The sequence below is a fragment of the Flavobacterium rakeshii genome, from assembly GCF_009741375.1.
Classification (GTDB): Bacteria; Bacteroidota; Bacteroidia; order Flavobacteriales; family Flavobacteriaceae; genus Flavobacterium; species Flavobacterium rakeshii.
In genome coordinates this window covers 115,343-173,013 of sequence record NZ_WOWP01000062.1, presented here as the reverse complement: position 1 = coordinate 173,013, position 57,671 = coordinate 115,343, and the positions used below count along the sequence as shown (strand labels likewise).

The window sequence follows — 57,671 nt, the reverse complement described above, 5'->3', positions numbered from 1 at the left end:
GAAAAAGGCTGCATCCCTATGACTTCCTATCCGTTTTGGAAAAACAATACTAAAAACATACTGAATATAGGCAGCGCCGGAGGATGGACCAAAGCCAGCACGGGCTATACCTTTAAGAATACCGATAAGAAAACAGAGGAACTAATTGCTTTTCTAGGAAAGGAAACCGATTTCAGGAAATTTTATAAAAAGAACCGTTTTTGGTTTTATGATTTACTGTTACTGGATATACTGTACCGAAGCAATGAAAAAGGGGGTAGTATATTTTCGGCTATGTTTAAAAAAGGAAAAGCCTCGCTTATATTTAAGTTTCTGGATGAGGAAACCTCCCTTAGTGAAGACCTAAAGGTAATTGCTACATGCCCGAAGAGCCTTTTTGTAAAGGCCCTCCTGAGAAATATATTTTAGAATTTAAAGCTGATACCCGAGTACAAACCAATGAAGTAAGGCTTGAAGTTACCCGAACTTCCGCTAAAGGTATTTACCTGATATTTAAATGTTGGCTCAAAACTGGCCTCAAACGAATTCCAGAAATTATACTTGAATCCTACACCTAAATTGGTACTAAAGTTTACATTGTTTACATTACTTGCCTCACCAACTTCAGTACTATACCCTTGGTTAGACACAACACTCACATTATTATCGTTAAGGAAAAGCGTACTGAATCCGCCAATAAGGTTAATTCCAAACTTGCTTTTTAATAGTTTGTATGACATTTCAAGCGGCACCTCTATGTAACCCATTTTCTGTACCATTTGCCCTTCAAAACTTTGATTAGAAAAAATGTTAGAAGCAAAAGTAACTGCCGTTCCGGCACCTGGTCCGTTTGTAATAACACCCTGCACATCTCCGTTATTAGGTCCTTGGGTTTGTACAACAATATTAGCAGCTCTACCGGCAGCTACAACATTATTTGTACCACCATCTATAGATGCGTAATAAGCAATATCATTAGTTGAATAGCTAAGGTTTACCGTATTTATTCCCGAACGCACCGAAAGCCTGTCGGTAATAGCATAATCAATACCCACACCATAACTCATATCGGCATCATAGTTTTTACTGTTTGATGCAAACTGCGCATCTATAGGCGAACCCTGAGACATAGAGTTATAGAACAACGGAGCAACCTGTGGCTTAATGTTCCATTTGTAGTTTTTAACCGCATCGGCTACAGCCTCGTCTTCGTCTTTCTCTTCCTGCATTTTACGGAACAGTTCCTCCAGCTCGTTTTCGGCTTCTGTATCAACTGCAGTTGTATCTGTTTCAGCAGTGGCATCAGCCAGTTCACTATTTTGAGCATCTATAGGGTTGCTCAGTAAATTCTCTCCCTCTTGGATATTTATAAGATTATTTTCTTCTCCAACAGTATTTCCGTTTGTATCGTTACCCGATACAGCGCCATTAGTATTTTGCTGATTTTGCTCCTGACTGTTTACCGCAACACCGGCATCATTACCATTGTTACTAATTCTGTTAGTATCAATCAGGTCATTATTATTTCTCTCCTGGTTTAAAGGAGAAACACCTCCGCTATCATTACCCAAACCTGAAGTCCTGCTATTGTTGTTTTGTTGTGCAACAGCACGGTTAGCATCCTGCTGAGTGGCAGGCATACCGTTCTCGGTTATAACCGCATTACGGTTAGTGATGCTCCCTGGTTTATCAGTGTTTGAAGTCTGATTTGTATTATTACCAGCCTTGTTTGCTGTGTTATTATCATAAGCAACGGCATTATTACTACTGTTATTCCTGTTGGTAATTACAGGACTATCGGTATTAATAAAGCTATTGTTGTTATTTGTTGTGTTTGAAACATTACCTCCCTGTTGTTCGGTAGCCGTATTGTTATGAGAACCAAAACCATTTTGCCCGTTTTGGTTTAGCGTAGTATCATCAGTGGCATCACTTGTGGTAACCACGGCATTTTCGGCATCAGTGGCAGGCACTATGCTATTATTGTTATTATCCTGTTTGTTTTGTTTAGCACCGTCTAATACTACTTTGTTGGTATTAGTATCAATACCATCACCATCTTTATCCCCTCCGGTAAATAACGGAAGCGTAAGCAGCATACCTATTATAAGGGCAGCAGCAACACCACCCATTCTGAACCAGATAGGTATAACTCTTCTTTTCTTTTTCTCAGGCTGAAGTTCGGCTTCAATTTTTCCCCATAGCTCGTCGGGCGGAGCTACCTCAAAGTCTTTAAACTTCTCCTGAAATAATCTGTCTATGTGTTTTTTTTCACTCATTTTGCCGACTGTACTTTAGTCCCGCTCTTGTGAGCTTCAATTTTTTCCTTCAATATTATTCTTGCCCTTGCAAGGTTTGATTTAGAGGTACCCACTGTTATACTGAGCATCTCTGCAATTTCTTTATGCGAAAATCCGTCTGTCACATATAGGTTAAAAACCATCCTGTACCTATCGGGCAACTGCTGTATCACAGAAAGCAGAAAATCCATCGATATAGAGTCATCTTCAATCTCCAGGCTGTCTTCCTCGTCAGGAATATTTTCGTTAACCAGTTCTACAACACCTTCTGTCCTGTATTTTTGAAGAACGTTGTTTACCATTACCCTTTTTGCCCATCCCTCAAATGAGCCCTGAAAGCGGTACTGTCCAATTTTTTTGAATATTAGCAGGAAACCGTCCTGCAAGTTGTCCTGAGCATCTTCATAATTGCGCGAGTATTTAAGGCATACTGCAAACAGCTTTGAGGCAAAAAGCCTGTAAAGCTGCTCCTGCGCCTTAATACTGTTGTTTTGGCAATCCTGTATTATCTGCTCAAGCCCCAATAGATTTATGTTTTAGCAATTATTACTACTGTGCTAGCGGTACCTCCATCTCCATGTAGGTGTTATGTCCGTCGGCATTTTTACCCGTATAAAACTTAAACAGGTATGAGGTTCCGGTATAATCAGGATTACATGAAAATGTAAACGAAGCCTCTTCGGGCTCTACATCTTCAAGGCTTTCACAATTAGCATCTTCAATAACCAGTGTTTGCACGGCTATTACAAGCGCATTACCGTCCTGACTATAATAGAACCCATCATAAAAATAACAGTCTGTAGGCCTTTTGTACTTTACATTTATCTCATAGGTTTCCCCGTGCACAAAGTATTCCGGCATAGTTACTTCCACGGCAGGTACAAACTGCACATGAAACTGCGGATTATCCTCGTCCATTGAGCATGAAGTGATTAAAAATAAAGTAACAAAAAACAAAACCAGCTTTCTCATAAAAACCTTTTCAATTCCATTATACAAATATGATGCTAAAATGCACAAAAGGTTGCGTTTAAACACAAAAAAACCCGAAAAAATTCGGGTTTTTAACTTTATCTAGGCAACACTTGCTTTAATTGCCTCTTTAATTTTCTCTTCCAGTTCATCGGCGAGTTCCGGGTTATCCTTAATCAGGGACTTCACAGCATCCCTTCCCTGCCCCAGTTTTGTATCACCATAGCTAAACCACGAACCTGATTTCTTAACGATGTCAAACTCAACCGCAAGATCCAGTATCTCACCCGTTTTGCTTACCCCTTCGCCATACATAATGTCGAACTCGGCAGTTTTAAACGGTGGTGCTACTTTGTTTTTAACAATTTTTACTTTAGTACGGTTACCTATTACATTGTCACCATCTTTAATTTGAGATGAACGACGAATATCAAGCCTTACCGAAGCATAAAACTTAAGTGCGTTACCACCCGTAGTGGTTTCAGGGTTACCAAACATAACACCAATTTTTTCACGAAGCTGGTTAATAAAAAATACTGTACAGTGTGTTTTACTAATGGTAGCGGTTAGCTTACGTAACGCCTGAGACATAAGACGTGCATGCAGACCCATTTTTGAATCTCCCATTTCACCTTCAATCTCACTTTTTGGCGTAAGTGCCGCAACCGAGTCAATCACCACAATATCAATAGCGCCCGAACGGATAAGGTTTTCGGCAATTTCCAGTGCCTGCTCCCCGTTGTCCGGTTGTGATATGATAAGATTCTCAATATCTACTCCTAATTTTTCGGCATAATGACGATCAAAAGCATGCTCGGCATCCACAAACGCAGCGATACCACCGGCTTTTTGCGCTTCGGCAATAGCGTGCAGGGTAAGGGTTGTTTTACCCGATGATTCCGGACCGTATATCTCTATTATCCTTCCGCGCGGGTACCCGTTTACCCCAAGGGCAAGGTCTACTCCCAGCGATCCCGAAGGGATAACCTCCACTTCCTCTACGGCCTGGTCGCCCAGTTTCATTACCGTACCTTTACCATATGCCTTGTCCAGTTTATCCAGCGTTAGCTGCAGTGCCTTTAATTTGGCTTCTTTATCTCCGCTCATGTTTTGCTTATTAATTTCCAGTAAAATTAGTGCTTTTTTTTGTCGTAGCAATATTAATAGAAAAAAATCTTATATGAAAATTTTCTTTTAAAAATGTTAAAATAAATTTTTAGATTTATCAAGATTTAAAAATACCTTACCAAGATGATAAAAGATAGTAAAGTTATACAAGCTGTCTCTAGCATTTCACAAAGAGCGGAAAGACAAAGGGATATAAGCAAAATAATTGATTCTTATGTAGAAGTAGGTATCCTCCCACAACTTATAAACAATAACAATCAAATTTTATACGGTAGAAGAGGAACTGGGAAGACTCATATTTTAAGAATTTTAGAAGACACTATAAATAAGTCTCCTAGTAAAACTACTTGTTATATCGACTGTAGATTCTTAGGTAGCTCACCTCAGTTTACAGATCGTACAATGTCAATTGAATATAGATGCTCGTCTTTATTTACTGATATTTTAAATGAAATATTTGATTCTATATTAAATTATATTGCTCACAATCCAAATAAAAATTCAGATTTAGCTTTAGAATCCCTAGCTTCTCTCTCAAAGGCTTCAATAGAGGAAATTCAAAAATCAAAAAAAATCACTAATAGAGAAAAAGGAGTTAAAGAAAAACTGTCTGAAAATAATATTAGTATCTCGCCTTCAAATATTGATGTTAATTTTAAAAATGGTAGCACAAAGAGTAATGAAAATGAAAGAACTACCGAATTTGAAACCGAAGAATTTGAAAAAATAGTTTTCCCAGACTTACATCATTATTTACAACGGGTATTAAAAGAAGCTGAAGCCGATCTATTCCTCATCATAGATGAGTGGTCTGCTATACCTTTCGACATCCAACCATATCTTGCAGAGTTTTTAAAAAAGTCTTTTATTCCTGTCCCAGAGGTCATTTTAAAAATCGGGGCTCTTGAGTATAGATCAAGTTTTACAATTCCAAGAGAAAAACATAATTATATAGGTTTTGAATTGGGAAGCGACATAAGCACAAATCTTGATATTGATGAATATTTTGTATATGATAGAAACCCTAGTGAGATAACTAATACTTTTTCTGAAATTTTATTTAAACATATAAAATCTGAACTTCCAGAAAATTATTTATATGAAAATTATGGAATAAAAACTAACAAACATCTCTTACAAACATTATTCACAGGAAGTCCCTCTTTTGATGAGTTAGTTAGAGCTTCAGAAGGAGTTGTAAGAGATTATATAAATATTTTTACTCTCGCTTTTTTTGATGCTCAAAGAAAAAACTCTTCTAATATAGACAAAAAGATTGTAGTAGAAGCTAGTCGACAATGGTTTGAAAATGATAAAGCTAAAAACCTTGATAATGTTTTACACGAAAAGATTCGCTTAATTATTGACGAAGTAATAGGCAAGAAAAAGGCTAGATCTTTCTTAGTGTCTAGAACGTTAGAGCAAAATTCTATTATCCAAAAATTATTTGACGCAAGAGTTATCCATATTGTTAAGAGAGGATATTCTGACAAAGACAATCCAGGAATTAGGTATAATATTTATTCTCTTGATTATGGGACTTATGTTGATTTAATAAACACAAGTAAACAACCACAAATTGAATTTGAATTCAATGAAGAAGAATCAGATGAATTCGTAGTTCCATTCGATGATAAAAGAAGTATAAGAAGAATTATACTTACAGAACAACATTTAGAATAGTACCAAAAAAATAACTCTATTTGCCAATTAACTGATTTTCCCTATCTTTGCCGCCCGGTTCTTCCATTTAGAGCCTGGAATATAGATACATAGATATCACATAACTTTCTGAAACTTAAATTTTTGTATAGCATGCAACTGTTCAACACTTTAAGCGCCGAAGAAAGAGCCGAGCTTATAGAGCAATCGGGCAAGCAGCGCCTTACGCTGTCTTTCTACGCTTACGCGCACATTCAAGATCCGCAACAATTTAGAGACGACCTGTTCAAGGCTTGGAACCAACTGGAGGTTTTAGGTAGGATATACGTGGCTAAAGAGGGTATTAACGCCCAGCTTTCGCTTCCTGCCGATAATTTTTACACCTTTAAAGACCACCTGGACACTTACCCGTTCATGAAAGACATCAGGCTAAATGTGGCGGTAGAGCAGGACGACCTTTCGTTCCTGAAACTTACCATCAAAGTGCGTAGCAAGATTGTTGCCGATGGCCTTAACGATGATACTTTTGACGTAACCAATAAAGGGGTACACCTTAAAGCAAACGAGTTTAACTCCATGCTTAGCGACCCTAACACTATAGTGGTGGATATGCGTAACCACTACGAGAGCGAAATAGGTCACTTTGTTGGTGCTATTAAACCCGATGTTGATACTTTTAGAGAATCCCTACCCATTATAGAAAACCAGTTAGCCGAGCATAAAGACGATAAAAATCTGTTAATGTACTGCACAGGGGGTATTCGTTGTGAAAAGGCAAGTGCTTTCTTTAAGCACAAAGGGTTTAAAAACGTATACCAGCTTGAGGGTGGTATTATTGAATACACCCGTCAGGTAAAAGCCGAAGGTATAGAAAGTAAATTTATAGGTAAAAACTTTGTATTCGACCACCGTTTGGGTGAGCGTATTACCGATGATATTGTATCGCAGTGCCACCAGTGCGGTAAGCCGTGTGACAACCACACCAACTGTGCTAACGAGGCGTGTCACCTATTGTTTATTCAGTGTGACGACTGTAAGGCTGCCAGCGAAAACTGCTGTAGTGAAGCCTGCCAGGATGTAATACACATGCCTGAAGAGGAGCAAAAAGCACTTCGCCGCGGTATTATGAACGGTAACATGATTTTCAAAAAAGGAAAATCAGACAGGCTTACTTACAAAAAAACCGGCGATGCCGTAACGAGCACTCCGCTTGCTAAGGCAAAAACGGTTAAAAAAGTGAGAAAAGTGCTTGTTGGCAAGGGAGACCACTACTTTACAAAAGCATCTATCGCACAGTTTACCATAGAGAACCACGAGCTTAATGCCGGAGATAAAATCATGATTGTTGGCCCTAGCACAGGGGAACAGGAACTGGTTTTAAACAAAATGTTTGTTAACGGTAAAGAGGGTACTACTGCGGTAAAAGGTGACAGGGTTACCTTTGAGGTTCCGTTCAGGATACGCCTTTCAGACAAGCTGTTTAAGGTTACCGAATAAAACATATACCACATACATACAAAAGCCCGCACATTGTGCGGGCTTTTTTTATTACAGGCACTGATAATCAGGCTTCACAACCGGCTTTGCGCTTTATGATTACATTCACGAAATATTAGGTTAAAAATACTATCTTTACACACAAAATCGTTTAAGAATCAGTAGCGGTTTCATCCGCGATCAATATATATTTTAGAAATTATGGCATGTACAAACTGTTCTACGGGCTCCAAAGACGGAACGCCCAAAGGATGTAAAAATAATGGGACTTGTGGGACGGACAGTTGTAACAAACTTACTGTTTTTGACTGGCTTTCTAACATGAGCCTCCCGGGTGGTGAAGAGACGTTTAATTGTGTGGAGGTTCGCTTTAAAAACGGAAGAAAAGACTTTTACAAAAATAACGATAAACTTACGCTAAGCATGGGCGACATTGTCGCTACCGAAGCTTCGCCGGGTCACGATATAGGTATTGTAACCCTAACCGGGGAACTGGTTAAGGTACAAATGAAAAAAAAGAACGCAGATCCAAACGGGGAGGTACTTAAAATATACCGTAAAGCAACCCAAAAGGATATTGATATATGGAGCGAAGCCCGCAACAGGGAAGAACCTATGAAGGTTATTGCCCGCGAGCTGGCTATTAAGCTTAACCTTGAAATGAAGATATCAGACATCGAGTTTCAGGGCGATGGCTCTAAGGCTACGTTCTACTATACGGCTAACGACCGTGTGGACTTCCGTCAGCTAATTAAAGATTATGCCAGGGAGTTTGGTATCAGGATCGAGATGAAGCAGGTTGGTTTCCGTCAGGAAGCAGCAAGGCTTGGAGGTATCGGTTCCTGCGGTAGGGAGCTTTGCTGTTCTACATGGTTAACTGACTTTAGGAGTGTAAACACCTCTGCAGCGCGTTACCAGCAACTTTCGCTAAATCCGCAAAAACTGGCAGGACAGTGTGGTAAGCTTAAATGCTGCCTTAACTACGAGCTGGATACTTATCTTGATGCGCTTAAAGAATTACCGGATCTTGACACTAAGCTATACACCGAAAAAGGTGATGCTATTTGCCAAAAAGTAGATATTTTTAAAGGACTTATGTGGTTTGCCTACACTAATAATATGGCACACTGGCATGTTATTAGTGCCGATCAGGTTAAGGAAATTGTAGACCTTAATAAGGAACACAAGCGTATTGCTGCATTAGAGGATTATGCTGTTGAGCCGGATACTACAAGCGAAGAAAGCATTGAGAAGAGCTTCCAGAATGTGGTGGGTCAGGATAGTCTTACGCGTTTCGATAAACCGAAAAACAAAAAGAAAAAACCTGTTTCTAAAAAGAAAAAGGTTACCGCTGATGCTCCGGCAACAGAGAGGCCTGCAAAAACAGCTAAGCCTAACCAAAACCGTAATAACGGCAACGGCGGCAATAATAAACCTGCTAACAAACAGCAGGGAGGCGGTGCTCCTAAAGAAGGAGGTAACAGGCCAAACAATAAACAGGGAGGTAATAACAACAGGAGGAAAAAACCTTCTAACAACAATAATAATAAACCATCATCTGATAATAAAAATGCTGATAAGAAATAGCCTTATAGCCTTAGGACTGCTTTTCCTTACCGCATCTTGCGACAAAAAGCGCGTATTTGACGACTACAAGGCCTTTAACGGCACATGGAATAAAGACAGTATCGTTTCGTTTCAGTTTGAACAAAACGATACCGTTACTCCTTACAATATGTTTGTTAACATAAGAAACAACAACAATTACCCGTTTAATAATATATTCCTTATTGTAAACCTGGAACAGCCAAACGGTATTACAGTTACCGATACACTGGAATACATGATGGCAAACCCCGATGGTTCGCTTATGGGTAAAGGTTTCTCTGATGTTAAGGAAAGTAAACTTTGGTACAAGGGCTTTGAGGGCGAATATAATTTCCCTAAAGCCGGTAACTACACCGTGAACATTGAACAGGCGGTTAGAAAATCGGGCAGTATACCCGGTGTAGAGGAGCTGGAAGGCGTTACCGAAGTAGGTTTCAGGATAGAATCTAAAGAAGAATAAAAACATAGTTATGGCAACAAAGAAAAAGGGTGCTGCAAATAACAATAAGCAACCGGAGAATTTCTCTAAGTACATTAAAACATTCTGGAAGATATACATCGTTGGGGTACTGATGGCTGTATTCTTTTTCCTTTTTGCTTCGTGGGGGCTGTTTGGTCACATGCCTACCTTCGAGGAGCTGGAAAATCCGGAATCTAATGTTGCTACCGAGATTATTTCTTCAGATGGTGAAACATTGGGTAAATTCTATACCCAAAACCGTACTCCGGTAAAGTTTGCCGATTTGCCACAAAATCTTGTTGATGCATTAACCTCAACAGAGGATGAGCGTTACTACGATCACTCGGGCATCGATGCCAGGGGTACTATGAGAGCCGTTGTGTTTTTAGGACGTGATGGTGGTGCCAGTACTATTACCCAACAGCTTGCCAAAAACCTTTTTCATGGTGAAGGTTCTAAAAACCTTATCATGAGGATAATCCAGAAAGCTAAAGAATGGGTTATAGCTACCCGACTGGAAAAACAATATACTAAAGACGAAATTCTTGCCATGTACCTTAACACGGTAGATTTTGTTAATCAGGCCGTAGGTATACGTTCGGCTGCAAAAATATACTTTGGTAAAGAGCCTAAAAACCTTACAGTAGAAGAGTCGGCTGTAATTGTAGGTATGCTTACCAACCCTTCCCGATTTAACCCTAAATCACATCCTGACCGATCTAAATACAGAAGAGACATTGTTTTTCATCAGTTAGCGAAAAACGATTTTATTACCGAAGAGGAGAAAAAAGCATTACAGGCTAAACCTATTGAACTACACTATAGCCCGGAAACGCATAACGAAGGTATTGCCACTTACTTCCGTGAATACCTAAGGGAATTTATGGGTAAATGGGTAAAGGATAACCCTAAAGAAGACGGAACCGAATATAACATTTACAAAGACGGTTTAAAGATATATGTAACCATTGACTCCCGCATGCAAAAGTATGCTGAGGAAGCAGTACAGGAACACCTTGCTAACCTGCAGGAACAGTTTTTTATTGATAACAAAAACAATAAAAACGCTCCTTTCAGAAATATCTCTCAGGAAGAGACAAAAAGGATAATGGAAAGGGCAGCAAAAAACTCTGATCGCTGGAGAATGATGAAGGCCGAAGAGAAAAGCGACGAAGAAATACGTAAGTCATTTGATGTAAAAACCAAAATGAGAATTTTTACATGGAAGGGTGAAAAAGATACCATTATGACTCCTATGGATTCCATAAGGTATTACAAAAACTTCCTGCAAACCGGTATGATGTCTATGAGGCCACAAACCGGTCATGTTATGGCATGGGTAGGCGGTATAGATTATAAATACTTCCAGTACGACCACGTAGCACAGGGAGCAAGACAGGTAGGTTCTACCTTCAAACCATTTGTATATGCTACAGCTATAGAGCAGTTGCACATATCTCCTTGTGACTCTATTAACGATTCGCCTTATACCATGCCAAAAGGTAAGTTTGGTATTGAGCAGCCATGGAGTCCAAGAAACTCTGACGGAAAATACAGAGGTATGATTCCGTATAGTGAAGCACTTGCAAACTCTGTAAACACGGCTTCGGCAAAACTTATGGAACGTGTAGGTCCAAAAACAGTAGTAGACCTTACCCATCGTTTAGGTATTACATCAAATATACCTGAACAGCCTGCTATCGCACTGGGTGCTGTAGATGTTACCGTAAGCGAAATGGTTGCTGCCTATAGTACTTTTGCTAATCAGGGACTATACATCAAACCAATAGTAATTACACGTATTGAAGATAAAAACGGAGTAGTACTTTACCAGCCGGTAGCAAAACCGGTAGAGGTATTTAATAAAGATATTGCTTATACAGTTATTAAACTTCTTGAAGGTGTTACCCAAAGCGGATCTGGTAGAAGGCTTCGATTTGGTAAAATAAACACTGAGGTTTATAAACGTATAACAGGACACCCGTACCAGTTCTCTAACCCTATTGCAGGTAAAACAGGTACAACACAAAACCAGTCGGACGGTTGGTTTATTGGTATGGTACCCGATTTAGCAACAGGGGTTTGGGTAGGTAACGACGACCGTGCAGCCCATTTTAGGTCTATTACATACGGACAGGGTGCTACCATGGCACTGCCAATATGGGCATTATACATGAAAAAATGTTACAATAATGCTGACCTTGTTGTTTCAGATAAAGACTTTGAACGTCCGAAAAATCTAACTATAGACGTGGACTGTAAAGAGAAGAAAGAAACAGAAGTGGATTCCACCGCAGTAAAACAAATAGATTTAAGCGAATTCTAAATCTCATAAAAAAACGCCCTTCAAGAGGGCGTTTTTTTATATATTTATCCCTCAAAACTAAAATACATTGTATGATTAATAAAAAAGTACAAAACGTTGAGGAAGCTTTACGCGATATAAAAGACGGGATGACTATAATGCTGGGTGGTTTTGGCCTTAGCGGTATTCCTGAAAACAGTATTGCCGAACTGGTAAAAAAAGGCACTACTAACCTAACCTGTATTTCAAACAATGCCGGAGTAGACGATTTTGGTCTGGGACTATTACTACAGAAAAAACAAATCAAAAAAATGATTTCTTCTTATGTGGGTGAGAATGCCGAGTTTGAAAGACAAATGTTAAGCGGTGAGCTTGATGTTGAACTTACTCCACAGGGAACACTGGCAGAAAAATGCCGTGCTGCACAGGCAGGTATCCCTGCATTCTATACTCCTGCCGGATATGGTACCGAAGTTGCAGAAGGTAAAGAAGCGAGAGAGTTTAACGGTAAAATGCATATTCTTGAAGAGGCTTATAAAGCCGATTTTGCTATAGTAAAAGCCTGGAAAGGTGACGAAGCAGGTAACCTTATTTTTAAAGGTACTGCCAGAAACTTTAACTCCTGTATGGCAGGGGCAGCAACAATAACTGTTGCCGAAGTAGAAGAACTGGTTCCTGCGGGTGAGCTTGACCCTAACCAAATACATATTCCGGGGATATTTGTGAAGCGTATTTTTAAAGGAGAAAAATACGAGAAAAGAATTGAGCAACGTACAACCAGAAAACGTAATTAATCATGGCATTAGGTAAAGAGCAAATCGCAAAAAGAATAGCAAAAGAAGTTAAAGACGGATACTTTGTTAACCTTGGTATTGGTATCCCAACCCTGGTTGCCAATTACGTAAGGGAAGATATATCGGTAGAATTCCAAAGTGAGAACGGTGTACTGGGCATGGGTCCTTTCCCGTTTGAGGGAGAAGAGGATGCCGATGTTATTAATGCAGGTAAACAAACCATAACCACATTACCGGGTGCTTCATTTTTTGATTCGGCAATGAGTTTTGGTATGATCCGCGGACAACACGTAGACCTTACTATTTTAGGAGCTATGGAAGTGGCTGAGAACGGAGATATTGCCAACTGGAAAATTCCGGGTAAAATGGTAAAAGGTATGGGTGGTGCTATGGACTTAGTAGCTTCTGCCGAAAACATCATCGTAGCCATGATGCATGTTAACAAAGCCGGAGAATCAAAACTATTAAAAAGATGTTCGCTACCGTTAACCGGTGTGGGCTGTGTAAAGAAAATAGTTACCGAACTGGCAGTTCTTGAAATAGTACCCGAAGGTTTTAAACTATTGGAACGTGCACCAGGCGTAACTGTTGAAGATATTAAAAATGCTACCGAAGGAACACTGATTGTTGAAGGTGATATTCCTGAAATGGTAATAGACTAATTGTTCATACAATTATAATACAGTATCAACCTGCAAGGTTTAAAAACCTTGTAGGTTTTTTTATTCATTCTTTTGTCTTGACACTAAAGAACCAAAAAGTCAAGGCAGAGGCTCCTTAGGCTAAAAATTATTGCAATCGGTTAAACGATCCGAACTCACCTTCGGCTCAAACAGCGGATACTTATTAACACCTCTTTGTCATTTCGACGAAAGGAGAAATCTCTGAAATTCATCAGTTGGGCTTACAGCCTCGTGTCTCGACTTCATTGCATTACGCTCGAAATGGAAAATTCAAGTAGCTTATTTACTTCTTCCTAAAGCTGCAAAAAGTAAAATTCTGTATTGTATCAAACGGGGTTTTATGATCTAGGTTAATACATTCTATAGTATCAAAATAAGATTCAAAGCGTGAAGCTAAACCTTCCTTAGAGTATTGCTTAATTTCGATACCGCTGCATTTTAAAGGTCCGTTTTCCGAGAAGGTTCCTATAACCGCAATACCATTATCGGCAATGGCTTTCACGGCATTGCTAATATAATTAGCAACATCATTATCATTGGTTAAAAAATGAAAAGCGGCACGGTCAAACCAAAAATCATATTTTTCGGCAGGAGTGAATTCGGTAATATCACTCACTATCCAGTTCACTTTACCGGCATTATCACCTAATCTTTCCTTTGCTCTTTCTAAAGAGGCTTCTGATATATCCAAAACCGTAATATTGGTATACCCCGACTCCAAAAGCGCATCGGCAAAAAAGCTGTCCCCTCCGCCTATATCAATAATCTTTGAGTTCTTAGGTAAATTAAATTTTTGTACACAACTCAAAGCCGTTTCGGGATTGGGCTGATACCAACTTACCTCGTTAAGCTGTTTTGTAGTATATATATTTTCCCAGTGTTTCTTTCTGTCAAATTCGGTAGTCATCATCAGTTTCCTTTTGGTATCGCTTCAATAAGCTTTTTAGTATATTCCTTTTCCGGATGTTCATACAGTGCATCGGCCTCATTCATTTCCTCAATCTGTCCCTTATTCATTACCAATACCTGATCGCTCATATATTTTACAACGGCAAGGTCGTGCGAAATAAAAATATAGGTAAAACCAAAGTTCTCCTTTAACTCATTAAGCAGGTTGAGTACCTGTGCCTGAACCGAAATATCCAATGCAGAAACCGATTCGTCACAAACTATAAGTTTGGGCTGTAATGCTATGGTACGGGCTATCCCCACACGCTGACGCTGCCCTCCCGAAAACTCGTGCGGATAACGGTTAAAATGTTCTTCTCCCAGTCCTACCCTGTTAAGTATTTCGATGGTTTTTTCCCTTCGTTCCGTATCGTTTTTATACAGCCTGTGCACCTTCATAGGTTCCATTATGGCTTTACCCACAGTTATCCTTGGGTTTAGGGACGAATAAGGATCCTGAAATATAATTTGTATTTCCTTACGGAGTTCCCTTATCGCAGATGTACTGAGTTTGGTAAGATCCTGTCCTTTGTATAAAATACTTCCGGCAGTGGCTTTCTCCAGTTGCAGTATGGCATTACCCAGTGTAGATTTACCACAACCCGACTCGCCCACCAATCCCAGTGCTTCACCTTCATAAATTTTAAAGCTTACATCATTCACAGCTTTAAATTTTACATCACGACCAAACAATCCGGCTGATGAAACATATTCTTTATCCACATTAATTACCTCCAGTAATGGTGGCTTGCTGTATAGCTTTTCGTGCTCTTCCTTACGCTGTTGCGGGGTCACCTCGGTTTTATCAACTGTCCCTTCAAGGTAATCCTGAATGGTAGGCAGTCTTTTAAGGCGTACATCCAGCGATGGCCTCGAGTTTATAAGCGCTTTGGTGTAGGTATGCTTCGGGTTCTCAAATATCTCTGTTGCTACTCCTTGCTCTACAATATTACCTTTGTACATTACCAGTACCCTATTGGCAATTTCAGATACAAGCGACAGGTCGTGCGAAATGAATATAATACTCATTTTAGTTTCCTGTTGCAGCTCTTTAAGTAATAGTATTATTTCTTTTTGTACGGTAACATCGAGTGCTGTTGTAGGCTCATCGGCAATAAGTATTTTGGGCTTACAGGCAATAGCCATGGCTATCATGACCCTTTGCTTTTGCCCTCCCGAAATTTCGTGCGGATAACGGTTGTATATCTTTTCGGGGTTTGGGAGTTTTACCTTTTCAAAAAGGGAAAGTACCGTTGCCTTAATTTCTTTTTTTGAGAGTGAAGTATGTTCCTTTAATATTTCCTCTACCTGATAACCGCATTTAAGCGACGGGTTAAGCGAACTCATAGGTTCCTGGAATATCATGGCAATATCATTACCTCTAACATTCCTCATCTCACGTGTGGTTAACTGCGAGATGTCTCTGCCTTCAAAAGCAATACTTCCCTGTGTTACCTGTAGTATACCTTTAGGCAGCAGTCCCATTACCGCCAGTGAAGTAACCGATTTACCACTACCCGATTCGCCCACTATACCCAGTATCTCATTTTGCTCCAGTGTAAAGGTGCTGTCGTGCACAATGGGTGTCCATTGTCCTTCTTTCCTGGCCGAGATTGTTATATGGTTTATATTTAGCAGGCTATCGCTCATGTGGTAAAATTAAAGGTTTCCTAAAAATAGGTTTGTAACAAAAGTAACCTTTTATACGTGTATTATTTCCTCTTCTATTAAAAGGTCCTCACGACGGAAACGTAGTAATATCTGTGCTACCGCTATAACGTCCTTTTCACAGTAGGTTACAATACGGTCTATATCTTTTTCTATGTAATACACCTCGCCTACCTGGCTACCGTCTATATCTCCTTTTGGCGAAGGTATACCCAGTACTTTGGTAAGCAGTTTTAATGAGGTAAAACTTTTATAATCACCAAACTTCCATAACTCCATAGTGTCCAAATGTGGTACTTCCCACGGTTTTTTACCAAAAAGGTTCAGCTTGTTAGGGATGGTAATTCCGTTTATTATCATCCTTCGGGCTATAAAGGGAAAATCAAATTCCTTGGCATTGTGCCCGCACATAATGTGTTGTGGCTGACTGAAATGATTATTAAGCAGGTTACTAAAATCCTTTAATATCTTATCTTCCTCCCCAAAAAAGGAGGTAACCCTAAAATGCCTTATGTCACCACGAAAAGTAAAGAACCCCGCCGAAAGACAAACTATCTTACCAAACTCAGCCCAAATACCGGCACGGTCATAAAACTCCTCGGGAGTATATTCATCCCTGCGCTGGTAAGCCGTTTTTTGTTCAAACAGCGATTGTGTTTCCTCGTCCAGTAAACCAAAGTGCCTTTCCTCCGGAACGGTTTCAATATCTAAAAAAAGTATATTTTCAAGGTTTATCCTCTCTATCATAAATTATTCCTCCTTTTGGGCTTCTTCCATAGTCATTTGCAGGCTGTTGCCTTTACCCTCATCCGGTTTAAGCATTCCCATCATTTTATAAGCCTCATCTACATATACATAAAAGTCGTTACTATGAGGGTCCTGCACTGTTTGTAATCCTTTAGTATGGCCTAGGCGTACAATAATCACATTATCCTGTGGCACTACAATTACAAACTGACCCAAATGCCCTCGCATGTAATACATTTTTTTGTTTAGGTACTGGTTTATCCACCAACCGTAACCGTATTGTGGTGACTGCGGGAAACGCGGTGTTACCATTTTGTTCACGTAAGCCGAATCGATAATCTGGTTACCGTTCCAGTTTCCTTCATGCAGAAACAGTTTACCAAAACGGGCAAAGTCGCGCGCATTACTGGCAAAACAGCAGTAGGCTTTTTCAATTCCGTTTGGTTCATCAAGCTGCCATAGTGCAGGGTTTTCGGCACCCATAGGTTTCCAGAATTTATCCGATACATATTCTGACAGTGTTTGCCCAGTAGCTTTGGTAAGCACCATAGCCAAAAGTTCGGTAGCACCACTTACATACACAAACTCTTTACCCGGCTCCTGGGTTACTTTAACATCAAGCACCGTTTGCGGGAGATTATCATCAAAGTAAGCACGGGTAGTTACCGAAAACGGACTACTGTACTGCTCACCCCAGTCTAAACCTGTAGCCATAGATGAAAGGTCGCCCACTGTAAGTTCTGCCGCATAACCTTCTTTATATTCAGGATAAAAATCAGATACTTTTTGGTCAACGCCTTTTATCTTCCCTTCCATAATAGCTTTAAAAAGTGCTGCCGAAACAATACTTTTTGCCATTGAGAACGAATTGGTTTTAGAATCCTTACCATAACCATCGTAATAGCTTTCATGCCAAATACTGTCGTTTTTAATAACAAGGTAAGCTACCGTTCCCAGTTTTTGGTGGGTATCTTCCAATCTTTCGGTTGCAGGAACTTTGTTATAATCAGCGTGGGTTGCCCAGGGTTGTCCTGTACCGTTTTCCACTACACGGTTATCAAAATATTCGTAGTCGTCCAAAAAGGCTGTAGTTTTACCGTTAAGGTATACTACTCTTACCGCTTTTATTAAATAGTCTACATTAAATATATATAGTAATGCTACTATGGCTGCAATGATTACAACAAGCCATATAATGAATTTTTTAAGAAATCTCATTGGGTTGGTTTTAATGACTATGGTTACGAATTTACATAATTTTTGCTACCATAGCATCAAACCGGTGTGCGGAATATGTTAAGAAAAAACCGATTTAGAAAAGGGACTGCTGCTTTACAGGGTTTTCATGCTCCAAGAGCCATTTTTTACGCCACAGTCCGCCCGCATACCCTGTAAGCGAACCATCGCTCCCTATAACACGGTGGCAGGGCACTACTATCCATAATGGGTTTTTACCATTAGCACTTGCCACGGCTCTTATAGCTTTTACATCTCCCAGTTTTATGGAAAGTTCCTGGTAGGAAGTGGTTTTCCCAAAAGGGATTTCCAGCAGGGCATTCCAAACTTTTTTCTGGAAATCAGTACCATGAGGATTAAGCTTAAAACTAAAATCATTTCGGTTACCGTTAAAATATTCCTGTAACTGTTGGACTGCATCTTGCAGTTCCTGTGGTATGGTTTCAGATTGTTTGATATCCTTATCATCCAGAACAGAAATTTTAGATACACCCTCTCCGTCCCCTTCTATAAGGGTAATACCAAGTGGCGACTGTATAAATGCCTTTTCCATGATAAGGATATTTTAAAGAGTTAAGAAAACCTACTTAATCTTCGGCTTCCAGTTCAAATATTTCGTTTACACTTATTTTAAACAACTGTGACAGCTTTAATGCCAATGCGGTTGAAGGTACATACTTACCCTTTTCCATGGCATTAATAGTTTGCCTGCTCACACCTATTTTATCGGCAAGATCCTGTTGTGTAAAATTATGTATGGCGCGTTGTACTTTTATATTATTCTTCATCTGTCCCTGCCTTGTTTAGTTTATAAATATTGTAGCGAAACAGGAGTATAAAGATAAGAAGCTGTGACAACATTGCCCCCATTAATACATCTAAAAATGGCATTCCGTAAATAAAAGTATAACAAATAAGTATGATACTGTAATTAATTATAGTAGACCACGCCAAACTGTGCAAGCGGACTGATGCCACCATTTCATCTTCATATCGTTCTTTTGAAAAAGCATAAATGATACCGGCAGGAATTACAAACAGCATTAATATTTCATCTGTAATAGAATCTTCAATTATACTGAAAAAAAATTTTTCAGATAATTCTTTTGCCCCTATAAAAGCAAACGTTTTTGATCTGAATTCAAATGTACCCCTGTCAAAAAAGAAAATAATTACTAAGAATATAAACGTCAGTAAAAAAATAATACCGCTAATTCTTTTAAGCTTGTGCGGAAACAAATAGTTCGTTTTCATATTGATTGATTTTAAGTTAGAGGCCAAATGTAAAAAACTTTTTTCATAATGTAAAATAAACTTTACACATTGAGATAAAAAAAACCATCAGTTGCCTGATGGTTTTCTTTCGAATTGCTATGAAAATCTAGTTATTGCTGAGCAACAACTTTACCTTTAATCGTAAGTACTTTTTTCACGTCAGTATCATTAGTGGTAACTGTAATAGTTTTAGTAAAGTTACCCGGATTAGCTGCATTGTACGTTGCAGTTACACTACCAGTTTCTCCCGGTTTAATAGGAGTTTTAGTATAGTTAGTAGCTGTACATCCGCAAGATGCTTTAACGTGAGTAATTAATATAGTTTGATCTGTAGTGTTTTTAAATGTAAACTCGTGAGATGCAGGATGACCTTTTTCTACCTCACCAAAGTTAAATACGTCTTCAGTCCAAGTGATTTTTGATGGCTCAGAAGTTTTGGTTTCTGTAAGGTTCGTCACTTTTTTAGCAGTCGCTGTTTGAGCATTTGCTGAGTTAGAAACAAAAAATAACGCTCCTACCACTGCAAATAATGAAAGTTTTAATGTTTTCATAATTTGAATTATTAAATTTGGTTAATACTGTTTTTCGCTTTGTAACATCACAAATATATTTACTAAAATCCACAAATTTGTTAATCAGCTTCAAACTCTTGTTAATAACATGTTAACGTGTTGTACGGTAGCGTTTTTTAAAGTAATATCGACCTGATAAAATGGGTGTTTTGAAATTCAGCAAACTAAATATAGTCGTATTTATAGGATTTATCGCCATAGGCGGAGTGCTAATCATGCAATTGCTTATGCTAAATCAGGCCTATACTTTTGAGAAAAAGGAAATTGGCGAAAAAATACACTTTGCCCTGCAGGATGTGGTAACCAAAATATACCGCGACAATAATAACGAACTGCCTGCGGCTTCCCCTATTAAAAAAGTATCGGAAGATTATTATGTAGTTAACGTGGATAATGCTTTTGAAGCACCCATACTGGAATACTACCTCAACCTGGAGTTTCAAAAGGTAAAACTTGATATGGATTACGAATATGCCATTTACAATTGTGCCTCAGACGAGATGGTATATGGAGAATATATTTCAAATAACGGAAGTTCGGTTAAAAACGAAAAGAAGTGCGAAAACTGTTTTACCAAAAAAGAAGAACTGGTATACTACTTTGCTGTACGTTTCCCCGAACTTAAAAACAGTTATATTTTGTCACTACAGCAATACTGGATATACACAGGGGTACTATTCCTGGTACTGGTTATTTATGTGTATTCGGTTTTCCTTATGCTGAAACAAAAAAAATACAGCGAGCTCCAAAAGGACTTTATCAATAATATGACCCATGAGTTTAAAACACCCTTGTCATCCATACTCATTGCGTCAAACTATGCTGTAAAACAACCGGAAATTGAAGCTAACCCGAAACTTAATAAGTATCTGGAAATTGTTATTGAGCAAAGTAACAAACTCAACCAGCATGTGGAAAAGGTACTTAACGTGGCGAAGTCTGACGGGATGCACCGCGGTATTCATAAAAAGGAATTCAACATTATGGATTCTCTTGAACTGGTTAGGGATAATGCCCTGCTTAAATACAATCATGCTACCATAAACCTTAACAGCGCTAAGGGCGATTACAATATATATGCCGATGAATTCCACTTTTATAATATTGCTTTTAATATAGTGGAGAATGCCGTAAAGTATGGTCCTAACGGAAGTACACAGGTAGATATTGACCTTGTGGAAACTGCTAAAAAACTGGAAATACGCTTTACCGATAACGGCCCGGGTATCCCTAAAACTCATTTGGATTATGTATTTGACCGATTTTACCGTGTACCGCGTGAAAACAAAGAGGAGGTTGAAGGTTTCGGTCTCGGATTATTTTATGTAAAAAAAATATGCGATCTTCATAAATGGAAAATCAGCATTATAAATAACCCCGATAAAGGTATTACCGTAACCATTGCCATACCTAAAAAGAGCATACTATGAGCAGGAAAAAAATACTCTACGTAGAAGACGATAACACTCTGGCTTTCCTCACATCAGATAATTTGGAACAGCATTATGAGGTAGTACACTTCGCTAACGGAAATGAGGCTTTTGAAGCTTTTAAAAAAAGTGCTTTCGACCTGTGTGTACTGGATATTATGTTACCGGGAATGGACGGGTTTGACCTCGCAGCAGCAATACGCGAACTGGATGTGGAAATCCCTATTATTTTCCTTTCGGCAAAAACCCTTAAAGAAGACCGCATTAAAGGGCTTAAACTGGGTGCCGACGACTATCTTGTTAAACCCTACAGTATTGAGGAACTTATTTTAAAAATTGAAGTGTTCCTGCAACGCAGCCAGAAGCATGTGGAAGTGAAAAACATAACACATACCATAGGTGCTTTTGTATTTGACCCCGAAAATTATGCCCTTACCAAAGGGAAAGAAACAATAATGCTAACCGAAAGAGAAGCAGCACTCTTAAAACTGTTTATAGAACATAAAAACACCATACTGAAACGCGAAGTGATACTGAAATCACTTTGGGGTACTGATGATTATTTTATGGGACGAAGTATGGATGTGTTTATTTCCCGATTAAGGAAAATTTTCCGTGAAGACGAAAGCATCCGTATAGAGAACATACCAAGAATAGGGTTTAAACTGGTAGCTCCCGGGTAGTATTTAGTGTTCGATAACCGGCACAGCAATTACCGAACACCAATACCTGTATTACTTTTCAATAATACTGTACATATAATCTTCCAGTGCTTTCAGCTCTTTGTCTGAGAAGTTTTTGGTAATTAAAAAGTTGGTTTTCATTACCTCATATTGTGACGGATCTACCAGTGGTTCTCCTTTTCCTTTTAGAAACTGAACCATATCTCCGTTTTTCTCTTTATATATCTGGGCTATTTGAGCTATGCTTGGCCCAATCACTTTTTTCTCTGGTTTATGACAGGAAAAACAATTCCCTTTGCCGTTAAAAATATCACGTCCTAAAGCAACAGAAGGATCTTGGGATATACCCGCAGCCTCTGCACCTTCATCAGATGATTTAGTAGTAACAATAGTTTCTTTTTTCTCTTCCTGTTTGCATGAAAACAGCGAAACAGTTAATAGCAGTAGTAGTAGTTTTTTCATGGTATAAAAATATGCCCCAACAGTTGGCGATGAGGCAATATAATATTATTTGTTTAAAAGTATAGCGGCTTCCTTGGCAAAATAAGTCGAAATAATATCGGCACCTGCACGCTTAATACAATGCAGTTGTTCCAGCATTATCCTGTCGTGATCCAGCCATCCTTTTTCGGCAGCAGCCTTAACCATAGCATACTCTCCCGAAACCTGATATACCGATACCGGAACATTAACCGAATTTTTAACCTCGCGTACAATATCAAGGTAAGCAATACCCGGTTTTACCATTACAATATCAGCACCTTCTTCCACATCATGCAATGCTTCCTTAATCGCTTCAATACGGTTAGCATAATCCATTTGGTAGGTTTTCTTATCCCCAAACCCGGGAGCAGAATCAAGCGCATCCCTAAACGGTCCGTAGAATGATGAGGCATACTTAGCACTGTAGCTCATGATACCCACATTGTGATGCCCATTTTCTTCCAGTGCCTTACGGATAGCCAAAACACGACCGTCCATCATATCACTTGGCGCAACAAAATCGGCTCCTGCATCGGCATGGCTTAAACTCATACGGGTAAGTGCATCAACAGTAGGATCGTTAAGTATTTCTCCGTTCTCTACAATACCGTCATGACCGTAAATAGAATATGGATCAAGAGCCACATCGGGCATAACTACCATACCCGGAACAGCATCTTTTATAGCTTTAATAGCCTGTTGCATCAGTCCGTCTGGATTCCAGGCTTCCTTACCGGTATTATCTTTAAGGTTATCGCTAACCTTTACATAAATATTTACTGCCTTTACCCCAAGACTCCAAAGTTCTTTTACTTCCTTAACCGTTAAATCTACAGAACGACGGAAAATACCCGGCATAGACGGTATAGGAATTTCCACATTTTGCCCTTCGGCAATGAACATAGGGAACATAAAATCGTTTGGTGTAAGAACCGTTTCCCTTACCAGCGCGCGCATGGCATCGGTTGTTCTTAATCTCCTGTTTCTGTGTATAGGGAACATGTATTTGTATATTTAAATTTTTATTTTCTCTTTTATCTCTTCTGTTTTTTCCTTCAGGAATCTTGGCGGATCAAACCTGTAACCAAAAAACACCGTGCCATAAGCAATGGTATCGTCCATATTTACAGCGGTGTCGGCATCATGGTTTGACACTAAGCCCTTGGCATAAACCCCGCCATAAAAGGTTTCAGAATTATATCCCAATGACAGTGTTAAACCTGCCTGTGTCAAAAAATCGGTATCACTAACGCTACCGTCTTTCGTATAAGTAACTCCTGCGCCTACAGACAGTCCTCCGGCAATAAGTACCTTTTTTGCCACTACCCAGTTGTAATTGTAAGCCGGAGCTAGTGCTACATCTACAAAATAGCTTTTACCTCCCAGTTGCGGTTCTTTCCTGCCGTTAAACTCGGTATAATAATAACTGAGCGACGGTGCAAAACTCCCCGTACTTTTAAGCTGCCTTTCGTTTTGAAAAGCCAGTGCCCTAAACGAATAATTATCATTAAACACATAACTGGTGCTACCACCTATTTTTATGGTTTTTAGCCCTGCCAGGTAAGCCTCCTCATAACCTTCCTCCTTCAGCGAAATGCCCTTTTGGTAATACAAATCAAAATGCTGCATCCATTTCCCTAAAAACAGGTTAAGCCCAAAGGAAGTCATCTTACTATCCCTGTTATCCTTATTTTCTGTAAAGAACTTAGGGGCAAACCCCAAACTAAATGATATAAAATCATACTGTACTGCTATGCCCAGTGTTCTTTTCTCGTTAGGCTCCACACTTATGGTCCTGCCGATGTCCTGATAATCAATAGTAAACTGATTTGAGGTTTTGAGCGTAAACAGCTGTACCGATAATTTATCGGGGAATTTTTGGATATAGGCACTGGTAATACTGTCGGCCTGTGCAAAGCAACCTGAGCCTGTTAGCAATACCATCCCTATGAATCCTTTTATACCCAATTAACCGGTTTCATTAATACTTTTATCAATTTCTCTTCCTCACTACCCTTTTCAGGATGATGGTCGTATACCCATTGTACATGTGGCGGCAAGCTCATAAGGATACTCTCCATCCTGCCATTGGTTTTAAGCCCGAAAAGCGTACCCTTGTCATGCACCAGGTTAAATTCTACATAACGGCCACGGCGTATTTCCTGCCATGTCCTGTTCTCATCTGTATATTCAGTATCTTTTCTTCTTTCAACAATAGGCACATACGCCTCAAGGAAACTGTCACCTACTTCGGTCACAAAGTCATACCAGTTTTCCATACTAAAGCTATCGGTAGCCTTACAGTGGTCAAAAAACAGTCCGCCTACACCACGTGCTTCATTGCGGTGTGCATTCCAGAAATAGTCGTCACACTGTTGCTTAAATTTAGCATAAAATTCCGGATTATGCTTATCGCAGGCTGTTTTACAGGTTTGGTGAAAGTGTTTTGCATCTTCCTCAAAAAGGTAATAAGGCGTTAAATCCTGACCACCGCCAAACCAACTGTTTACCAGGTTACCCTGTTTATCATACATTTCAAAATACCTCCAGTTGGCATGCACTGTAGGTACAAACGGATTTTTAGGGTGTATTACAAGACTAAGTCCGCAGGCAAAAAAATCAACATCGCCTACATTAAAATAAGTCTGCATTGCCTTAGGTAACGGACCGTGTACGGCAGAGATATTCACCCCTCCCTTTTCAAACACATTGCCGTTTTCTATAACACGGGTGCGACCACCACCACCTTCAGGGCGTTCCCAAAGGTCCTGCCTAAATTTTGCTTTGCCGTCTACCGCTTCCAACTTTGATGTTATGGTATCCTGTAAATCCTGTATGTATTGGTAAAATTTATCTTTCATTTGTATTGTAATGATCTGATTTTAATAGTCCGAAATAAATAATATCTTCAAACTCGCCATATCCGTTCCTAAACTCCTGTCTAAGTATACCTTCCTTTACAAAACCGTTCTTTTCGGCAATACGCTGGCTACCCTTATTTACCGGAGAGGTACATATAAAAACCTTATTCATCCCTATTTCTGTAAAACAAAAATCAACAGCATTGGCAACTGCTTTTGTTGTTATCCCTTTACCCTCATAATCCATATCTATAAAATAAGCCAGTTCACATTTACTGGTCCTTACAGAAATGTTTTTAACCACGACATAACCTATAAGCTTTGTGGTAAGCGGACTGCGCAGGTAAAAGTAATAACCTTCTTCTTTCTGTTCGGTTTCCAGTGCCTGTGTAAGGAACTGTTCGGTTTTCTCAAGGTCAGAATTGGCAAAAGCCGTAATTGGAAATGTTTTGCGTATGTGCTCTCTGTTCCTGTCCACAAGGTTAAAAAACTCCTGTGGAAGTATTTGTGCTATACGGTCTGTTCTCCAGCTTACAGTTTCCATGGCATGCTATTTTAAACGGGATATTTTGTTTGCTATATCAAAAGAAAAAACTTTGCTCCCTGATTGTATGTAACTATATAAAGATATAGCCTTTTGTTTTAGTTCGCCGTAGTTTTCCTTTTCAGAAAGCTTTGCCAGGAAGTCGGCAAAAAGCTCCATATTCTGCCAGTCTGTACCGGCCTCTGCCAAATGGTTATTAAGCGCTTCCGTAGTAATAGTTTTAAGTTTTATCAATGATAAACCTATCCCTTCAAGCTGGGCATCTGCATTATTGTCACTCCATCCGTCGGGTACAAAAACAAGGGATATCAGTTTTTTAAGCTGATTGTTTATCCTTTCGTTGTCTTCATCCCTTAAACCTAAACTAAGCGGCATAACATTGTGGTATTTCGTAATCAGTGTACAGTAGCCTGCCCTAAAGCCTGCTACTGTTCCTGAATACTACTATTAACGATATTCTTTTACTGCGTCGATAAATGCCTTGGCATGATCTACCGGAATATTTGGTAATATACCATGACCAAGGTTAACGATATAATTGTCCTTACCAAACTCATCAATCATTTGGTGTACCATTTTCTTAATGGTTGGTATAGGTGATAATAGTCGTGAAGGGTCGAAGTTACCCTGTAGTGTTATTTGTCCGCCCGATAGGTAACGTGCATTACGTGCCGAACAGGTCCAGTCTACACCAAGTGCCGAAGCTTTACTTTGTCCCATTTCATTAAGGGCAAACCAACATCCTTTACCAAACACGATAACGTGAGTTTCGGGAGCCAGGGCCTCAACAATCTGGTTAATGTATTTCCATGAGAATTCCTGATAATCTACCGGAGAAAGCATACCTCCCCAGCTGTCAAACACCTGTACGGCATTTACACCTGCTTTCACTTTTTCTTTAAGGTAAGCAATGGTAGTATCGGTTATTTTTTGAAGCAGTGCATGGGCAGCTTCCGGCTGGGAGAAACAAAATCCTTTTGCCGTATCAAAGCTTTTAGAGCCTTTACCCTCTACAGCATAACAGAAAATGGTCCACGGTGATCCCGCAAAACCTATTAACGGTACCTCATCATTAAGCATCTCTTTGGTAAGTTTAATGGCATCCATTACATAACCAAGTGACTCATGAATATCCGGTATACGCACCTGCTCCACATCCTGTGCTGTGCGTATAGGGTTTGGTAAAAACGGACCTATATTTTCTTTCATAAGCACCTCAATACCCATAGCCTGTGGTACCACAAGGATATCAGAAAATAAGATAGCTGCATCCGGCTTAACGATACGTATTGGCTGAACCGTGATTTCGGCTGCAAGTTCCGGTGTCTGGCAACGGGTAAAAAAGTCATATTTGTCCCTTAGTGCACGAAACTCAGGTAAATATCTTCCTGCCTGGCGCATCATCCATACCGGTGGCCTTTCTACTGTTTCGTTGCGTAGCGCTTTTAAAAATAAGTCGTTCTTGATCATTTTTTCTGTTTATTTTTCTCCTGCAAGGTTTTTAAAAACCTTGTAGGTTTACTTCCTATTCTAATAAATATTGTTGTTCAATAAATTCACTCCTCTCATTATGGACAAAAATAAAGTTATCTCTATCTCCAAATAATTCTAAAACGTAATCACGTTCAAGCTTAGTCTCTTTTTCAGATATAAATGCTTTATATGATGAAAACATAAAATCTTCAAAATCTAAATCAAAATGATGCTTGGGATTAAGATGAATATAAACTATGAGCCTCTTAATATAATCTTCATCCGTAACATTAATTCTTTTAAAGTGCTTTTCAAATAAGCTCCCCGTTCTTTCTGTATACTTATTAAAAGCTTTTGCATAAGCATTGAACAAATTAGAGAATGCCTGTACTACCTTTTTTTCTTCTTCATTAACATTTATTAATAAATGAAAATGATTATCCATAAGACAGTAAGCATAAACCTTTACAATATCACTCAGGTACTTATCAAATAATTTTAAAAAATACTTTTTATTATCCTCATTATTAAAAATAGCACATCCATTTATACCTCTATTATAAATATGATAAGTACAGCCTTTATATAATGCTTCTAATTTCATTTTTATACCTACAAGGTTTTTAAAACCTTGCAGGATTATCTTTATAATAATTAATACATTGTATAATCACATTTTCTACCGATGGGTGGTTTGCGACCACTATATTTTCTGTTATTCCCTGTAAAGCCTTTGCCGTGGTTGTGCCTATGCAAAAGCAAACAGTATTGCTTATTTCGTTTTCCTGAAGGAAGCTCTCAATCCCCGACGGACTGAAAAACAGTACTCCGTTCAGTTCGGCATTTATTTTATGTGGCGTTAATGCCGTTTCATACGCCTGTATTTCGGTAAGCCTTATACCCGCTCCTTTAAGAGCTAACGGCAATGTGTCCTGCCTAAGGTTTCCCGAAAAGAATACAAACTCCCTTTCCTTATACTGCTGTAGTATTATTTGGGAAAGGTCTTTGGCATAATCGGCACAAACCTCAACCCTATATCCGTGCTGTTTTACCAGTTCGGCTGTTTTGGTTCCCACACAAAAAATACTGCTCCCTTTATATTGTGTACTCCCGCCGTTAAGCAGAAAACTTTTAAATGCATTCTGACTGGTAAAAATCAGGTTATGGGGTATATCCCCCAGTTCAAACGGTTTGTTTACCGTAGTGATAAAGTCGGCTTCCAATACACTAAGCCCTGCATTAAGCAGGTACTGCCTGTGGTTTCCCTGCAGTTTTTTAGTGGATAATATACGGATACCGCCTTCCAAACCTTTACTGTTTTACCTGCGGCTGCAAAATTTGCCCACATCTTTATTAAGGCCGAATACCACAAGTATATCGCCTTCTTCTATAACCGTATTCTTGTCTACAAATCCTTCTGACTGCTGTACGAAGTTTGTAGTACCCAAAATGGTTTTTCTTACTTTTCTCCTTAATATGGTAATAACCCTGAGCGTAAACTTTTCCTGAAAGTTTAATTCTTCCAGTGTTTTCCCGGCAAATTCTGGTCCGGCTTTAAGTTCAGATATCGAATAGTTTTTATCAATATTAAAGTTATCCACTATCCCTTTAAGGTTAATTTTCTTGGCGAGCCTGTCGGCAAAATCCTGCTCTGGGTGAATAATATTTTCAATACCCATTGCATTAAGTACCGTATCGTGAATAGGAGATAACGAACGCCCAATGATTTTTGCATTGGTAAGCTTTTTAACTACCGCCGTAGCAATAATAGCTGCACCCTCGTTCTCACCAATAGCGATAACAGCAATATCGGCATCCTTTATAGGGAGTGCCTTATAGGCCTGCTCGTTAGTGGCATCCATACATATGGCATGCGAAATTTTATCCTTAACGATATTTACCTTATCCATCTTATTATCAATCCCAATAACCTCATTTCCGGTCTCTGTCAGGTTTACCGCCAGTGACATCCCGAAATTTCCCAATCCAAAGATGATAATCTTCATATTCTTTTATTTTAGTTAATTAAAATGTTCTCTTCAGGGTAGTTATAGTTTTGCGTATGCAGTCGTTTCATCATACCTATTAAAAGGTTGAGTAAACCTATCCTACCAAAGAACATTACACATATTAAAACATATTTACTACCTACACTAAGCCCTGCCGTTATACCCAGGCTAAGCCCAACGGTACTGAAGGCCGAGAACGTTTCGAACGCTATTTGTATAAGGGTAAAATCTTTCTCAAAAAACAGTATCATTAAAATACCCAAACCTATTACCATTAACGATATACATATAATGGCAAAAGCACGTTTAACCGACTGGTTGTTTATTTTTCGGCCTCTTAATTCGATGTGTTCCTTGCCTTTTGCAATAGCCACTATATTTAGTGTAGCCAGTGCAAAGGTACTGGTTTTTATACCACCACCGGTAGATCCCGGTGAGGCACCAATCCACATTAAAAAGATAACAAAAAGGATGGCTGGCATGGAAAGATCGGCAAAATCAAAAGTATTGAATCCGGCTGTTCTGGCTGTAACCGAAGTAAACGCCGCCGATGTAACTTTACCATAAAACGATTCATTTTGGAACAGGTGTCCTTTCTCTGCAAAAAAGAAAAACAGCGTACCTCCCGTTAACAGTATGGCTGTGGTAATTACCACTATTTTGGAGTTCAATGTAATAACCCTTACTGTGGTATACATTCGCCTGTTTGCTACCATACTCATTACAAATCGTTTTATGTAGCGCAAAAAGTTGAATACTATATTATAACCCAGTCCGCCCAATATAACAAGGTGCATTACAATCCACTGGAACTGGTATGCCTCCTGTAGTGCTGTATCGTTCAGTCCGCTGGAAAGCGTAGAGAATCCTGCATTACAAAAAGCCGAAATAGAATGGAACAGCGAGAAGAAAAACTTGTTCTTTATCTCGGCAACATCATTAATACTGTAGTATATAAAAAAGGCACCTACTATCTCTATACTCAGGGTAAATACCACCACTCGCATAGCCAGGCGCATTACATCATGAAGCCCTTCGCTCTCCACAAAACTACTTACATTCATCCCTTCCCTAAACGAGGAACTCTGCTTAAAAAAGTAAGCAAAGAAAGAGGTAAAGGTAAGCATCCCTATACCGCCCACCTGAATAAGAACCAGTATTACTGTTTTACCCATAAAGGTAAAATCTTTAGCCGTGTCAAGCACTACCAAACCGGTAACACACACCGCACTAATTGAGGTAAAAAAGGCATCGGTAAAGGTTATACCGTTTGTTGTGGCATTAGGCAACATTAACAAAAAAGCTCCTATAAGCCCCACAATGGCAAAACTCCCCACAAACAATATGGTGGGGTTATAGTAAATGTCGTATAACTTACGGATAAGATTAGTAAGCCTTAAAAAGAAGTAAAGTATAAGGCCGGTATCGAGTATAAAGTTTACATCGTTAAGCCGACCGTACTCGTCGCCGGTTATAAAAGCTATAGATGCCAGTATAAAGGTAACTACAAGTACCAGCATATTAGCCTTAAACATTTTACGCCTGCCCGGTTTGTAGGCATGCTTAATTCTTAACATATTAAAACCTATAAGGAGCAGTACCAAAAAGGTTAAATAAAGTGTTTTATGATTAAGCCAGTCTGTTATGATATTCTCATAGCCAAAATCAAAAATCAGGAAGACTATTAAAAGGATGTCAATAAAACCGTATATTTTTGATAATGTATATGACAGGTTTCTAGCCATTGCCTATTTTTTAAGTTTTTCGCGTATCTCCGCCATTAATTCCGTTCCGCCATTCGCAAGCACTTCTTCAGCACAGTCATTACCAAAGTTACTAAAGTCTCCCGAGACCGCCATAGCTTTCTCAACGTGTATTTTCTGCTTCCCGTCTATAGAGAGCAGCACACCTTCAAAGCGAATCTCGTTATCTTCAATAGTAGCCAGCGCACCAATAGGAGCTGTACAGCCCCCTTCCAGTTTCCTTAAAAACTGACGCTCTATATGCGTAGCCACTTCGGTTTTATTATCGTTTAGTTTTGCCAGTGCTTCCCTTGTGTAGGTATCTTCCTCCATGGCTACAACAAGCATGGCGCCCTGTGCAGGGGCAGGTATCATCCAGTCTAAAACCAGGTGGTTTTCAGGAAGCAGGTTTATACGCTCCAGTCCGGCGCTTGCAAATACAGCACCATTCCAGTCGTTTTCACTAAGTTTTCTAAGTCTGGTATTCACGTTACCACGCAGGTCGGTCACCTTGTGGTTAGGGTGTCTGTTAAGCCATTGTGCCTGCCTGCGAAGGCTTCCCGTAGCAATAGTACCCGCATCGTGTAAAAAATCAAGGTTTCCTTTGTGTACCAGTATATCACGCACATTAGCACGCTCTAATACCGCAGCCTGTACTATACCTTTTGGCAAGGCTGTAGGTACATCTTTCATGGAGTGTACGGCAATATCCACCTGTCCTTTTATCATAGCGACATCAAGGGTTTTGGTAAATATACCTGTTATCCCAAACTCGTAAAGGGGAATATCTAAAACAACGTCGCCGTCTGATTTTACTGCTACAATCTCGGTAGCATATCCTAAATCATTCAGCTTCTTTTCTACAGTATGAGCCTGCCAAAGGGCAAGCTCACTATCTCTTGTGCCTATTCTGATGGCTTTGTTCATTTCGAAGTATTTTCAATCTTAAAGACTTTCTCTATCCACTCAATGCTCTCATCTACCATGGTATCGTTGTCTTTTAAGTGATTCGCAAAATGTGTTGTAATTTTATGAATTAATCGCTTGCTGATTATCTCAGCCTGTTCCTCATCAAAATTACTTATTTTTTTGCGTTGAAAGCTAAGTTCGGTCTCTTTTATTGAGTTAAGCTTTTCTTTAAGGGCATGAATGGTAGGGGCAAACTTCCTGGCATTCATCCAACTAATGAAGTCATCTTTAATTTCCTCAATGATCATTTCGGCAGCAGGAATGTGTCTTTTCCTGTTCTCCAGCGTGTCATCGGTAATTTTAGAAAGGTCGTCAAGGTGAACAACAGTAACATTGTCCAGATCCCTTACATTATCATGAACATTTTTTGGTATGGATAAATCCAGTATTAAAAGCGGTTTGTTTAATACCAGCATATCTTTATCTATGGTTGGCACAGGTGCTCCTGTAGCCACAACAAGTACATCGGCCTTTGGCACTTCCAGCGGAAGCACATCATAGTCCTTCACCACAAGGTTAAACTTACCGGCAACCTTTTCTGCCTTTTCCTTGGTCCTGTTAATTAAAACAATGTGTTCGTTTTTGGTATGCTTAACAAGATTCTCACAGGTATTACGGCCTATTTTCCCGGTACCGAAAAGCAGTATATTTTTATTGGAAACATCCTGCACATTATGCATTATGTACTGAACCGATGCAAAAGAAACCGAAGTGGCTCCCGAGCTAAGTTCTGTTTCATTCTTTATTTTCTTACTTGCCTGTATAACACTGTTTACCAGCCTTTCCATAAAGGCATTGGCAAGTCCTTTTGATTTAGATTCCACAAAGCCGCTTTTAAGCTGACTTATAATTTCAAAGTCTCCCAGTATCTGGCTATCCAGCCCGGTACCTACCCTAAAAATATGTTTAATGGCTTCTTTGCCTTTATAAACAAAAGCCACCTGCTGGAATTCCTCTACAGAACCCTGACTGTTATCGCAAAGTAATTTGATTAACTGGAACGGGTGTTGTGCAAACCCGTATATCTCTGTCCTGTTACAGGTAGATATTACAACAAGGCTGCTTACCCCTTCATTTTTAGCCTGCTCAAGCACATCTGTCTTTGCTTCATTGCCCAGGCTAAACTTACCCCTAATCTCGGCATCTGCCTTTTTGTAGCTCAATCCTATTGCATAAAAGTATAGGTGCCTCGATAAGTTATTATTCTCCATAGTACTCACTTTCCTAAAAGTATCACAAAATTATCATTAAGGCTTATTAAAAAATAACGCTCAAAGTTCTTTTTGTATCGCTGTGGGATATTTTAGATCAAAATGCATTTTTAATCCTTAAATACCCTAAATTTGCAATGAAATCAATGTTTTGCGAAAAAATAATTTAGACCAATTCTAAATAAAAGGATTTTATATTTTAAAAAATCCCGCTAAAAAAATATCGCTATGGGTTCTCACGAGGAAATTAAAATTGAAGATGATTTTTTTGTACTGCGTTTCCAAAACGACAGTGACGAAACCTCTCATTTTGAAAGGGATGTAAATACCGATTTAATTCAGTTTCACTTTGGGCTAAAAGGCAGAGCTAAGTTTATATTCAACCAGGGGCGTTATGCTTTAGACCTAAGGGAAGAGGTATCGCTCTTTCTGTACAATCCGCAAAAGGAACTGCCGGTACACCTTGAAATAGCACCACATTCGTGGGTAATTTCAGTACTTATCTCCATCAAAAAGTTTCACAGTTTTTTCTCAGAGGAAGCTGATTATATTCCGTTCCTTAGTTCAGAGAATATTGACAAGAAATACTATAAGGACGATAAGATTAATCCGTCTATGGCCATTGCGCTAAACCAGCTGTTTAACTTTAACCTCCACCAGTCCATAAGGAAACTGTACTTTAAAGGAAAGGTATACGAGCTGCTTAGCCTGTATTTTAACCGTAATGAAGATGCCAATACAGAGCAGTGTCCGTTTTTGGTAGACGAGGACAACGTAATAAAAATAAGGAAAGCCAAAGATATTGTTATTGCCAACATGGCCGAACCACCAGGGCTACAGGAACTGGCAGACCAGGTAGGCATTAACCTGAAAAAGCTTAAAATGGGCTTTAAGCAAATTTATGGCGACAGTGTGTACAGCTTTTTGTTTGACTATAAAATGGAGTATGCCCGCAAGCTGTTGGATAGCGGAACTTATAATGTAAACGAAGTAGGTTTGCGAATAGGCTACAGTACTGCCAGCCATTTTATCGCTGCTTTTAAAAAGAAGTTTGGCACTACCCCTAAAAAATACCTGATGTCTATAAACCCTAATGCCTAATTTCTTTTTATAACCGAATAGAAGCTAATTATTAGAAGAAAGTATCTGATTTTGATGTTTTTGATAAAATTGCAGCAAATCTGAAAATCATAAACATTCAACATTCGTTAAAAATAAATTTTTTGATATTCCGAGCATGGTTTTTGATGACCTTTGCCGGACAAACACTAAAAACAACAACAGTAAGATAAACATGAAAGGTGTATTGTTAGTTAACCTTGGATCTCCGGACAGTCCGGAACCAAAAGACGTAAAGCCATATCTGGACGAGTTCCTTATGGACAAGTATGTTATAGATGTTCCTTTTTTACTAAGGGCGCTTTTAGTTAGAGGTATCATTTTAAGGAAGAGACCGGAAGACTCGGCAGAAGCCTACAAAAAAATATGGTGGGACGAAGGGTCTCCGCTTATCGTACTTTCTGAAAGGATGCACAAAAAAGTGGTACAAAAAACCGAACTTCCTGTAGCACTGGCTATGCGTTATGGTAAACCATCTATAGAAACCGGATTACAGCAACTGGCAGACCAGGGTGTAACCGAGGTATTGCTTTTCCCGCTTTACCCGCAATATGCCATGGCTTCTACCCTTACTATTTTAGTGTTGGCAGAAGAAATTCGCAAAAAGAAATTCCCGCAAATGACATTTACCGATGTCCCTGCGTTTTATAATAAGCCCGACTATATTAAAGTACTGGCAAACTCCATTAAAGGCTCACTGGAAGGTTTTGATTATGACCACCTGCTGTTCTCTTACCACGGTATACCGGAACGACACATAAGAAAAACCGATGTGACCAAATCACATTGTAAAATAAACGATACCTGTTGTACAACACCATCGGCAGCACATAAATTCTGCTACCGCCACCAGTGTTATGAAACAACCAGACTGGTTGTAGAGCAACTGGGCATCCCTGAAGATAAATATTCGCTTACTTTCCAGTCAAGGCTGGCGGGCGACAAATGGCTTGAACCTTATACCGACATCGAAATAAACAACATGCCGGCAAAAGGAATTAAAAACCTTGCCGTAGTTACCCCTGCTTTTGTGGCAGACTGCCTTGAAACACTGGAAGAAATTGCTATGCGTGCCAACGAAGATTTTAAAGAGCACGGAGGTGAAAACTTCCATGCTATTCCTTGCCTTAATGATAATAATGAATGGGTTGATGTGGTGGCAAACTGGATAAACGAGTGGGCTAACGCAGAAAAACCTGTGGTATAATGTCTATAACCTATACGGATTTAGCCAATAAGGACATTAAGCAACTGCTTTTCAAGCAGTCGGTTCCTGCTTCCATAGGCATCCTGTTCATGACAGTTAATGTCCTTATTGACACCATATTCGTAGGCCGTTGGATAGGTGCACTGGCCATAGCAGCCCTCTCGGTTGTTATGCCCATTACCTTTTTCATATCCTCTATGGGTATGGCCATCGGTATAGGAGGTAGCTCTGTACTCTCCCGTGCATTGGGGAAGGGCAACCGCGAAAAAGCCCTTAATACCTTTGCCCATCAAATCATGATGACCTTCGGGATTGCATCGTTATTTGTAATCATAGGATTCTTTTTTAGTGAAGAGGTCCTTTTTGCCTTTGGTGCTAACGGAGATATTATGGCTCCGGCTAAAGAATTCTTTTTACCCATACTTTTTGCCGTACCTTTTCAGGCATTTTGTATGACGGGTAACAACGTTATACGTTCCGAAGACAAATCCCGTCACGCCATGGTGGCTATGATCATTTCGGCAGTTTCAAACATTATACTCGATATTGTATTCATAAAGGTATTAAACCTTGGTGTGTTTGGTGCTGCACTGGCAACCGCATTCTCTTTCTTTCTTTGCTTTTTGTACATCCTTTGGTTCTTTATTTACAAAAGCGAACTGAAACTGGAACTAAAGCATTTTACTTTCCATAAGGAACTGGCGCGCGAAATACTATCGTTAAGCTTTGTAACTTTTGCCAGGCAGGGTGTAATAAGTATACTGGCAATTATTCTTAACCATACCTTATATGCCGAAGGCGGCGAACATGCCGTTGCCGTATATGGTATAATAAGCCGTATGCTTATGTTTGCTCTTTTCCCGGTACTGGGAATTACACAGGGTTTTATGCCTATTGCCGGATATAACTATGGCGCCGAAAACTACAGCCGGGTTAGGGAAACCATTTTTACCTCTATAAAATATGCCGCGCTTTTTGCCGTAATTGTTTTTATAGTAGTCCTAACCTTTGCCAAACCTATAGTATCGGTATTCACTACCGATGCCATTGTAATAGCCGATACCCCGGGTGCTTTGCGCTGGGTATTTGCAGCATCACCTATTATAGCTGTACAACTTATTGGGGCAGCTTATTTTCAGGCTGCCGGTAAGGCTACAAAAGCGCTATTACTAACGCTTTCCAAGCAGGGTTTTTTCTTAATTCCGCTGGTGCTTATTTTACCACAGTTTTTTGGTATTTTTGGTGTGTGGGTTTCATTCCCCATTGCAGACGTGCTCTCTACCATAGTAACAGGGCTGTTTTTAAGGCAGGAAATGACACACCATCTTAAAAAAGAATAATGGAATATAACTACATAAAATCACTGCACCTCATTTTTGTAATTACCTGGTTTGCCGGGCTTTTTTACATAGTGAGGTTATTTGTATACCACCTGGAGGCTAACGATAAACCTTCGCCCGAAAAGGAAATACTTATCAAACAATACAAAATTATGGCTTACAGGTTGTGGTATATTATCACCTGGCCATCGGCAGTACTGGCAAGTATTTTTGCTTACTGGATGCTGTTTTTTACCCCTACGGGTAACGCTTGGCTGTCACAACCCTGGATGCATGTAAAGCTGGGGTTTGTATTCCTGTTATACCTGTACCATTTAAAATGCCACTCTATTTTCAAACAATTGCAGCGTGATGAGATAAAACATACCTCAAACTTTATGCGTATTTGGAACGAAGGGGCTACCATAATTTTATTTGCCGTTGTTTTTTTAGTAATTTTAAAAAACGCCGTAAACTGGATTTATGGCGTGGTAGGTATTTTACTATTCTCCATACTAATAATGCTTGGTTTTAAGTTTTATAAAAGGATTAGGGAGAAAAACAACTCGTAATGCGTTAAATGAAGCAGCAGTTTAAGATAAGAAAATGGTCGCTAAGGGTAAGGATATTCCTTTCCATGATATTGGTGACCCTTATAGCCTCGCTACTTATTGCTGCGGTTTCCATTTACCAGTTTGGAAAAGAGGCAAAAGAATACCATGAAGACAGGCTGGAGCGAAAGGAAAATGCCATAAAGGAGCATATTAATTACATTCTTTCTACCACTACCTACCCGCTCTCTACCGAAAACCTTCCGCTTATTTTCAGGGAAAGGATTCATGAACTGGCCAACATCCATGGGCTGGAAGTAAACATTTATGATCTTAACGGACATTTATTAAAATCATCCAAAGCCGGATTCTCGGTAGATACCGTAGACAACACTACCATACCCAAAAACATTTTAAGGGTACTGCGCAGTACTGCCGAAAAACGCTATGTAGACCTTAAAAATATTGACGGGCAAAAGTTCCGTTCCTCCTACAGCTACCTTAACGATACCAAATTCAAACCACTGGGCATACTTAACCTTCCCTACATAAAGGACGAAGGGTATTATGAAAAAGAACAGCGCAATTTCTTTATGCGCTTTGGTCAGGTATACTCCTTCATGTTGCTTATTTCGATAATTGTAGCCTATTTCCTTTCCAGTTTTATTACCAAATCACTTAAAGCCATTAGTGAAAGGATTGCCGAAACCCGACTGAGCCAAACAAACGAAAGAATACACATGGACGATTCTCCCCAGGAAATTAACCAGCTTGTAAAATCATATAACGCACTGGTAGACGATCTGGAAGACAGTGCCACAAAACTGGCACAAAGCGAAAGGGAACAGGCATGGAGAGAAATGGCAAAACAGGTAGCACACGAAATTAAAAATCCGCTTACCCCTATGCGCCTTACAGTACAGAGCTTTCAGCGCAGGTTTGACCCTAATGACCCTGATATTAAGAAAAAACTAGACGAATTTTCCATAACACTTATACAACAAATAGACACCATGAGTTCGGTGGCATCGGCATTCTCCAGCTTTGCCTCAATGCCTGCACAGCAAAACGAAACGGTTAATATTGTTAAAATTGTTCAACTGGCGCTTGAAATATTCAATGAAAGCTTTATCGCCTTTATAGCCGAAGAACCGGATATCACTACCCGTATGGACCGTACCCAGCTAATACGTATTATTACCAATTTGGTTAAAAATGCGATACAGGCCATACCTGAAGAGGAGCACAACCCTATTGTACAGGTACGTGTTTACCGTGAAGGGAATTTTGTAAAAATAGCAGTTAAAGACAACGGTAAGGGAATAACCGTAGAGAATAAAAACCGTATTTTTGAACCTAAATTCACGACCAAATCAAGCGGTATGGGACTTGGACTGGGGATTATTAAAAACATAGTGGAGAATTACCACGGAACCATCTCCTTTGAAAGTGAACTTGGCAAAGGCACTAAATTCCTGGTATCCCTGCCAATTACCGACAGTGATTTACCTATTAAAGAAACAGACAATAACTAAAATAAACTCAAATGAACTACGAAAATATTTTAGCGGAAAAAGAAAACGGGCTTGCCATAATTACCATTAACAGGCCTACAAAGCTAAACGCACTTAACAAGGCAACTATACAGGAGCTTCATGAGGCTTTTAAAGCTCTTGATGCTGATAAGGAAGTAAAAGCTATTATCGTAACCGGAAGCGGTGAGAAGGCTTTTGTTGCCGGAGCTGATATTTCGGAATTTGCCGATTTTGATGTGGCTCAGGGTGGCGAACTGGCAGCTAAAGGTCAGGAGCTGTTATTCGATTTTGTAGAGAACCTTTCCACTCCGGTTATTGCCGCAGTAAACGGTTTTGCCCTTGGTGGCGGACTGGAGCTTGCCATGGCAGCACACTTTAGGGTAGCGTCAGACAATGCTAAAATGGGATTACCGGAAGTATCTCTTGGTGTTATACCGGGCTATGGCGGTACACAACGTTTACCTCAGCTTGTAGGTAAAGGCCGTGCTATGGAGCTTATTATGACAGCAGGAATGATAGGTGCCGAAGATGCTAAAGCTTACGGACTGGTAAACCATGTAGTGCCACAGGCAGAGCTTGTAGATTTTTGTAAAGGTATTGCCTCAAAAATCATGAAAAACTCACCTGTTGCAATATCAGCAGCGATTAAGGCTATCAATGCTAACTTTACAGACGGTGTTAACGGATATGAAGCAGAAATCAAAGCATTTGGTGAAGCGTTTGGCACTGCCGATTTTAAAGAAGGAACTACCGCTTTCCTTGAAAAGAGAAAAGCCGAGTTTCCCGGAAAATAATACAAATAAATCAATTATGTTAAAAATCCAGACAAATGTCTGGATTTTTTGTTTCCTTATTTAGAAAAGTAAGAATATATTTGCTTATTAACATTTTTTTTATGAGAAACATATTACTAATTATTTCGTTTATCGTGAGTATTTTTCACACCTCCGCTCAGGAAGCAGACATTCCCTGTAATGTAAAGAAAAGTGATGTATTTAAAGATGAGTACAAACATTCAAAAATTCTGTTAGTAGAAGAAGATTCAAACGGCGGCGTATTTATTGTACGTGCATATCAGGGTAGCCTCTTATCCGGAGCAACACGTGGATTTTATTTTGAACATTATGATGCCAATCTACAGCTTATTAAAGAATATGAATATGAGCTTAAACTAGGTGTGCTAATAGGTATTGTTGTGAATAATGATATCGTACACATGATTGATTATGGCTATGATAAAAAGAAAAAACAATATGTATGTTCTGCTAATTCAGCCAATATTAAAGACTTCAAGTTTACAAAAAAAGAACTTTTCTCACTGGAATGGGATGAAGTTAAAACTCCGGGGTTATTTAATTTCGGAAGTATTGATAATGATTACATATCGAACTTTATAACAAATAACGACAAAACCGCTTTTGCTGTAACTGTTGATGTTGAAGATAAAAACGATAAGGAAAAACACCTGATACATGTATTTGACAACAATCTTAACCCTACCCTTAAACATGAATTTAAGAGAGAGGTAAAAGACAGGAAATATAAATACGAAAACATAGATATATCTGAAGACGGAAAAGTAGTTTATGTTTTGGGCAGGGTAAAAGATAAAAAAGAAGGAAAAAAAGGCGGAAGCAAAAAATACCATTATGAGCTTACCCGCATTACCCCAACCGATGCTAAAATACAAACTTTTGACACCGATGAACATTACGCACAATCTCTTAAAACGGTTTATAAAAACGACAAAATTTCCTGTGTAGGTTTTTATTCTGACAGAAATGATAACCGTTTTAAAGGTCTTTGTTACTTTGATATGGATCCTTTAACCCTCGATAAAAAAACCACCAAATTCAATGAATTTACAGAGCAGTTTCTGATAGATAAATATGGAAAGAAAAAAGAAAAAGAGCTTAAAAACATCTCTTACAGAGATATATTTTTAACCCCTGATAATGACATTGTATTTAATGCTGAAGAGTATTATATAACTACCCATCAAAGAACAGGTCAAAACGGCATGAGCACAGGCGTATATTATATTTATCATTATGATGATATTGTTACAGCAAAAATTTCACATGACGGAGAATTACTTTGGGCAAGAAATATTAACAAGCGTCAACAAACAAGTGGTGATGAATCTTACATTTCATACACCTCAATGATTGTAAATAATGATACTTACTTCTTTATTAATACAGGAGAAAAGGTAAAAAAACTTCGTAATGACAGGATACAGTTTGGACAAAAATCAGTCAAAAAATCAAACCTTAATATAATTAAGGTAAATCAAAACGGTGAATTTGAGTTTAAGGAAATTCTTGATGACAAGGATAATGAAGTCCCGTTTATGGTAGCATATGGAGCCACTACTAAAAAAGGTAACAACATTTACTTTTTAGGCAGAAAAGGCAGAAAAAAACAGCTGGTTAAATTTTCCTTATAAAATAAAAAGCCCCTCAATGAGGGGCTTTTTTTATTCCTGTTGTTCCATAACATATTCCCTTATGGGTTTATCATCAACAATAACATCCTTTAAATAGGTTTCACCATCTTTTATGGCTACTAAAGCATACGCAGGTTTAGGATTTTTGGCTGTACTGTATTTCCTGTAGGCAACTTCTGCCTGAGGGGCTTTACTTTCTTCCATATAAAAGCGGTCAAAAGGAAAGTTAAGACGTAATCCGTTTGTGCTAAAATAATAGGTCTCTGCTTTAAAGTAATCTCCTTCTTCCGGTTCTTCTCTCAAAACTTCCTTTACCCGGGCATACCCTTCACTGTCTTTTTCAATACTAACATATACATCCTGTCTCATATCCATAAGAGAATCGGTAGTTTTAAAATTTTCAGCTTCAAAACGCAGGGTGATATATTTACCTCTAAAAGGGTCATTAGGATCTATCGGTTGGGTTTTAAATTTATATACCACACCCTCATCATTTATCTTCTCTGTATCATATATCATTTTTAGCGGTACAAATGCCTGAACCACGGCCACAACCACAAATACTATAAACATGTTTTTAGTTTTCATCTTCTGGTGTATTTAAAACATTAGCCCTTTTCTTTTTAACAAGCATGGAGTTGGCCACAAAAAAACCTACCCCCACACAAACAAACAATACACCTCTCAAGGCAAAGGTCATATTGGTATCAAAAAAACGACAGATAATAAGCGCCGCGATAATTGTTAACCCGAAATTAAGCTTCCTGAAATCAACCTTATCAATACCCTGCTTTACGGTTATTACCCCAAGTGCTAAAACCATTACATTATCCAGTATTGCCGCCAGCACACTGTTTGCCATACCTATAAGATACACAACCGGAAACAGTACTGTTACAGCCTGAAAGGCATTTTTGTAAAACTGTTTACCTCCGTTTCTTATCGCTATGTATAACATCCCTGCAAACAATATTGCCCATAGTATAATGTAGTAACTTTCTACAACCTGTTGGGTTTCCATTTCTTCCCATACCCATTTAAAGGAAGAGAACAGTAATATAAAAGCAATACCTACCGATCCCAGCCTTAAATAATCATTCCGACTTTCCAGTTTAGGTAAAAGCCCGGTGTTGTATATAAAGCCCAGCAGCGCCATGTAAACAAGGAAACCAAACTCACCCACCCCCGCAAGAAAAGCCCCAAGGGTTATGATAAGGCTTAACGGAAAAAGCAGGTTAAACAATGAAGTTATCCTTCCAAAAGGATGCCCTTTTAACCTCCTTAAATAAAACGGAATAAAAGCTCCTAAAAGCAACAGGTAAGGCCATGGTCTTTCGGTTTCAAAATAGCCCGCTACAACCGCATAGTAGGTAATAAAGCCCAAATGCAAAAAGGCTAACATATTAGACCTTAACAAATACATTAAAGGCATACACAGCAAAGTCCAGCTTAAAAGATAGCCTTCAAGATCTCCGGGTATATTGTAAATTTGAGCAACAAGGGCTATTGACGAACCTACCGTAAAAAACAACAGTATACCTGCAATATCCTTAAACAGCTGACTCTTATTTTTAAATATGGCATATCCGGCAGCAATCTGGCATAACAGTAAAGGTGCTATTGCCAGTATGGTTTTTACTGTTTTTGAAAAATTATCCCAGTTATGGGCAAATATCAAAATAATGCCCAGCCCCACAAGTATAGCTCCTATACTACCAAAAATCATTAGGGTATTACTCCCCTGATCTTCTTTTTTTGCGGCATAATACCGCTCTATGTTTTTTGCCGTTTGTTCACTGATAATATTATGACTTATCAGTTCGGGCAAATCTTTAATTATCGAACTCATAGGTGATTGGTTTTAAATTAAAAGTAAGATTTTTATTCTTTATAAACATCTCTAAACTTCAGCATATCAATTAACCGCTGCTCCCTCTCGTTATCAAACCCTGATTTACATTAAAGAAAATAGTTGCCAGTAGAATAAGATCCCTGATAGGATAGTTAATACAAACGAAATTGTTTTAAGAAACCCTATCCTTATGGAGTTAGCAAAAACAAGTACAGAAACAGCCAACATACCACAATTAATAAGTGTTAGGGTATAATCACCCCTTAAACTTACAGGAAAGTATGATAGGTAAGCCTGTTTAGTTTCCTCAAAACCTTCATATTGTGCACAGGTCTTAAACCATAAAACCATATCGGCAATGGTGGTAAAAAGACATACCAACCCTAGGCCATATAAAATTATTTTTACTGTATTTTTCATAGTAAGATAATTGACGGTTAAAAAAAGCCCCGCAGTAGCTTCGGTAAGGTAAAGCTACCACAGGGCCGTCCGCTAAGCGTTTGGATTCTCCTTTTCAAATGTCTTTAAGTCGCGGGTATTTTTTTGTACGGCTATAGCAGCAAAAAGGCTCAGGGCAAACGACATTCCGTAAAAGCCTTTTTCGCTGAGTTCAAGGTCGGCATTCCAAAGTCCTATTATCAATAGTATTACCGATGCAAATGTGGTAAACCAGCTTATGCCATAATACATATCGGTTACCGGGATGCCTTCCAGCCTGTCTCTTACACTTTTTTGTACCGATACTACCGAGAAGAGCCCGAAAAGCAATATGGTAAAATAGTATCCCTTTTCGTTAAGCAGCATTGCCCCGGCATTAAAAAGTCCTATACAGTAAGAAGCCATTCCTATAATAAGGGCACACCATGAGGCTCCCACAAAGGCATTACTCGGTTTAGTTGCCCCTTGTGCAGTTGTTGTTTTCCTGAATTTGTTTTCCTGTGTGAAGGTATCATTCCCTTCGTTTGTTTTTAGCGGATCCATAATTTTTGGTTTTTAATTATGAGGCAAATCTCATATAAAACAACTAGGCACAAAACCCAAAAAACAACAAAAACTGATGATATATTATTTATATTTACATCACTAACCGTTTAAGTAGTTTTTATATGAATGCATTAGGGGAAATTATATCTATAATGTCAACAGATGATAAATCAGCATTTATAAAACATCTTAACAACAAAAACAAACGCAAAGACACCCTTAATACTGATTTGTTTAAATTACTTGAAACTGATGATATAAATACTAAAAAAAAGCTTTACGGCACTTCAAAAAACACCGATGCCTACCATGCGTTACGCAAAAGGGTATACGACAGCCTTATTAGTTTCATGGCTAACCGAAGCTTTGAAAGTAATACCGATGATGAGCACGAAATAATGCGCCTGCTTATGGTTAGCCGAGTATTTTTTGAACACAAACTATACAAAGAAGCCTTTAAGTGCCTTGCCAAAGCCGAGAGTAAAGCCTTAGCTACCGAGCATTTTTCTCTGCTTAACGAAATCTATCAAACCCAAATACAGTTTGCTCATTTTGACCCCTCGTTTAATTTGGATAAGGCAATCGCCGGTTTTTCGGCAAACAATAAAAAACTGCGAAATGAGGAACAGCTTAATCTTGCCTATGCGGTTATGCGACGTGAACTGGGTGAGATTTACCATAAAGGGAAAATTACCGACCTGCAGCAGTTAATTACCGGCACCATGAAATCGTTTGGGATATCGTTAAGGGAAGTACTTACTTTCAAATCGCTGTACCAAATGCTTTTTATTGCAAACGAATATGCCTCCATAAATAGTAATTACAGCCTTATTGAGCCTTTTTTGGAAAGAAGCTACCGTTTTATTATTACCCGTCAGGAACTGGCACAAAAGCACCTGTACTACCATATATACATATTGTATTTTATGGCTAATATCCATTTTAGGAACAGGAGGTTTACATTGTGTTCACAATACCTGGAGATAATGGCTGCCGAAATGCAAAAGCAAAATAAAAAATACTACAGCCGTTTTATTGCCCGCTACTATTTACTACATCTGCTTAACGAGAATTACAGTGGTAATGGTGAAGCCACACTAGCAATAATGACAAAAGCACTGGCAGAAACTAAAAAAGCCGATCCTACCGACAGGAACGACCTTATATTTTTTGCCGTGATATACTGGTTACAGCACAATAATGCCCGTGAGGCCCGTAGGTACATGCGCGAGTTTATCCATAGTGACAGTTGGTATGAAAAAAGAATGGGTATGGACTGGGCCATAAAACGCAGCCTCGTGGAAATTGTAATGCATACCGAACTGGAAGATACCGAACTTGCCCTTTCCCGACTAAAAGGTTTTAAAAGACGCTACAAAAAATACCTAAAGGAAGTAAACGAAGAAAGGGTACTGGCATATACCGCTTTGGTAGAAAAATATATACTGGACAAAGCCATAGCACAAAACGACACCTTTAAACAGCAACTGGATTTGTTAACACAACACGCCATTACCGAAAGCGGTGATGTATTCGTGCTTAGCTTTATAGGATGGCTACTGGCAACCGTACACAAAAAACAGGTTTACCCTACCATTCTTAGCTTGATAAACAATCACTTTTCCCCGTTCCATTCGGCATAAAACTGCGAAAGGAAACCTTCCATATACCTGTGGCGCTCTTCGGCAAGTTGCTTACCTGTTGGAGTATTCATCCTGTCTTTAAGCAGTAATAGTTTTTCATAAAAATGATTAACCGTTGGCGCAGTACTGGCCTTGTATTCCTCTTTGGTCATATTTAGGTTAGGCTGTATAGCAGGGTCATACAATGCCCTGTTTTTAAAGCCTCCGTAATTAAAGGTGCGGGCAATGCCTATAGCCCCAAGCGCATCCAGCCTGTCGGCATCCTGAACAATATCCAGCTCAACCGATGAGAATTTCTTATCAAAATTCCCACCCTTAAACGATATGTTCTCTATAATACCCACCACCTGGCTAATTATAGTTTCACTTACATTTTCCTGTTGTAAAAACTTACGTGCCGTTTCCGGGCCCACAGTTTCATCACCATCATGAAATTTACTGTCGGCTATATCATGCAGTAAAGCCCCCAGTTGTACAACAACAAGGTTACACTTTTCTCCTTTTGCAATAAGCAGGGCATTGTTATACACCCTCTCTATATGAAACCAGTCATGCCCGCCTTCGGCACCCTGCAATTGCTGTTTTACAAATGCTTTTGTTTTTTCTATAAGATTACTCATTGCAGGAAACTATATAAGATTAAAAAAGCTGCCCGAAAGCAGCTTTATATATTATTTTATCAGTGCAGGCTGCACCCATTTAAAAATGTGTGACTCCTCCGGTATTACAATTCTTTCAGATATTCTTGCCATCCTGTCCGGAAGCTTCATAAGGTAATCCCTTGCTTTCTCGGCTTCGGCAGTAAGACCGTCAATTTTATCAATTTGCCATTTGGCAATCAGTTTTCTAAGTATATCCACATAGTCCATAGCGGTATATACCCCTATGCGCTGTGCCGAATCAGAGAACTGCTCAAAAGCACTTCCTAAAGCATTACCCGACTCCCTTAAAAAATGGGCAGGCATGGTAATTTTAAGCTTCATCATGTGTTGGAAAGCCAACATCATTTCGCTTGGATCTACTTTAAAAATCCTGTCTACAAATTCACTGTATGCCATATGGTGACGCATTTCGTCTCCGGCAATAAGCTTACACATTTTAGACAGTTTATTATCTCCGTATTTTTTAGCCAGCTGCGACACACGGTTGTGTGAAATATAAGTAGCCAGCTCCTGGAAGCTTGTATAAACAAAGTTTTTGTACGGATCCCTGTCAGTACCAATATCAAAACCATCATTAATAAGATGATGTGTGGTCATTTCCACTTCACGCATATTTACCCTTCCGCTAAGGTATAGGTATTTATTAAGTAAATCGCCGTGGCGGTTTTCTTCTCCTGTCCAGTGTCTTACCCATTTGCCCCATCCGTTGCCCGGGCCTTTCTCTACCTGTTCAATACCTTCCACATCCATTAGCCATGACTCATAGGTAGGCAGTGCTTCTTCGGTAATAGTGTCACCCACTAATACCACCCAAAAATCATACGGAAGATCTTTAGCAATCTCTCTAAGCTCCCTAAGGTCTTCCTCAAAACTCTCACTCTGCGTATCAGGCAACATATCTGATGGCTGCCATATCTTCTCTACCGGTATAAGATAGTTCTCCACAAAAGAATCAATGTTCTTTTCCAAAAAGTGCATTACTTCTAAGCGGACGTTTTTTATAGACATAATTTCTAATTTTTTATTCCTTGTACAACTGCGTTCTCTGTTCTCTCCATTACCTCTTCAAAAGGAATATTTTTAATGGCAAAAGGTTCCTGTACTGTAAAAGTAACTCGGGCACCTAATCCTAACGGATACTGACCGTAACGGTTCAGTTTCCAGGAATTATTAATACTAACAGGCACAATGTAAGCACTTGGTGCGAAATTACAAAGTATTTTAAGCCCGTTTTCCGAAAACTTTTTAGGTTTCCCATTTTTACTACGGGTCCCCTCAGGAAAAATTACTGCCGATCGTGTATTCTTTTCAATGTAGGTAGCAATCTGTTTTATGGCAGGTAAGGCTTGCTTTGGGTCTTTTCTATCTATTAAAACGGAACCGCCATGTCTTAAATTGTAAGACACGCTTGGTATTCCTTTCCCTAATTCCTTCTTACTTATAAATTTAGGGTGAAATTTCCTCATAAACCAAATAATGGGAGGAATATCATACATACTCTGGTGATTAGCCACTATAACAAGCGGTACACCAGCGGGCACTTTCTCTATCCCTTCAAACTTATAGGTAGTACCTAATATATGTGTTGTTCTTACCAGAAAAAAGTTAAGTATGTCAACACTCTTTTTATGTGCCTGATAACCAAATACGTTAAGGCAAACCCACTGTACCGGATGAAATATCAGGAGAAACAGCAGAAAAACCAGGTAATACAGTATCGATATAGGATATGACAATATTTTGCCCATATATGTTTTTAAAAAATTCGCGTAAAAGTACAGTCTTTTTGGTTAATAATAAAAACATTTAGTATGCAGGCATACTAATGTAAAAAAGAAAGCCGCACCAAGGGCGCGGCTTTAAACTTTAAAAGAGCTTTTATTAGCAATGTTCGTCGTAAGCATCTTTAAGGTTCTCTGCAATCATTTCAGCAGGACGCCCTTCAATATGGTGACGCTCAAGCATATGCACAAGCTCACCGTTTTTAAATAATGCCATACTTGGTGATGACGGAGGGAAAGGGAACATAAGTTCTCTGGCTGCATCAACAGCTTCTCTGTCTACACCTGCAAAAACAGTAACAAGCGAACTTGGCTTTTTACCGTTATCAAGGCTCATTTTCACACCAGGTCTTGCGTTTCTTGCAGCACATCCGCAAACAGAGTTTACTACTACAAGTGTAGTACCTTCTTTAGAAATCGCTTCTTTTACCGCGTCTGGTGTATATAGTTCTTCAAAACCTGCTTCCGATAGTTCGGCACGCATTGGTTTTACTAGTTCTTCTGGATACATAATATATATTTATTCTTTAAAAAAGTTATTTAAACTGACTACAAAGATACGTATTTTTTAGCCAAATACTTTTTAAGCGAAGTGTTAAGCTTTTCGTTTTTGAAACTGAAGCAACTGCTGGTAAATCACCTCCCTGGTTCTCTCTTTCAGCTGTTTTTTATCGTCAAGGGTAAGTCCTTTTGTTTCTATAAAGTGGTGAACCCTAGCCCTCATAAGCCCCGGAGTCCCACTAAAAAAAGTAAAGGAGAATCGTTTTTTATTGTCGGCAAACGTCATGGGCACAATCGGTATCTGGTGCTCTATAGCAAGGCGGAAAGCTCCGTCTTTAAATTCATCCAGCAGTACATTCTCGTCATCGGGTACACCGCCTTCGGGAAAAATACAAATACTCAATCCCTGATGCAGTCTTGCCTGCGCACGCTGAAACACTTCAAAACGACTTTTGGAACTTTCCCTGTCTACCAGTATACAGGTACGTTTGTAAAAGAACCCGAAAACCGGAATTTTAACCAGTTCCTTTTTCCCTACAAAAACAAAGGGATTTTTAGAGATAATGAGCATCAGCATTATATCGGTCATAGAGGTATGGTTAGCCACAAGCATGTAGCTTTCCCCTTTTACAAACTTTTGCTCACGCTTAACGGTGTAGTAAAAGCCCATCCCGAAAAGTATGATTTTTGCCCATACCCTTGCCAGCCTGAAAAACTGCGGATAGGTTTTCTCTGAAATGATGGTAAGTATAAGTAAAGGCGACATTATGATTATAGGAACACCCATCAGGATATAAAACCAGATGCGCCAAAGTATCCAAAAAATCACCTTTAGTATTTTCATGCTGCCAAATGTAAGAATTCAATCCCTATTTTTTGGTAAAACCTTTTACCTTTGTGTAAATTTTAAAAGCATATCATGGCAAAAATATTAACTGGTATCCAAAGTACGGGAACCCCTCATTTAGGCAACCTTTTAGGTGCTATTATACCAGCCATAGAAATGGCTAACAAACCAGAGAACGAATCGTTTTTATTTATTGCCGACCTTCACTCTACCACACAGATTAAGGACGGAAAAACCCTGCGCGAAAACACGTATAGTGTTGCTGCCACATGGCTTGCGTTTGGGCTTGACATAAATAAGGTAATTTTTTACCGCCAAAGCGACGTGCCTCAAACAGCCGAACTGTCATGGTACCTTAGCTGCTTTTTTCCTTTCCAGCGATTAACACTGGCACACTCCTTTAAGGATAAGGCCGACAGGCTTGCCGATGTGAATGCCGGACTGTTTACTTACCCTATGCTTATGGCTGCCGATATATTATTGTATGACGCCGAGTTTGTTCCGGTAGGTAAAGATCAGCTACAGCACCTTGAAATTACCCGCGATGTGGCTTCACGTTTTAACCACCAAATGGGTGATACGTTTGTTTTACCGGAAGCTATTTCGAGCGAAGAAACTAAAATCATACCGGGTACCGACGGGGAGAAAATGAGTAAGTCACGCAATAACATTATTAATATTTTCCAGGAAGACAAACCGCTTAGAAAGCAGGTAATGTCTATAGAGACCGACAGTACTCCACTGGAGGAACCTAAAAATCCTGATACCTGCAATGTATTTGCCATTTATAAATTACTGGCAACTCCAGAACAGATTGAGCAAATGAGAGCCAACTATCTGGGCGGCAACTATGGTTATGGTCATGCCAAACAGGCTTTGTTTGAACTTATCGTTGAAAAGTACAAAGAGCCAAGAGAGAAGTACAAATACTACATGGAAAACCTTAATGAAGTAGATACTCTTCTAAAAACAGGTGCTGAAAAAGCGGCTGTTATTGCAAACGGTGTACTTGGAAAAGTACGTGAGAAATTAGGTTTCAACTAATACACTTCAACATAAAACAAAAGCCCGACTAACGTCGGGCTTTTGTTTTTATAGAGATTCCTCCTTCCGGTCGAAATGACAGTCTAACGGAATACTTGGCTTATATTGCTTCAAAAAGTTTTCCGGGCAGCGGCCTTATCACACCCTTAAGCTCCATTGTGAGTAATAGTGACGAAAGTTTAAATACAGGCATACCACATTCCAGCGCTATAATGTCCATTAGTTCCTTTCCGTTTTTCTGCAAAAAATCATACACCTTTTGTTCCTCATCTTCCAGCGTAATAAAAAGCTGTTTTTGGACTGCGGCAGGCTTCTGCTCTTCAATATCCCAGTTAAGCATATAAAGCAAATCGGCAGCACCCGTTAATAAATGTGCACGCTGACTTTTTATAAGATCGTTACAACCTGCACTATATTTATCGGTTATACGGCCCGGCACAGCAAACACATCCCTGTTATAATCGTTAGCAATATTTGCCGTAATAAGCGAACCGCCCTTATCGGCACTTTCTATAATAATAGTCGCTTCAGATAATCCAGCTACAATACGGTTACGCTTTACAAAATTCTCTCTATCGGGATTTGAGCTGCTCCAAAACTCAGTAAAAAAGCCTCCGTTCTCCTCCATTTTAGCCATGTACTTTTTGTGTACTTTAGGGTATATCTGGTTCAGTCCGTGTGCCAGTACCCCTACCGTTTGCAGGTTGTGTTCCATAGCCAGCTGATGGGCAAAAATATCTACGCCATAAGCAAACCCGCTTATAATTACAGGGTTTAACGGAGCAATATCTTCAATAAGCTTTCGGCAAAAATCAGCACCATAAGATGTCATTTGCCTTGTGCCTACTATACTTATGGTTTTCCTTCTCTCAAGGTTTATATTCCCCGAACTAAAAAGCAGTACTGGTCCGTCTATGCAGTGTTTCAGTCTTTCGGGATATTCCTTTTCCGTATATAATAAAGGAGTTATTTTTTCCTCCTGTATAAATTTCATTTCGGCTTCGGCCAGCTTAAAAACCTCCTTATCCTGAAGGCTTTTGTAAAGCACCTCGCCAACACCTTCTATAGCAGTAAGCTGTTGCTTTTTTGCCTCAAAAACCGCCTGGGCACTCCCCAAATGATTAATAAGTTTTTTTGCCACTATATCCCCCACACCATCAATCCTGAGCAGGGACAGTGTGTTAAACAATTCGTTGTCAGTCATTAGTAATTTTAAAGGTTGCGAATAAAATTGGTTTGGTGCAATTGTTAATAAAATTTGTGAATAAAATTTTGCAACTGCAGTTGATTCGTTAAATTTGTTGTTATGATGATAGAGAAACACATATCGGCGCTACTATATCGTTACCAGTGCGTTATCGTTCCGGGCTTCGGTGCATTTTTAACCGAAACCAAGTCGGCCAGCATAGATACAGATACTAATACGTTCTATCCTCCTAAAAAGCTGATTTCTTTTAATGCGAATTTAAAGAATAATGACGGGCTTTTAGCCAACCATATCGCTTTACAGGAAAAAATTTCTTACGAACAGGCTGTAGAAGACATTAAAAAGATGGTTACCGTTTGGACAGACCAACTTGAAAACGGCGATAAGCTTATACTTAAAAACATTGGTGACCTTACTTATAACAACGAAGGTAGCCTTGTGTTCTATCCTAACACTCCGGTTAACTACCTTACCGATTCTTTCGGTTTAGGCAGCTTTACCTCTCCTGCTATTAAACGCGAAGTTTACAAAGCAGAAATTGAAGAGCTTGAAGAAGAAGTACCAGTACTGTTCACTCCTGAAAAGAGGAAGAAAAACTACTCTTTTCTTAAATATGCAGCAGTATTTGTTGCAGCATTATCTATAGGAAGTGCTGGTTTTAAAGTATACTACGACAATAAGATAATAATTGAAACCCGTATTGCCGAACAGCATGTACAGGAACAGGTAAATCAGGAAATACAAACAGCAACATTTTTCCTTGATCCTATGCCGGCAGTAAAACTTACCGTTAAGGAAGATACTGCAGAAGCAGATGAGGAACTTTACTATCATATTGTTGCCAATGCTTTTCGTAGTGAGGCTAACGCTAACAAAGCGGTAAACCAATTAAAAGCTCAGGGCTTTAAAGCAAGAAAACTGGACAAAAACAAGTACGGTTTATACCCGGTACTTTATGAAAGTCATACCACTTATGAGGCAGCTCATGAAAATCTTAACAGAATAAGAAAGGAATATAACAAAGAAGCATGGCTTCTTGTTAAAGATTTATAAAAATACCGTCCCACGCTAAAGCGTGGGATTTTTTTTGCCTTTTCTGTACTATCTTTGCCAAAAAACAATTACATGCAGGCAAAATATCCTTCTGATTCTATGTGCATTATGACCGATTTGGTCTTACCCGGAGAAACTAATCCGCTTAACAACCTTTTTGGTGGTGAGCTACTGGCGCGTATGGACCGCGCTGCAAGTATTGCTGCCAGGAGACATTCAAGGAGAATTGTAGTTACCGCATCGGTTAACCATGTTGCATTTAACAGATCTATCCCTTTAGGGAGTGTGGTAACCGTTGAAGCTAAGGTTTCACGCACCTTTAAAACATCTATGGAGATTTTTATTGATGTATGGACAGAAGACCGTGAATCGGGTGTTAGGGCAAAAGCAAACGAGGCTATTTATACCTTTGTTGCTGTTGATGAAACAGGTCGACCTGTTGAGATTGCTCCTATTGAACCTCAAACAGAACTGGAAAAACAACGTTTTGAAGCGGCATTGAGAAGAAAACAACTAAGCCTTGTTCTTGCAGGCAAAATGAGTCCGCATGATGCAACCGAACTGAAAGCATTATTTATAGAATAAAAAAAGGAAGCTAATGGGCTTCCTTTTTTGTTTATTATCTTTTGTAATATTCCCTACTACTATTTTAAGGGATTTAGCCATTGTTGCGGATTTAACGAGCTAACATCCTGAATAACATAAAATTTAAGCACCGTTTCGCCCGTTGCTTCATTTGTCCAAACTTTACCTAAAGTTTGTTTAATACCTACTTTATCACCTTTAGCTACATTAACGCTTTTTAAATTAGTATATGAAGTAACATAACGACCGTGGCGCACAAAAACAGTGTAAACCTTATCAAATGTACCAATGTGTGTTACAAGGGTTACTTCTCCTCCAAATACCGACCTAACATCGGCATCTTTTGAGGTTGTGATATCCAAACCACTATTATAGTGATTACTATCAACTTTAACTCCTTCCGCATGCGCCCTATAAGGCCCATAAGGCTGAGAAACGTAACCTCTCTCAACTGGCCATGGTAACTGGCCTTTATTGGCTTTGAAGTTATCTGAAATAATCTTACCCTCTTTTGTCAGCTCAATTTTTGTATCAGAAACGTTATCAGTGCTTTTTCCGCTTTCCCTTGCCCTCTTTCTGTTTTCTTCAGCAATCGCCTCTCGTATAAGTTTCTGTATCTGTTGCTCTAATTTTCTTTCTTCCTGCTGCCTCTTTTTAATATCAGCGGCATATTTCTTTTTATCCTTCTGTATTACCTTAACAAGCGCATCCTGTTCCTTTTTATCGGCTTCAAGCTCTTTCTTCTGTTTCTCTGTTTCAGCGAGCAGGTTTTCCTTTTCTTTTTTCTGTACTTTAAGCTTTGCTAATAACGCTTCCAGTTCGGCCATTTTCTCCTTAAGCTCTTCTGCCTGCATTTTCCTGAAATTGGCATACTGCTTCATGTACTGAACACGCTTGTATGCCTGTAGGAAATTCTCTGAAGATAGTATAAACATTAATCTACTTTGGTCAGACCTGCTTTTATATGATTTAACAATCGTGTTAGCATAATCTTCCTTAAGTACTTCCAGTTCTTTTTCAAGCTTATTAGCTTTTTTCTGATTTAAGTAAATATTATCTGTAAGCAGCTTGCTTTGCTTTTGTATGGTAGTAATAAGATTTTGGGTAAGCCTTATTTTAGCATCGCTTTCTTTTATTTGTACTAAAACCGATTTTTCTTTTTTATTTTGTGTGCTTAATAAACTTTGGAATTCCTTTATCTCCTTTTGAAGTTTGTTTTTTTGCTGTTCCAGTTTTTTTTGTTCGGCAGTATTTTGCCCCCAACTTAAAGCAGTGGTACAGATAAGAAGTAAAGTAAGAAGCGCTCTTGTCATTTTCTCCGTTTCGGTTAGTCTCTATTCTATAAATATACGATTCATGCCTTGTGGTACCTTGTAAGTAAACCTTAGGTCTTCGTTGTCAAAGGTAACATTCTTGTATTCAATCTCAATGTATACCTTATCGGCTTTTTCGGCCTCAACCATTACACCTGTAGGTATAACCGATTTTTCATGTTTCCTGAATCCCGGGTAATTTACTGTAAGCTTTTGTGGCTCGTACCCTTTGTATTCTATTACCTGTTTCTTTAACAGCAGATTAGCCGCTTCAAAAAGAAACTCTTTAAAAACACCATTGTCTTCCTTACCCTGTAGTTTATACAATCCTTCCTCAAGTGAAGCTTTATATTTACCATCGGCAAGATTATCCATGGCTCGACCCGTTATTATATTTTGAACCTTATCATAATCAAGATCAGTGCCCAGCCAGTCACTCAATATTTGGAAATCGCCTTCAAAATATTCCTTTTGGGTATTTACATAATAGCTTACCTTATCTTTAGTGATTAATGCCTTAGCAACCGGGAATCCCATTACAGTAGCGTTAACCCATATCATTTCATCTTTTTTAACTCTTATATCAAGAGTAAAGTTATACGAGTCGCCTCCTCCTTCATAATGAGCACCTGCTCTTATTTGCAGGTTATCAAACTCCAAAGGGTTTTCATAATGCCCTTTTACTATCTCTTTAACCGATTTTTCCTTTTCAGCGTTCTTTTCAGATACCAGTCCCTGTTTTGACTTACAGGAAACAAGCACAGTAATAAGCAGTAAGGCTGCTGTTATTTTTTTCATGGATTATTCTCCGGGTTTTAGCAATTTATTGGCTTTAGAAAAATAAGCCTCTTTTTTCTTTTCATCTCCAAGCCCGGCATAAGCCTCTCCCAGTTGCCTGTTAAAACCTGCCTCAAGCTCTGTATCCTCTACAACAAAGTCTATTCCGTTTTCAAGCCATTCTTTTGCTTTTTTAAACTGCTGCTGTTTATTTGATGCTAATCCTGCAAAATAATAAAGCCTGGCATGGGTAGGGTACAGTTCAGTATACTGTGTAGCTACATTATACAGCTCGGCAAAATTATTATCTTCAACATAGCTGTATAGCAGTAATTCAATGGTTTCTATATCATCGGCATTGGTTTCCAAACTTTTTTGGAAGTAATGAATAGCCTGATTAAAATTTCTTTTAGTAAAAAAGAATTTCCCTACCTCTTTAGGTACATTAATTTCTTTATCATCTTCAAAATAACCTACCGCCCTGTCAAGGTCGGCTTCATATTTTGGATTGTTGTTTGTATAAATAAGAAATTCGTTAAGTACCCTGTGTTTTATTTTACGGTCAATTTTATCACTCCCTAATACCCTGAACATAGACTTGGCTGCCTCATCTCCCTTATTATCGTTTAGGTTAAACTTAAAGAGGCTTACCTGAGCCCAGTCTGACTCCGGAATTTCCTTTTGTAGCATTTCAGCTACTTTTGCCGCTTTTTCCTCCTCGTTACTTTCAGAGTACAAATAAATCAGTTCCAAATAATTGGATTCCTCTTTCGGATTTTTCTTTATGGCCTCCTCAAAAGCTTCCTTTTCAGGTTTATTGTACCTGTTATCACTAAGGATTTGCAGTTTATACATTTCCCTGCGCTCAGTATGCCCTACCGTTTCTTCCAGTTCGTTTATTAGCGCAAGCGCCTTATCATACTGATCTGTATACATGTATAACGATACCAAATCTTCCTGATAATACTCCTTACGCCATTCGGTAAGCTTAAGCACTATAGGTATAGCACTGTTATAATTTTGGGTTTGGTAATACACATCATAAAGCCCCACCCAGTACCAACGATTTGTTGCATCTAACTGAGTAGCTTTTAAAAAAGCTTTCTCGGCCTCTGGGTAGTTTTTAAGGGCAAGGTAATTTTTGCCCATTTCATGGTATACCACCGGATTGTTTGGCTCTTCGGCCCTGCATACTTCCAGGGCCAATAACGCCTTATCATAATTTTCTATTCCTTTTTGTTTTAGTGCTTCATAAAAGTTATTTTCAAACTTATCACTGGCCAATGCAATTTTATCGGGCTCCTCTTGGGCACGGGAAACTGCAGGGGCTAATAACATCCCTGAAAGCAATAATCCGCAAAAAAGAATTTTTCTGTTCATATTTTATTCTATAACCGAATAGTCTCCAATACTTATACTGGTAAACTTACCGTTAAATGTAGCGTGGTTGCCTATCATGGCATTATCCAAATGAGCGTTTGTTATTACTGCATTGGTTTGTACCAAACTGTTTTTAATCTCACTGTTCTCTACTCTTGTATTATTACCTAACGATACATTAGGCCCAACAGTAGCATTTTTAAGTACTACATTTTCACCTATAAAACACGGAGGGATAATAGTACTGTTTTCATTCACTACCGATGATGATACCATATGTTCCCCGTCTTTATGTAAAAAGTTAAGCATTCTTGAATTGGTCTCTACAGTTACATTTTTGTTACCGCAGTCCATCCATTCATCTACTTTACCCGGCACAAACTTCAGCCCTTTTTGCTTCATGTTTTCAAGTCCGTCAGTAAGCTGATATTCACCGCCTTTTACAATGTTATTATCCAGTAGGTACTGTAATTCTTCACGAAGGGTTTCTCCGCTTTTAAAGTAATAGATACCTATAATTGCAAGATCTGAAACAAACTCTTTTGGTTTCTCTACAAAATCTACAATCTCTTTTTTATCATTTAACTGAACAACACCAAAAGCACTGGGATCATCAACCTGTT

General features: G+C 39.0%; 60 protein-coding genes (2 of these 60 running past the window's edge). 21 read left to right on the top strand and 39 right to left on the bottom strand.

The window, feature by feature from the left end; genetic code table 11:
• Window positions 1–408, top strand: partial view of a lycopene cyclase family protein gene (locus tag GN157_RS16625; protein WP_157484601.1) — the 3' end only. It extends 729 nt beyond the left edge of the window; only the last 408 of its 1,137 coding nucleotides appear in the window; its start codon lies beyond the left edge, outside the window; its stop codon occupies window positions 406–408.
• Here GN157_RS16625 and GN157_RS16620 read toward each other — a convergent pair.
• From GN157_RS16620 to recA, 4 genes are all read right to left on the bottom strand, one after another.
• Complete coding sequence (locus GN157_RS16620) at window positions 405–2,258, bottom strand: outer membrane beta-barrel protein (protein WP_157484600.1); 1,854 nt, start codon at window positions 2,256–2,258, stop codon at window positions 405–407. The genes GN157_RS16625 and GN157_RS16620 overlap by 4 nt on opposite strands.
• The gene (locus tag GN157_RS16615) at window positions 2,255–2,803 is read right to left on the bottom strand and encodes an RNA polymerase sigma factor (protein WP_157484599.1); all 549 of its coding nucleotides are present in this window, start codon (window positions 2,801–2,803) and stop codon (window positions 2,255–2,257) included. The genes GN157_RS16620 and GN157_RS16615 overlap by 4 nt, the downstream gene beginning before the upstream one ends.
• Window positions 2,804–2,828: 25 nt before the next feature.
• Window positions 2,829–3,251 (bottom strand): hypothetical protein, encoded by a 423-nt coding sequence (locus GN157_RS16610; protein WP_157484598.1) that lies wholly within the window; start codon window positions 3,249–3,251, stop codon window positions 2,829–2,831.
• Window positions 3,252–3,353: 102 nt separating this feature from the next.
• Complete coding sequence (gene recA, locus GN157_RS16605) at window positions 3,354–4,358, bottom strand: recombinase RecA (RefSeq protein ID WP_157484597.1); 1,005 nt, start codon at window positions 4,356–4,358, stop codon at window positions 3,354–3,356.
• Window positions 4,359–4,502: 144 nt separating this feature from the next.
• On the opposite strand from recA, the gene GN157_RS16600 reads away from it, so the two are divergent.
• From GN157_RS16600 to GN157_RS16570, 7 genes are all read left to right on the top strand, one after another.
• Window positions 4,503–6,062: an ORC-CDC6 family AAA ATPase gene (locus GN157_RS16600; protein WP_157484596.1), complete on the top strand. Its 1,560-nt coding sequence runs from the start codon at window positions 4,503–4,505 to the stop codon at window positions 6,060–6,062.
• Between the two features lie 132 nt (window positions 6,063–6,194).
• Complete coding sequence (gene trhO, locus GN157_RS16595) at window positions 6,195–7,538, top strand: oxygen-dependent tRNA uridine(34) hydroxylase TrhO (RefSeq protein WP_157484595.1); 1,344 nt, start codon at window positions 6,195–6,197, stop codon at window positions 7,536–7,538.
• A 201-nt stretch (window positions 7,539–7,739) separates the two neighbouring features.
• The gene (locus tag GN157_RS18110; protein ID WP_157484594.1) at window positions 7,740–9,125 is read left to right on the top strand and encodes a regulatory iron-sulfur-containing complex subunit RicT; all 1,386 of its coding nucleotides are present in this window, start codon (window positions 7,740–7,742) and stop codon (window positions 9,123–9,125) included.
• Complete coding sequence (locus GN157_RS16585; protein ID WP_157484593.1) at window positions 9,109–9,606, top strand: gliding motility lipoprotein GldH; 498 nt, start codon at window positions 9,109–9,111, stop codon at window positions 9,604–9,606. The genes GN157_RS18110 and GN157_RS16585 overlap by 17 nt, the downstream gene beginning before the upstream one ends.
• A 10-nt stretch (window positions 9,607–9,616) precedes the next feature.
• Window positions 9,617–11,932 (top strand): penicillin-binding protein 1A, encoded by a 2,316-nt coding sequence (locus GN157_RS16580; protein WP_157484592.1) that lies wholly within the window; start codon window positions 9,617–9,619, stop codon window positions 11,930–11,932.
• Between the two features lie 71 nt (window positions 11,933–12,003).
• Window positions 12,004–12,705, top strand: a complete 702-nt coding sequence (locus GN157_RS16575) for a CoA transferase subunit A (RefSeq protein ID WP_035131533.1) — start codon at window positions 12,004–12,006, stop codon at window positions 12,703–12,705.
• A gap of 2 nt (window positions 12,706–12,707) precedes the next feature.
• Entirely contained in the window at window positions 12,708–13,367 is a 660-nt protein-coding gene (locus tag GN157_RS16570; RefSeq protein ID WP_157484591.1) for a CoA transferase subunit B, read from the top strand.
• A 304-nt stretch (window positions 13,368–13,671) separates the two neighbouring features.
• Here GN157_RS16570 and GN157_RS16565 read toward each other — a convergent pair whose 3' ends face one another.
• The 8 genes from GN157_RS16565 to GN157_RS16530 all read right to left on the bottom strand — a co-directional run bounded on the left by GN157_RS16565 (window position 13,672) and on the right by GN157_RS16530 (window position 19,813).
• Complete coding sequence (locus GN157_RS16565; protein WP_231749155.1) at window positions 13,672–14,298, bottom strand: class I SAM-dependent methyltransferase; 627 nt, start codon at window positions 14,296–14,298, stop codon at window positions 13,672–13,674.
• The gene (locus GN157_RS16560) at window positions 14,298–15,986 is read right to left on the bottom strand and encodes an ABC transporter ATP-binding protein (protein WP_157484590.1); all 1,689 of its coding nucleotides are present in this window, start codon (window positions 15,984–15,986) and stop codon (window positions 14,298–14,300) included. Before GN157_RS16560 ends, GN157_RS16565 begins: the two co-directional genes overlap by 1 nt.
• Window positions 15,987–16,037: 51 nt before the next feature.
• Window positions 16,038–16,751, bottom strand: a complete 714-nt coding sequence (locus tag GN157_RS16555; RefSeq protein ID WP_157484589.1) for a 3'-5' exonuclease — start codon at window positions 16,749–16,751, stop codon at window positions 16,038–16,040.
• A gap of 3 nt (window positions 16,752–16,754) precedes the next feature.
• Window positions 16,755–17,969: a serine hydrolase domain-containing protein gene (locus GN157_RS16550; protein WP_157484588.1), complete on the bottom strand. Its 1,215-nt coding sequence runs from the start codon at window positions 17,967–17,969 to the stop codon at window positions 16,755–16,757.
• Window positions 17,970–18,063: 94 nt separating this feature from the next.
• A complete protein-coding gene (locus GN157_RS16545; RefSeq protein WP_157484587.1) occupies window positions 18,064–18,540 on the bottom strand; it encodes a methylated-DNA--[protein]-cysteine S-methyltransferase in 477 nt (158 codons plus the stop codon).
• 34 nt (window positions 18,541–18,574) lie between these two features.
• On the bottom strand, window positions 18,575–18,775 hold the full coding sequence (locus tag GN157_RS16540) for a helix-turn-helix transcriptional regulator (RefSeq protein ID WP_035131548.1): 201 nt from the start codon (window positions 18,773–18,775) through the stop codon (window positions 18,575–18,577).
• On the bottom strand, window positions 18,765–19,241 hold the full coding sequence (locus tag GN157_RS16535; protein ID WP_157484586.1) for a hypothetical protein: 477 nt from the start codon (window positions 19,239–19,241) through the stop codon (window positions 18,765–18,767). Before GN157_RS16535 ends, GN157_RS16540 begins: the two co-directional genes overlap by 11 nt.
• A 131-nt stretch (window positions 19,242–19,372) precedes the next feature.
• Window positions 19,373–19,813 carry a DUF1573 domain-containing protein gene (locus GN157_RS16530; protein WP_157484585.1) on the bottom strand — a complete coding sequence of 147 codons (441 nt, stop codon included), beginning with the start codon at window positions 19,811–19,813 and terminating at the stop codon, window positions 19,373–19,375.
• Between the two features lie 170 nt (window positions 19,814–19,983).
• On the opposite strand from GN157_RS16530, the gene GN157_RS16525 reads away from it, so the two are divergent.
• On the top strand, window positions 19,984–21,264 hold the full coding sequence (locus GN157_RS16525; protein WP_157484584.1) for a sensor histidine kinase: 1,281 nt from the start codon (window positions 19,984–19,986) through the stop codon (window positions 21,262–21,264).
• A complete protein-coding gene (locus GN157_RS16520) occupies window positions 21,261–21,947 on the top strand; it encodes a response regulator transcription factor (RefSeq protein WP_157484583.1) in 687 nt (228 codons plus the stop codon). The genes GN157_RS16525 and GN157_RS16520 overlap by 4 nt, the downstream gene beginning before the upstream one ends.
• Window positions 21,948–21,998: 51 nt before the next feature.
• Here GN157_RS16520 and GN157_RS16515 read toward each other — a convergent pair whose 3' ends face one another.
• The 13 genes from GN157_RS16515 to hemA all read right to left on the bottom strand — a co-directional run bounded on the left by GN157_RS16515 (window position 21,999) and on the right by hemA (window position 33,239).
• On the bottom strand, window positions 21,999–22,409 hold the full coding sequence (locus GN157_RS16515) for a c-type cytochrome (RefSeq protein ID WP_157484582.1): 411 nt from the start codon (window positions 22,407–22,409) through the stop codon (window positions 21,999–22,001).
• A gap of 45 nt (window positions 22,410–22,454) precedes the next feature.
• The gene (gene hemB / locus GN157_RS16510) at window positions 22,455–23,432 is read right to left on the bottom strand and encodes a porphobilinogen synthase (RefSeq protein ID WP_157484581.1); all 978 of its coding nucleotides are present in this window, start codon (window positions 23,430–23,432) and stop codon (window positions 22,455–22,457) included.
• A gap of 12 nt (window positions 23,433–23,444) precedes the next feature.
• Entirely contained in the window at window positions 23,445–24,398 is a 954-nt protein-coding gene (locus GN157_RS16505; protein ID WP_157484580.1) for a DUF4421 family protein, read from the bottom strand.
• Window positions 24,389–25,291 (bottom strand): oxygen-dependent coproporphyrinogen oxidase, encoded by a 903-nt coding sequence (hemF, locus tag GN157_RS16500; protein WP_157484579.1) that lies wholly within the window; start codon window positions 25,289–25,291, stop codon window positions 24,389–24,391. The genes GN157_RS16505 and hemF overlap by 10 nt, the downstream gene beginning before the upstream one ends.
• Entirely contained in the window at window positions 25,281–25,835 is a 555-nt protein-coding gene (locus GN157_RS16495) for a GNAT family N-acetyltransferase (protein ID WP_157484578.1), read from the bottom strand. Before GN157_RS16495 ends, hemF begins: the two co-directional genes overlap by 11 nt.
• A 6-nt stretch (window positions 25,836–25,841) precedes the next feature.
• Window positions 25,842–26,210, bottom strand: a complete 369-nt coding sequence (locus tag GN157_RS16490; protein ID WP_157484577.1) for a hypothetical protein — start codon at window positions 26,208–26,210, stop codon at window positions 25,842–25,844.
• Between the two features lie 72 nt (window positions 26,211–26,282).
• Window positions 26,283–27,305, bottom strand: a complete 1,023-nt coding sequence (hemE, locus tag GN157_RS16485) for a uroporphyrinogen decarboxylase (protein WP_035131569.1) — start codon at window positions 27,303–27,305, stop codon at window positions 26,283–26,285.
• Between the two features lie 55 nt (window positions 27,306–27,360).
• Entirely contained in the window at window positions 27,361–27,912 is a 552-nt protein-coding gene (locus tag GN157_RS16480) for a transposase (RefSeq protein ID WP_157484576.1), read from the bottom strand.
• 19 nt (window positions 27,913–27,931) lie between these two features.
• Window positions 27,932–28,615 carry a uroporphyrinogen-III synthase gene (locus GN157_RS16475; protein WP_157484575.1) on the bottom strand — a complete coding sequence of 228 codons (684 nt, stop codon included), beginning with the start codon at window positions 28,613–28,615 and terminating at the stop codon, window positions 27,932–27,934.
• A gap of 12 nt (window positions 28,616–28,627) precedes the next feature.
• Window positions 28,628–29,314, bottom strand: coding sequence for a potassium channel family protein (locus GN157_RS16470; protein ID WP_157484574.1), 687 nt, complete (start codon window positions 29,312–29,314; stop codon window positions 28,628–28,630).
• An 11-nt stretch (window positions 29,315–29,325) separates the two neighbouring features.
• Complete coding sequence (locus GN157_RS16465; protein ID WP_157484573.1) at window positions 29,326–31,062, bottom strand: TrkH family potassium uptake protein; 1,737 nt, start codon at window positions 31,060–31,062, stop codon at window positions 29,326–29,328.
• Window positions 31,063–31,065: 3 nt separating this feature from the next.
• The gene (gene hemC, locus GN157_RS16460) at window positions 31,066–31,986 is read right to left on the bottom strand and encodes a hydroxymethylbilane synthase (RefSeq protein WP_157484572.1); all 921 of its coding nucleotides are present in this window, start codon (window positions 31,984–31,986) and stop codon (window positions 31,066–31,068) included.
• Window positions 31,983–33,239, bottom strand: coding sequence for a glutamyl-tRNA reductase (hemA, locus tag GN157_RS16455; protein WP_157484571.1), 1,257 nt, complete (start codon window positions 33,237–33,239; stop codon window positions 31,983–31,985). The genes hemC and hemA overlap by 4 nt, the downstream gene beginning before the upstream one ends.
• Window positions 33,240–33,467: 228 nt before the next feature.
• On the opposite strand from hemA, the gene GN157_RS16450 reads away from it, so the two are divergent.
• From GN157_RS16450 to GN157_RS16420, 7 genes are all read left to right on the top strand, one after another.
• Window positions 33,468–34,340, top strand: coding sequence for a helix-turn-helix transcriptional regulator (locus GN157_RS16450; protein ID WP_035131588.1), 873 nt, complete (start codon window positions 33,468–33,470; stop codon window positions 34,338–34,340).
• 193 nt (window positions 34,341–34,533) lie between these two features.
• A complete protein-coding gene (gene hemH, locus GN157_RS16445) occupies window positions 34,534–35,565 on the top strand; it encodes a ferrochelatase (protein ID WP_157484570.1) in 1,032 nt (343 codons plus the stop codon).
• The gene (locus tag GN157_RS16440) at window positions 35,565–36,905 is read left to right on the top strand and encodes an MATE family efflux transporter (protein ID WP_157484569.1); all 1,341 of its coding nucleotides are present in this window, start codon (window positions 35,565–35,567) and stop codon (window positions 36,903–36,905) included. The genes hemH and GN157_RS16440 overlap by 1 nt, the downstream gene beginning before the upstream one ends.
• Window positions 36,905–37,456, top strand: coding sequence for a CopD family protein (locus tag GN157_RS16435; RefSeq protein WP_157484568.1), 552 nt, complete (start codon window positions 36,905–36,907; stop codon window positions 37,454–37,456). Before GN157_RS16440 ends, GN157_RS16435 begins: the two co-directional genes overlap by 1 nt.
• An 8-nt stretch (window positions 37,457–37,464) precedes the next feature.
• Window positions 37,465–38,970, top strand: a complete 1,506-nt coding sequence (locus tag GN157_RS16430) for a sensor histidine kinase (protein ID WP_231749154.1) — start codon at window positions 37,465–37,467, stop codon at window positions 38,968–38,970.
• A gap of 11 nt (window positions 38,971–38,981) precedes the next feature.
• Window positions 38,982–39,764, top strand: coding sequence for an enoyl-CoA hydratase/isomerase family protein (locus tag GN157_RS16425; RefSeq protein WP_157484567.1), 783 nt, complete (start codon window positions 38,982–38,984; stop codon window positions 39,762–39,764).
• 101 nt (window positions 39,765–39,865) lie between these two features.
• Entirely contained in the window at window positions 39,866–41,419 is a 1,554-nt protein-coding gene (locus GN157_RS16420) for a hypothetical protein (RefSeq protein WP_157484566.1), read from the top strand.
• A 30-nt stretch (window positions 41,420–41,449) separates the two neighbouring features.
• Here GN157_RS16420 and GN157_RS16415 read toward each other — a convergent pair whose 3' ends face one another.
• The 4 genes from GN157_RS16415 to yiaA all read right to left on the bottom strand — a co-directional run bounded on the left by GN157_RS16415 (window position 41,450) and on the right by yiaA (window position 44,252).
• Window positions 41,450–42,007: a GDYXXLXY domain-containing protein gene (locus GN157_RS16415; protein WP_157484565.1), complete on the bottom strand. Its 558-nt coding sequence runs from the start codon at window positions 42,005–42,007 to the stop codon at window positions 41,450–41,452.
• Entirely contained in the window at window positions 41,997–43,268 is a 1,272-nt protein-coding gene (locus tag GN157_RS16410; protein WP_157484564.1) for a DUF2157 domain-containing protein, read from the bottom strand. The genes GN157_RS16415 and GN157_RS16410 overlap by 11 nt, the downstream gene beginning before the upstream one ends.
• 105 nt (window positions 43,269–43,373) lie before the next feature.
• Window positions 43,374–43,691, bottom strand: a complete 318-nt coding sequence (locus tag GN157_RS16405) for a hypothetical protein (RefSeq protein ID WP_157484563.1) — start codon at window positions 43,689–43,691, stop codon at window positions 43,374–43,376.
• Window positions 43,692–43,763: 72 nt separating this feature from the next.
• Window positions 43,764–44,252 (bottom strand): inner membrane protein YiaA, encoded by a 489-nt coding sequence (yiaA, locus tag GN157_RS16400; RefSeq protein WP_157484562.1) that lies wholly within the window; start codon window positions 44,250–44,252, stop codon window positions 43,764–43,766.
• Between the two features lie 125 nt (window positions 44,253–44,377).
• On the opposite strand from yiaA, the gene GN157_RS16395 reads away from it, so the two are divergent.
• Window positions 44,378–45,898 carry a hypothetical protein gene (locus tag GN157_RS16395; RefSeq protein WP_157484561.1) on the top strand — a complete coding sequence of 507 codons (1,521 nt, stop codon included), beginning with the start codon at window positions 44,378–44,380 and terminating at the stop codon, window positions 45,896–45,898.
• Here the strand turns inward: GN157_RS16395 and GN157_RS16390 are convergent.
• From GN157_RS16390 to GN157_RS16370, 5 genes are all read right to left on the bottom strand, one after another.
• On the bottom strand, window positions 45,871–46,518 hold the full coding sequence (locus tag GN157_RS16390; RefSeq protein WP_157484560.1) for an HD domain-containing protein: 648 nt from the start codon (window positions 46,516–46,518) through the stop codon (window positions 45,871–45,873). The two genes, GN157_RS16395 and GN157_RS16390, sit on opposite strands and share 28 nt — an antisense overlap.
• A gap of 51 nt (window positions 46,519–46,569) precedes the next feature.
• Window positions 46,570–47,568 carry an acyl-ACP desaturase gene (locus GN157_RS16385; RefSeq protein WP_035131612.1) on the bottom strand — a complete coding sequence of 333 codons (999 nt, stop codon included), beginning with the start codon at window positions 47,566–47,568 and terminating at the stop codon, window positions 46,570–46,572.
• A gap of 5 nt (window positions 47,569–47,573) precedes the next feature.
• Window positions 47,574–48,308 carry a lysophospholipid acyltransferase family protein gene (locus GN157_RS16380; RefSeq protein WP_157484559.1) on the bottom strand — a complete coding sequence of 245 codons (735 nt, stop codon included), beginning with the start codon at window positions 48,306–48,308 and terminating at the stop codon, window positions 47,574–47,576.
• 133 nt (window positions 48,309–48,441) lie between these two features.
• On the bottom strand, window positions 48,442–48,852 hold the full coding sequence (locus GN157_RS16375) for a BrxA/BrxB family bacilliredoxin (RefSeq protein ID WP_035131614.1): 411 nt from the start codon (window positions 48,850–48,852) through the stop codon (window positions 48,442–48,444).
• 84 nt (window positions 48,853–48,936) lie between these two features.
• Window positions 48,937–49,686: a lysophospholipid acyltransferase family protein gene (locus GN157_RS16370; RefSeq protein ID WP_157484558.1), complete on the bottom strand. Its 750-nt coding sequence runs from the start codon at window positions 49,684–49,686 to the stop codon at window positions 48,937–48,939.
• Between the two features lie 75 nt (window positions 49,687–49,761).
• Here GN157_RS16370 and trpS point away from each other — a divergent pair, with 75 nt between their 5' ends.
• Complete coding sequence (trpS, locus tag GN157_RS16365; RefSeq protein WP_157484557.1) at window positions 49,762–50,733, top strand: tryptophan--tRNA ligase; 972 nt, start codon at window positions 49,762–49,764, stop codon at window positions 50,731–50,733.
• 100 nt (window positions 50,734–50,833) lie between these two features.
• Here the strand turns inward: trpS and dprA are convergent, their stop codons facing one another.
• The gene (gene dprA, locus GN157_RS16360) at window positions 50,834–51,937 is read right to left on the bottom strand and encodes a DNA-processing protein DprA (protein WP_157484556.1); all 1,104 of its coding nucleotides are present in this window, start codon (window positions 51,935–51,937) and stop codon (window positions 50,834–50,836) included.
• A 102-nt stretch (window positions 51,938–52,039) separates the two neighbouring features.
• Here dprA and GN157_RS16355 point away from each other — a divergent pair, with 102 nt between their 5' ends.
• Together GN157_RS16355 and GN157_RS16350 are read left to right on the top strand one after the other, a co-directional pair.
• Window positions 52,040–52,993 carry an HU domain-containing protein gene (locus GN157_RS16355; RefSeq protein WP_157484555.1) on the top strand — a complete coding sequence of 318 codons (954 nt, stop codon included), beginning with the start codon at window positions 52,040–52,042 and terminating at the stop codon, window positions 52,991–52,993.
• A gap of 72 nt (window positions 52,994–53,065) precedes the next feature.
• The gene (locus GN157_RS16350) at window positions 53,066–53,578 is read left to right on the top strand and encodes an acyl-CoA thioesterase (RefSeq protein ID WP_035131619.1); all 513 of its coding nucleotides are present in this window, start codon (window positions 53,066–53,068) and stop codon (window positions 53,576–53,578) included.
• Window positions 53,579–53,637: 59 nt separating this feature from the next.
• Here GN157_RS16350 and GN157_RS16345 read toward each other — a convergent pair whose 3' ends face one another.
• The 4 genes in view from GN157_RS16345 to GN157_RS16330 are tightly spaced (at most 21 nt apart) and all read right to left on the bottom strand, a layout consistent with a single transcriptional unit that may run on beyond the window.
• Window positions 53,638–54,891, bottom strand: coding sequence for a murein hydrolase activator EnvC family protein (locus GN157_RS16345; protein WP_157484554.1), 1,254 nt, complete (start codon window positions 54,889–54,891; stop codon window positions 53,638–53,640).
• A gap of 21 nt (window positions 54,892–54,912) precedes the next feature.
• Window positions 54,913–55,689 carry a DUF4292 domain-containing protein gene (locus GN157_RS16340; RefSeq protein ID WP_157484553.1) on the bottom strand — a complete coding sequence of 259 codons (777 nt, stop codon included), beginning with the start codon at window positions 55,687–55,689 and terminating at the stop codon, window positions 54,913–54,915.
• A 3-nt stretch (window positions 55,690–55,692) separates the two neighbouring features.
• Window positions 55,693–57,048: a tetratricopeptide repeat protein gene (locus GN157_RS16335; RefSeq protein WP_157484552.1), complete on the bottom strand. Its 1,356-nt coding sequence runs from the start codon at window positions 57,046–57,048 to the stop codon at window positions 55,693–55,695.
• 3 nt (window positions 57,049–57,051) lie between these two features.
• A protein-coding gene (locus GN157_RS16330) for a sugar phosphate nucleotidyltransferase (RefSeq protein WP_157484551.1) crosses the window boundary here: on the bottom strand, window positions 57,052–57,671 show its 3' portion. Its footprint extends 391 nt past the window's final position; 620 of the gene's 1,011 nt are visible here — the last part of the coding sequence; its start codon lies beyond the right edge, outside the window — the gene reads right to left on this strand; its stop codon occupies window positions 57,052–57,054.

Bases quoted from the DNA above. Each gene is read 5' to 3' on its own strand.
- GN157_RS16620 (WP_157484600.1), bottom strand. From the start codon at position 2,258: ATGAGTGAAAAAAAACACATAGACAGATTATTTCAGGAGAAGTTTAAA.
- GN157_RS16610 (WP_157484598.1), bottom strand. From the start codon at position 3,251: ATGAGAAAGCTGGTTTTGTTTTTTGTTACTTTATTTTTAATCACTTCA.
- recA (WP_157484597.1), bottom strand. From the start codon at position 4,358: ATGAGCGGAGATAAAGAAGCCAAATTAAAGGCACTGCAGCTAACGCTG.
- GN157_RS16600 (WP_157484596.1), top strand. From the start codon at position 4,503: ATGATAAAAGATAGTAAAGTTATACAAGCTGTCTCTAGCATTTCACAA.
- trhO (WP_157484595.1), top strand. From the start codon at position 6,195: ATGCAACTGTTCAACACTTTAAGCGCCGAAGAAAGAGCCGAGCTTATA.
- GN157_RS18110 (WP_157484594.1), top strand. From the start codon at position 7,740: ATGGCATGTACAAACTGTTCTACGGGCTCCAAAGACGGAACGCCCAAA.
- GN157_RS16585 (WP_157484593.1), top strand. From the start codon at position 9,109: ATGCTGATAAGAAATAGCCTTATAGCCTTAGGACTGCTTTTCCTTACC.
- GN157_RS16580 (WP_157484592.1), top strand. From the start codon at position 9,617: ATGGCAACAAAGAAAAAGGGTGCTGCAAATAACAATAAGCAACCGGAG.
- GN157_RS16575 (WP_035131533.1), top strand. From the start codon at position 12,004: ATGATTAATAAAAAAGTACAAAACGTTGAGGAAGCTTTACGCGATATA.
- GN157_RS16570 (WP_157484591.1), top strand. From the start codon at position 12,708: ATGGCATTAGGTAAAGAGCAAATCGCAAAAAGAATAGCAAAAGAAGTT.
- GN157_RS16565 (WP_231749155.1), bottom strand. From the start codon at position 14,298: ATGATGACTACCGAATTTGACAGAAAGAAACACTGGGAAAATATATAT.
- GN157_RS16560 (WP_157484590.1), bottom strand. From the start codon at position 15,986: ATGAGCGATAGCCTGCTAAATATAAACCATATAACAATCTCGGCCAGG.
- GN157_RS16555 (WP_157484589.1), bottom strand. From the start codon at position 16,751: ATGATAGAGAGGATAAACCTTGAAAATATACTTTTTTTAGATATTGAA.
- GN157_RS16550 (WP_157484588.1), bottom strand. From the start codon at position 17,969: ATGAGATTTCTTAAAAAATTCATTATATGGCTTGTTGTAATCATTGCA.
- GN157_RS16545 (WP_157484587.1), bottom strand. From the start codon at position 18,540: ATGGAAAAGGCATTTATACAGTCGCCACTTGGTATTACCCTTATAGAA.
- GN157_RS16540 (WP_035131548.1), bottom strand. From the start codon at position 18,775: ATGAAGAATAATATAAAAGTACAACGCGCCATACATAATTTTACACAA.
- GN157_RS16535 (WP_157484586.1), bottom strand. From the start codon at position 19,241: ATGAAAACGAACTATTTGTTTCCGCACAAGCTTAAAAGAATTAGCGGT.
- GN157_RS16530 (WP_157484585.1), bottom strand. From the start codon at position 19,813: ATGAAAACATTAAAACTTTCATTATTTGCAGTGGTAGGAGCGTTATTT.
- GN157_RS16520 (WP_157484583.1), top strand. From the start codon at position 21,261: ATGAGCAGGAAAAAAATACTCTACGTAGAAGACGATAACACTCTGGCT.
- GN157_RS16515 (WP_157484582.1), bottom strand. From the start codon at position 22,409: ATGAAAAAACTACTACTACTGCTATTAACTGTTTCGCTGTTTTCATGC.
- hemB (WP_157484581.1), bottom strand. From the start codon at position 23,432: ATGTTCCCTATACACAGAAACAGGAGATTAAGAACAACCGATGCCATG.
- hemF (WP_157484579.1), bottom strand. From the start codon at position 25,291: ATGAAAGATAAATTTTACCAATACATACAGGATTTACAGGATACCATA.
- GN157_RS16495 (WP_157484578.1), bottom strand. From the start codon at position 25,835: ATGGAAACTGTAAGCTGGAGAACAGACCGTATAGCACAAATACTTCCA.
- GN157_RS16490 (WP_157484577.1), bottom strand. From the start codon at position 26,210: ATGCCGCTTAGTTTAGGTTTAAGGGATGAAGACAACGAAAGGATAAAC.
- hemE (WP_035131569.1), bottom strand. From the start codon at position 27,305: ATGATCAAGAACGACTTATTTTTAAAAGCGCTACGCAACGAAACAGTA.
- GN157_RS16480 (WP_157484576.1), bottom strand. From the start codon at position 27,912: ATGAAATTAGAAGCATTATATAAAGGCTGTACTTATCATATTTATAAT.
- GN157_RS16470 (WP_157484574.1), bottom strand. From the start codon at position 29,314: ATGAAGATTATCATCTTTGGATTGGGAAATTTCGGGATGTCACTGGCG.
- GN157_RS16465 (WP_157484573.1), bottom strand. From the start codon at position 31,062: ATGGCTAGAAACCTGTCATATACATTATCAAAAATATACGGTTTTATT.
- hemC (WP_157484572.1), bottom strand. From the start codon at position 31,986: ATGAACAAAGCCATCAGAATAGGCACAAGAGATAGTGAGCTTGCCCTT.
- hemA (WP_157484571.1), bottom strand. From the start codon at position 33,239: ATGGAGAATAATAACTTATCGAGGCACCTATACTTTTATGCAATAGGA.
- GN157_RS16450 (WP_035131588.1), top strand. From the start codon at position 33,468: ATGGGTTCTCACGAGGAAATTAAAATTGAAGATGATTTTTTTGTACTG.
- hemH (WP_157484570.1), top strand. From the start codon at position 34,534: ATGAAAGGTGTATTGTTAGTTAACCTTGGATCTCCGGACAGTCCGGAA.
- GN157_RS16440 (WP_157484569.1), top strand. From the start codon at position 35,565: ATGTCTATAACCTATACGGATTTAGCCAATAAGGACATTAAGCAACTG.
- GN157_RS16435 (WP_157484568.1), top strand. From the start codon at position 36,905: ATGGAATATAACTACATAAAATCACTGCACCTCATTTTTGTAATTACC.
- GN157_RS16430 (WP_231749154.1), top strand. From the start codon at position 37,465: ATGAAGCAGCAGTTTAAGATAAGAAAATGGTCGCTAAGGGTAAGGATA.
- GN157_RS16425 (WP_157484567.1), top strand. From the start codon at position 38,982: ATGAACTACGAAAATATTTTAGCGGAAAAAGAAAACGGGCTTGCCATA.
- GN157_RS16420 (WP_157484566.1), top strand. From the start codon at position 39,866: ATGAGAAACATATTACTAATTATTTCGTTTATCGTGAGTATTTTTCAC.
- GN157_RS16415 (WP_157484565.1), bottom strand. From the start codon at position 42,007: ATGAAAACTAAAAACATGTTTATAGTATTTGTGGTTGTGGCCGTGGTT.
- GN157_RS16410 (WP_157484564.1), bottom strand. From the start codon at position 43,268: ATGAGTTCGATAATTAAAGATTTGCCCGAACTGATAAGTCATAATATT.
- GN157_RS16405 (WP_157484563.1), bottom strand. From the start codon at position 43,691: ATGAAAAATACAGTAAAAATAATTTTATATGGCCTAGGGTTGGTATGT.
- yiaA (WP_157484562.1), bottom strand. From the start codon at position 44,252: ATGGATCCGCTAAAAACAAACGAAGGGAATGATACCTTCACACAGGAA.
- GN157_RS16395 (WP_157484561.1), top strand. From the start codon at position 44,378: ATGAATGCATTAGGGGAAATTATATCTATAATGTCAACAGATGATAAA.
- GN157_RS16390 (WP_157484560.1), bottom strand. From the start codon at position 46,518: ATGAGTAATCTTATAGAAAAAACAAAAGCATTTGTAAAACAGCAATTG.
- GN157_RS16385 (WP_035131612.1), bottom strand. From the start codon at position 47,568: ATGTCTATAAAAAACGTCCGCTTAGAAGTAATGCACTTTTTGGAAAAG.
- GN157_RS16380 (WP_157484559.1), bottom strand. From the start codon at position 48,308: ATGGGCAAAATATTGTCATATCCTATATCGATACTGTATTACCTGGTT.
- GN157_RS16375 (WP_035131614.1), bottom strand. From the start codon at position 48,852: ATGTATCCAGAAGAACTAGTAAAACCAATGCGTGCCGAACTATCGGAA.
- GN157_RS16370 (WP_157484558.1), bottom strand. From the start codon at position 49,686: ATGAAAATACTAAAGGTGATTTTTTGGATACTTTGGCGCATCTGGTTT.
- trpS (WP_157484557.1), top strand. From the start codon at position 49,762: ATGGCAAAAATATTAACTGGTATCCAAAGTACGGGAACCCCTCATTTA.
- dprA (WP_157484556.1), bottom strand. From the start codon at position 51,937: ATGACTGACAACGAATTGTTTAACACACTGTCCCTGCTCAGGATTGAT.
- GN157_RS16355 (WP_157484555.1), top strand. From the start codon at position 52,040: ATGATGATAGAGAAACACATATCGGCGCTACTATATCGTTACCAGTGC.
- GN157_RS16350 (WP_035131619.1), top strand. From the start codon at position 53,066: ATGCAGGCAAAATATCCTTCTGATTCTATGTGCATTATGACCGATTTG.
- GN157_RS16345 (WP_157484554.1), bottom strand. From the start codon at position 54,891: ATGACAAGAGCGCTTCTTACTTTACTTCTTATCTGTACCACTGCTTTA.
- GN157_RS16340 (WP_157484553.1), bottom strand. From the start codon at position 55,689: ATGAAAAAAATAACAGCAGCCTTACTGCTTATTACTGTGCTTGTTTCC.
- GN157_RS16335 (WP_157484552.1), bottom strand. From the start codon at position 57,048: ATGAACAGAAAAATTCTTTTTTGCGGATTATTGCTTTCAGGGATGTTA.